The 57,671-nt window shown below is 34.8% G+C and carries 47 protein-coding genes and 1 CRISPR repeat array (2 of these 48 running past the window's edge); of the genes, 24 read left to right on the top strand and 23 right to left on the bottom strand.

What is annotated here, in order from left to right:
- The 10 genes from ilvI to AC5LXV_RS11710 all read left to right on the top strand — a co-directional run.
- On the top strand, positions 1 to 1,190 hold the 3' portion of the coding sequence (gene ilvI, locus AC5LXV_RS11755; RefSeq protein ID WP_493466530.1) for an acetolactate synthase 3 large subunit. 529 nt of this gene lie to the left of the window's left edge; only the last 1,190 of its 1,719 coding nucleotides appear in the window; the start codon falls outside the window, past its left edge; the stop codon is at positions 1,188 to 1,190.
- Positions 1,190 to 1,684, top strand: coding sequence for an acetolactate synthase small subunit (ilvN, locus tag AC5LXV_RS11750; protein WP_086358969.1), 495 nt, complete (start codon positions 1,190 to 1,192; stop codon positions 1,682 to 1,684). The genes ilvI and ilvN overlap by 1 nt, the downstream gene beginning before the upstream one ends.
- A gap of 158 nt (positions 1,685 to 1,842) precedes the next feature.
- A complete protein-coding gene (locus AC5LXV_RS11745) occupies positions 1,843 to 4,011 on the top strand; it encodes an IgaA/UmoB family intracellular growth attenuator (protein WP_493466529.1) in 2,169 nt (722 codons plus the stop codon).
- 75 nt (positions 4,012 to 4,086) lie between these two features.
- On the top strand, positions 4,087 to 6,417 hold the full coding sequence (locus tag AC5LXV_RS11740; RefSeq protein ID WP_493466528.1) for an IgaA/UmoB family intracellular growth attenuator: 2,331 nt from the start codon (positions 4,087 to 4,089) through the stop codon (positions 6,415 to 6,417).
- A 45-nt stretch (positions 6,418 to 6,462) separates the two neighbouring features.
- On the top strand, positions 6,463 to 8,766 hold the full coding sequence (locus AC5LXV_RS11735) for an IgaA/UmoB family intracellular growth attenuator (protein WP_493466527.1): 2,304 nt from the start codon (positions 6,463 to 6,465) through the stop codon (positions 8,764 to 8,766).
- A 201-nt stretch (positions 8,767 to 8,967) separates the two neighbouring features.
- The gene (gene pyrG, locus AC5LXV_RS11730; protein ID WP_493444910.1) at positions 8,968 to 10,605 is read left to right on the top strand and encodes a glutamine hydrolyzing CTP synthase; all 1,638 of its coding nucleotides are present in this window, start codon (positions 8,968 to 8,970) and stop codon (positions 10,603 to 10,605) included.
- Between the two features lie 46 nt (positions 10,606 to 10,651).
- On the top strand, positions 10,652 to 11,953 hold the full coding sequence (gene eno / locus AC5LXV_RS11725; protein ID WP_086358974.1) for a phosphopyruvate hydratase: 1,302 nt from the start codon (positions 10,652 to 10,654) through the stop codon (positions 11,951 to 11,953).
- Between the two features lie 242 nt (positions 11,954 to 12,195).
- Positions 12,196 to 13,140: a VirK/YbjX family protein gene (locus AC5LXV_RS11720; protein ID WP_110433228.1), complete on the top strand. Its 945-nt coding sequence runs from the start codon at positions 12,196 to 12,198 to the stop codon at positions 13,138 to 13,140.
- Positions 13,141 to 13,249: 109 nt separating this feature from the next.
- Positions 13,250 to 14,158, top strand: a complete 909-nt coding sequence (locus tag AC5LXV_RS11715; RefSeq protein ID WP_493466526.1) for a LysO family transporter — start codon at positions 13,250 to 13,252, stop codon at positions 14,156 to 14,158.
- Positions 14,159 to 14,631: 473 nt separating this feature from the next.
- Positions 14,632 to 16,038 carry a hypothetical protein gene (locus tag AC5LXV_RS11710; RefSeq protein WP_493466525.1) on the top strand — a complete coding sequence of 469 codons (1,407 nt, stop codon included), beginning with the start codon at positions 14,632 to 14,634 and terminating at the stop codon, positions 16,036 to 16,038.
- Between the two features lie 378 nt (positions 16,039 to 16,416).
- Here the strand turns inward: AC5LXV_RS11710 and AC5LXV_RS11705 are convergent, their stop codons facing one another.
- From AC5LXV_RS11705 to AC5LXV_RS11665, 9 genes are all read right to left on the bottom strand, one after another.
- A complete protein-coding gene (locus tag AC5LXV_RS11705) occupies positions 16,417 to 16,935 on the bottom strand; it encodes a methylated-DNA--[protein]-cysteine S-methyltransferase (RefSeq protein ID WP_493466524.1) in 519 nt (172 codons plus the stop codon).
- A gap of 112 nt (positions 16,936 to 17,047) precedes the next feature.
- Positions 17,048 to 17,812: a histidine phosphatase family protein gene (locus AC5LXV_RS11700; RefSeq protein WP_493466523.1), complete on the bottom strand. Its 765-nt coding sequence runs from the start codon at positions 17,810 to 17,812 to the stop codon at positions 17,048 to 17,050.
- Between the two features lie 13 nt (positions 17,813 to 17,825).
- Complete coding sequence (locus AC5LXV_RS11695; RefSeq protein WP_493466522.1) at positions 17,826 to 19,184, bottom strand: OprD family outer membrane porin; 1,359 nt, start codon at positions 19,182 to 19,184, stop codon at positions 17,826 to 17,828.
- A 176-nt stretch (positions 19,185 to 19,360) separates the two neighbouring features.
- Complete coding sequence (locus AC5LXV_RS11690) at positions 19,361 to 20,182, bottom strand: histidine phosphatase family protein (RefSeq protein WP_493451428.1); 822 nt, start codon at positions 20,180 to 20,182, stop codon at positions 19,361 to 19,363.
- A gap of 82 nt (positions 20,183 to 20,264) precedes the next feature.
- Positions 20,265 to 21,656 (bottom strand): glycoside hydrolase family 1 protein, encoded by a 1,392-nt coding sequence (locus AC5LXV_RS11685; RefSeq protein WP_493444905.1) that lies wholly within the window; start codon positions 21,654 to 21,656, stop codon positions 20,265 to 20,267.
- A 3-nt stretch (positions 21,657 to 21,659) separates the two neighbouring features.
- Positions 21,660 to 23,555: a beta-glucoside-specific PTS transporter subunit IIABC gene (locus tag AC5LXV_RS11680; RefSeq protein WP_493466521.1), complete on the bottom strand. Its 1,896-nt coding sequence runs from the start codon at positions 23,553 to 23,555 to the stop codon at positions 21,660 to 21,662.
- Positions 23,556 to 23,733: 178 nt separating this feature from the next.
- The gene (gene licT / locus AC5LXV_RS11675; RefSeq protein WP_493466520.1) at positions 23,734 to 24,573 is read right to left on the bottom strand and encodes a BglG family transcription antiterminator LicT; all 840 of its coding nucleotides are present in this window, start codon (positions 24,571 to 24,573) and stop codon (positions 23,734 to 23,736) included.
- Between the two features lie 200 nt (positions 24,574 to 24,773).
- Positions 24,774 to 26,648 (bottom strand): molecular chaperone HtpG, encoded by a 1,875-nt coding sequence (gene htpG, locus AC5LXV_RS11670; RefSeq protein WP_493466519.1) that lies wholly within the window; start codon positions 26,646 to 26,648, stop codon positions 24,774 to 24,776.
- 236 nt (positions 26,649 to 26,884) lie between these two features.
- The gene (locus tag AC5LXV_RS11665) at positions 26,885 to 28,258 is read right to left on the bottom strand and encodes a sodium-dependent transporter (protein WP_493466518.1); all 1,374 of its coding nucleotides are present in this window, start codon (positions 28,256 to 28,258) and stop codon (positions 26,885 to 26,887) included.
- Positions 28,259 to 29,240: 982 nt separating this feature from the next.
- Between AC5LXV_RS11665 and ubiG the strand changes: the two genes are divergently transcribed.
- The 4 genes from ubiG to AC5LXV_RS11645 all read left to right on the top strand — a co-directional run bounded on the left by ubiG (position 29,241) and on the right by AC5LXV_RS11645 (position 34,418).
- Complete coding sequence (gene ubiG, locus AC5LXV_RS11660) at positions 29,241 to 29,951, top strand: bifunctional 2-polyprenyl-6-hydroxyphenol methylase/3-demethylubiquinol 3-O-methyltransferase UbiG (protein ID WP_493466517.1); 711 nt, start codon at positions 29,241 to 29,243, stop codon at positions 29,949 to 29,951.
- Positions 29,952 to 30,074: 123 nt separating this feature from the next.
- Positions 30,075 to 31,538 carry an IMP dehydrogenase gene (gene guaB / locus AC5LXV_RS11655; RefSeq protein WP_493466516.1) on the top strand — a complete coding sequence of 488 codons (1,464 nt, stop codon included), beginning with the start codon at positions 30,075 to 30,077 and terminating at the stop codon, positions 31,536 to 31,538.
- 238 nt (positions 31,539 to 31,776) lie between these two features.
- Positions 31,777 to 32,104: direct repeats of the CRISPR family, unit length 28 nt; unit sequence GTTCACTGCCGTGTAGGTAGTTTAGAAA.
- A 112-nt stretch (positions 32,105 to 32,216) separates the two neighbouring features.
- A complete protein-coding gene (locus AC5LXV_RS11650) occupies positions 32,217 to 32,660 on the top strand; it encodes a hypothetical protein (protein WP_493466515.1) in 444 nt (147 codons plus the stop codon).
- A 318-nt stretch (positions 32,661 to 32,978) separates the two neighbouring features.
- A complete protein-coding gene (locus AC5LXV_RS11645) occupies positions 32,979 to 34,418 on the top strand; it encodes a hypothetical protein (protein WP_493466514.1) in 1,440 nt (479 codons plus the stop codon).
- A 528-nt stretch (positions 34,419 to 34,946) separates the two neighbouring features.
- Here the strand turns inward: AC5LXV_RS11645 and AC5LXV_RS11640 are convergent.
- Complete coding sequence (locus tag AC5LXV_RS11640; protein ID WP_493466513.1) at positions 34,947 to 35,876, bottom strand: hypothetical protein; 930 nt, start codon at positions 35,874 to 35,876, stop codon at positions 34,947 to 34,949.
- 529 nt (positions 35,877 to 36,405) lie between these two features.
- Between AC5LXV_RS11640 and AC5LXV_RS11635 the strand changes: the two genes are divergently transcribed.
- Positions 36,406 to 37,890: a hypothetical protein gene (locus tag AC5LXV_RS11635; protein ID WP_493466512.1), complete on the top strand. Its 1,485-nt coding sequence runs from the start codon at positions 36,406 to 36,408 to the stop codon at positions 37,888 to 37,890.
- Positions 37,891 to 38,104: 214 nt separating this feature from the next.
- Here AC5LXV_RS11635 and pgm read toward each other — a convergent pair whose 3' ends face one another.
- Positions 38,105 to 39,742, bottom strand: coding sequence for a phosphoglucomutase (alpha-D-glucose-1,6-bisphosphate-dependent) (pgm, locus tag AC5LXV_RS11630; protein WP_493466511.1), 1,638 nt, complete (start codon positions 39,740 to 39,742; stop codon positions 38,105 to 38,107).
- Between the two features lie 78 nt (positions 39,743 to 39,820).
- Positions 39,821 to 40,324, bottom strand: coding sequence for a replication initiation negative regulator SeqA (locus AC5LXV_RS11625; RefSeq protein WP_493466510.1), 504 nt, complete (start codon positions 40,322 to 40,324; stop codon positions 39,821 to 39,823).
- A 374-nt stretch (positions 40,325 to 40,698) separates the two neighbouring features.
- Here AC5LXV_RS11625 and AC5LXV_RS11620 point away from each other — a divergent pair, with 374 nt between their 5' ends.
- Both AC5LXV_RS11620 and gloA read left to right on the top strand, forming a co-directional pair.
- Entirely contained in the window at positions 40,699 to 41,175 is a 477-nt protein-coding gene (locus AC5LXV_RS11620; RefSeq protein WP_493444895.1) for an outer membrane lipoprotein, read from the top strand.
- Between the two features lie 229 nt (positions 41,176 to 41,404).
- On the top strand, positions 41,405 to 41,812 hold the full coding sequence (gene gloA / locus AC5LXV_RS11615) for a lactoylglutathione lyase (protein ID WP_110423197.1): 408 nt from the start codon (positions 41,405 to 41,407) through the stop codon (positions 41,810 to 41,812).
- 50 nt (positions 41,813 to 41,862) lie between these two features.
- Here the strand turns inward: gloA and gmk are convergent, their stop codons facing one another.
- The gene (gmk, locus tag AC5LXV_RS11610) at positions 41,863 to 42,495 is read right to left on the bottom strand and encodes a guanylate kinase (RefSeq protein ID WP_493466509.1); all 633 of its coding nucleotides are present in this window, start codon (positions 42,493 to 42,495) and stop codon (positions 41,863 to 41,865) included.
- Between the two features lie 229 nt (positions 42,496 to 42,724).
- On the opposite strand from gmk, the gene AC5LXV_RS11605 reads away from it, so the two are divergent.
- Both AC5LXV_RS11605 and AC5LXV_RS11600 read left to right on the top strand, forming a co-directional pair.
- The gene (locus AC5LXV_RS11605; protein WP_493466508.1) at positions 42,725 to 43,420 is read left to right on the top strand and encodes an AzlC family ABC transporter permease; all 696 of its coding nucleotides are present in this window, start codon (positions 42,725 to 42,727) and stop codon (positions 43,418 to 43,420) included.
- Positions 43,417 to 43,740: an AzlD domain-containing protein gene (locus AC5LXV_RS11600; protein ID WP_493466507.1), complete on the top strand. Its 324-nt coding sequence runs from the start codon at positions 43,417 to 43,419 to the stop codon at positions 43,738 to 43,740. Before AC5LXV_RS11605 ends, AC5LXV_RS11600 begins: the two co-directional genes overlap by 4 nt.
- A 56-nt stretch (positions 43,741 to 43,796) precedes the next feature.
- Here the strand turns inward: AC5LXV_RS11600 and AC5LXV_RS11595 are convergent, their stop codons facing one another.
- The 8 genes from AC5LXV_RS11595 to AC5LXV_RS11560 all read right to left on the bottom strand — a co-directional run bounded on the left by AC5LXV_RS11595 (position 43,797) and on the right by AC5LXV_RS11560 (position 52,100).
- Positions 43,797 to 44,696 carry a heme biosynthesis HemY N-terminal domain-containing protein gene (locus AC5LXV_RS11595; RefSeq protein WP_110433256.1) on the bottom strand — a complete coding sequence of 300 codons (900 nt, stop codon included), beginning with the start codon at positions 44,694 to 44,696 and terminating at the stop codon, positions 43,797 to 43,799.
- 11 nt (positions 44,697 to 44,707) lie between these two features.
- Entirely contained in the window at positions 44,708 to 46,120 is a 1,413-nt protein-coding gene (locus AC5LXV_RS11590; protein WP_493466506.1) for a uroporphyrinogen-III C-methyltransferase, read from the bottom strand.
- 9 nt (positions 46,121 to 46,129) lie between these two features.
- Positions 46,130 to 46,870, bottom strand: a complete 741-nt coding sequence (locus AC5LXV_RS11585; RefSeq protein WP_110433258.1) for a uroporphyrinogen-III synthase — start codon at positions 46,868 to 46,870, stop codon at positions 46,130 to 46,132.
- Positions 46,867 to 47,787 (bottom strand): hydroxymethylbilane synthase, encoded by a 921-nt coding sequence (gene hemC, locus AC5LXV_RS11580; RefSeq protein ID WP_493466505.1) that lies wholly within the window; start codon positions 47,785 to 47,787, stop codon positions 46,867 to 46,869. Before hemC ends, AC5LXV_RS11585 begins: the two co-directional genes overlap by 4 nt.
- Positions 47,788 to 48,021: 234 nt before the next feature.
- Positions 48,022 to 49,389, bottom strand: coding sequence for an adenylosuccinate lyase (gene purB / locus AC5LXV_RS11575; protein WP_493466504.1), 1,368 nt, complete (start codon positions 49,387 to 49,389; stop codon positions 48,022 to 48,024).
- Positions 49,390 to 49,430: 41 nt separating this feature from the next.
- Positions 49,431 to 50,069 (bottom strand): high frequency lysogenization protein HflD, encoded by a 639-nt coding sequence (gene hflD, locus AC5LXV_RS11570; RefSeq protein ID WP_493451451.1) that lies wholly within the window; start codon positions 50,067 to 50,069, stop codon positions 49,431 to 49,433.
- Between the two features lies 1 nt (position 50,070).
- Positions 50,071 to 51,189 carry a tRNA 2-thiouridine(34) synthase MnmA gene (gene mnmA / locus AC5LXV_RS11565; protein WP_493444888.1) on the bottom strand — a complete coding sequence of 373 codons (1,119 nt, stop codon included), beginning with the start codon at positions 51,187 to 51,189 and terminating at the stop codon, positions 50,071 to 50,073.
- Between the two features lie 224 nt (positions 51,190 to 51,413).
- The gene (locus AC5LXV_RS11560) at positions 51,414 to 52,100 is read right to left on the bottom strand and encodes a LexA family transcriptional regulator (RefSeq protein ID WP_493466503.1); all 687 of its coding nucleotides are present in this window, start codon (positions 52,098 to 52,100) and stop codon (positions 51,414 to 51,416) included.
- Positions 52,101 to 52,254: 154 nt separating this feature from the next.
- Here AC5LXV_RS11560 and AC5LXV_RS11555 point away from each other — a divergent pair, with 154 nt between their 5' ends.
- Positions 52,255 to 52,482 carry a helix-turn-helix domain-containing protein gene (locus tag AC5LXV_RS11555; RefSeq protein WP_493451453.1) on the top strand — a complete coding sequence of 76 codons (228 nt, stop codon included), beginning with the start codon at positions 52,255 to 52,257 and terminating at the stop codon, positions 52,480 to 52,482.
- 85 nt (positions 52,483 to 52,567) lie between these two features.
- Here the strand turns inward: AC5LXV_RS11555 and tpiA are convergent, their stop codons facing one another.
- Positions 52,568 to 53,332, bottom strand: a complete 765-nt coding sequence (gene tpiA / locus AC5LXV_RS11550) for a triose-phosphate isomerase (RefSeq protein WP_493466502.1) — start codon at positions 53,330 to 53,332, stop codon at positions 52,568 to 52,570.
- Positions 53,333 to 53,432: 100 nt separating this feature from the next.
- On the opposite strand from tpiA, the gene zapB reads away from it, so the two are divergent.
- From zapB to AC5LXV_RS11530, 4 genes are all read left to right on the top strand, one after another.
- On the top strand, positions 53,433 to 53,678 hold the full coding sequence (zapB, locus tag AC5LXV_RS11545; protein WP_110433266.1) for a cell division protein ZapB: 246 nt from the start codon (positions 53,433 to 53,435) through the stop codon (positions 53,676 to 53,678).
- Between the two features lie 76 nt (positions 53,679 to 53,754).
- Entirely contained in the window at positions 53,755 to 55,056 is a 1,302-nt protein-coding gene (locus tag AC5LXV_RS11540; protein WP_493466501.1) for a DUF2868 domain-containing protein, read from the top strand.
- Position 55,057: 1 nt separating this feature from the next.
- Positions 55,058 to 56,416: a DUF3482 domain-containing protein gene (locus AC5LXV_RS11535; protein WP_493466500.1), complete on the top strand. Its 1,359-nt coding sequence runs from the start codon at positions 55,058 to 55,060 to the stop codon at positions 56,414 to 56,416.
- The gene (locus AC5LXV_RS11530; protein WP_110433269.1) at positions 56,364 to 56,888 is read left to right on the top strand and encodes a C40 family peptidase; all 525 of its coding nucleotides are present in this window, start codon (positions 56,364 to 56,366) and stop codon (positions 56,886 to 56,888) included. The genes AC5LXV_RS11535 and AC5LXV_RS11530 overlap by 53 nt, the downstream gene beginning before the upstream one ends.
- A gap of 144 nt (positions 56,889 to 57,032) precedes the next feature.
- On the opposite strand, the gene nifJ is transcribed toward AC5LXV_RS11530, so the two are convergent.
- Positions 57,033 to 57,671, bottom strand: partial view of a pyruvate:ferredoxin (flavodoxin) oxidoreductase gene (nifJ, locus tag AC5LXV_RS11525; RefSeq protein WP_493466499.1) — the final stretch only. The gene runs 2,904 nt beyond the window's last position; the window shows 639 of its 3,543 coding nt (coding positions 2,905-3,543); the start codon falls outside the window, past its right edge — the gene reads right to left on this strand; the stop codon is at positions 57,033 to 57,035.

Here is a 57,671-nt window from a genome sequence, read left to right as displayed (position 1 = left end):
CAAAATCCGTAACAATGCGATCTTACAACCCGACTATTCAAGGGCATAAAGGGCAAATCAAAAAAGCATTAATTACATTATTGTCGGCTAAAAAACCGGTTCTCTATATTGGTGGAGGGGTAATTAGTGCCAATGCCAGTCAGGCAGTTAAATCTTTAGCGGATAAATTAAATTTGCCAGTTACAACAACCTTAATGGGAATCAGCGCCTTTCCTGGAACCGATAAAAAATATTTAGGTATGATTGGTATGCATGGTGTCTATGAAGCGAATATGGCCATGCATAATGCCGACGTGATTTTTGCCGTCGGTGCTCGCTTTGATGATAGAACCACTAATAATGTGGAAAAATATTGCCCTAAGGCCAAAATTATTCATATTGATATCGATCCAACCTCAATTTCGAAAACGGTATCAGCCGCTATTCCGGTAGTGGGCGATGCGAAAAAGGTACTTGAAACTATGTTATCGCAACTTGATGAACTTAATGTTGATCGTGATTTAGATGCGATAATCGATTGGTGGAAACAGATCGACCATTGGCGTGCGCGTAAATGTTTAGCATATAGTCATGAAGGCAAAAGTATTAAACCACAAGAAGCGATTGAAGTTTTATATAAGCTGACCAAAGGTGATGCTTATATTGCTACTGATGTTGGTCAACATCAAATGTTTACTGCGCTCTATTATCCCTTTGACAAACCTCGTCACTTTATTACCTCTGGCGGTCTGGGTACGATGGGCTTTGGCTTACCTGCAGCTTTGGGCGTTAAGCTTGCGTTTCCTAAAAAGCATGTAGTATGTGTGACCGGTGATGGTAGTATTCAAATGAATATTCAAGAGCTTTCAACGGCCTTGCAATATGGCTTACCGGTGATTGTTTTAAATCTTAACAACCGATTTTTAGGTATGGTTAAACAGTGGCAAGATATGATTTATGCCGGCCGTCATTCGTCATCTTATATGGAGTCATTACCTGATTTTGCTAAAATTGCCGAAGCATATGGTCATGTAGGCATGAGGATTGATAAGCGTGAAGATCTTGAACCAAAACTTAAAGAAGCTCTTTCAATAAAAAATCGTCTAGTTTTTATTGATGTCATGACCGACGCTACCGAACATGTATATCCAATGCAAATTCGTGGTGGAGCAATGAATGAAATGTGGTTAAGTAAAACGGAGAGAACCTAATGCGTTATATATTATCAATTTTAACTGAAAACGAACCAGGCGCATTGTCACGAATTATTGGTTTATTTTCACAACGTGGGTTTAATATCGAATCCATTACTACCGCACAAACCGAAGATCCAACCATGAGTCGCATGACGATTCAAACTTCAGGTGATGAACATGTTTTAGAACAGATCCAAAAACAGTTACATAAACTAGTTAATGTTTATCGCGTTAACGATTTAACCGAAGGTCCACATGTTGAGCGTGAGATTATGTTAGTCAGAGTTGCTGCTAAAACAGCTGATGCCCGAGATGAAGTTAAACGTTGTGCCGATATTTTTAGAGGTTCGATTGTTGATGTGACAGCAACTCATTATATTGTTCAAATGTCAGGTACCAGTGAAAAATTAGAGTCATTCTTATCTTCAATTCGTGAAACTTGCAATATAGTAGAAATTGTCCGTTCAGGGATCATCGGTTTATCTCGCAGCGAAAAAACGGTTAAATAAGTAATCTTCTAAATAAAACAAAAGGCGCATTAAGCGCCTTTTTTATAAATCTATAATAACATTAAATAAATTTTGAAAAAATATTGGATAAATATCAAACAAATGATATAGTTGTCCGTTTTTTAACATTCGCGCGCGGTAATATAGGGAAATAAAGAATGTTGGATGCATTATTTTGGATTGTGATGATATTTAATATCTTCTCCGGTGTAATTGTGTTTGCCTTTATACTCATTTTCATTTTTGGTTACTTTTCTGTTAGACATGATCGCAAAAATCGTAATAAAAATAAGAAAAAAATAAAAGATTTTATTGCAAATCGTGAGTCATATAGAGATTTAACTAATGAAGAATTAAAACTATTAGAACCTTTCACCAACCATAAAATATCTGTTCGACCTTATAAACTCCAACCATTAATTGATTGCAAAGTATCGGTAATAAAAGGAGCTTGTATTCGAAGAAAAGTAATCACCGAAGACAACAAAAGGTGTTATTACTATGAAATCGATAATATTGATCTTTTCTTTCCGTATGATTTAGATATGTATCTTTCAAATTATAATGTTGTTGAAGTCGTTTTTACGGAGACATATGCATATGTAGTTAATGTCAACAATTATGGTATTCAGTTTGCTTTCGACAATTATGATCCTAATAGAATAAGAACAACTGATGTTCCAAGATCAGAGTCAGCTCCTAACAATGCCGATTTCGCTTCAGTAAATAATAACGTAGTTGTTTTTGAAACTTTGTCTACACGTGAAGAAACACCATTGGAAATAAAATCTCGCAATCTAAGCAACTATGGCATATTAACTTCATTTTGTTTATTATTTGCAACTATTCTCTTCATTCGTGAATGGTTAGCTGAAAATGACCAAATATTATCTACGCTGATCAAAGTGATAATATGTTTTGTTGTAGCTGCATTTTTTGCTTTGCATAAATCTAAGCTAAAATCAAAACCACAACAAGTGAAAACCATTAAGGTTAATAACTTCAATAAAAATTCTAAATCTCACACCTTAATTGTCGATCCTAAAACGAATATATGTTATCCAAAGTATTGGTCACGGTTTATACCTGAAGTATCAAAAACAACCACCGAAATGGACATAAGAGGTAATCTTAAAACATTATTGCGTTGTGGAAATATTTTATCAATTCATCGAGAAATACAACAATTCGGACCACCAAAATTTGTTTTTCGCAATAACGTGTTATTTTTTATAGGGTTAATGTTGACAATCGTCTTCTATATTTTTTCTAATCCAATTAACAATAGTTTTTTAGCTTATCGATATTACAGCCATCAATTACAAAATTGGCAAATCAATGATTTAACCAGCTTGTATAATAGTGATGTTAAGCGAGGTGATCTTATTAACATTTCTGTCAACGGTATTTCATGTGATATTAAAGAGAGAAATAAAAATATTGACACTAAATGTCATCATTTGGCTATCAAGGATAAACCACTGGAAAATGAGGATAATCAACTTATACTTTTGTTTAATACTATAAACAAAGTATTTGATGAAAAATTCATTGAAGCAGTGGTAGATCCAAATACGCTCCGAATTTCAGTTTATAAAGGTGAATCTTATTTAAGATTGAAAAATATGGGACAAATGGTTATTGATATAGATAAAATTTGTAACATTCTTGAAATTGAATGTGAATCAGTTAAATATAAATTAATTCAATTATATACTAATAAAGAAAGTTATGATGAAACAGAATGGACTAAATTAGTTACTGAAGCTGAACTTAATCCAAATTTTTCAAAATCAATAGAAATATCAAAAATTAAAGAACTTATCCCTTATATTGATAAGATTAAAAAAGATATTTTATATGAATTGAAAAATGTTGTTTATAATTATCAATTTAATGGCTTAGGAGTTGAAATAGTATTAATAGAAAATAGTGATATTAAAATAGCTCAATCAGATAGTATTGAAAATGCATCTTCTAAGGAAGATTTGCAATTATCATTAGATTATTACTATAAAATTTTAACTAATGAAGCTGATGAGAGTGATGCAATTAATTTGATTGGACTAGTGGGTGATATTAGCTATCGCGAAGATGGTAGCATTTCACAACTTAAGCTTAATGTTAAAGATTATTATAAAGTCGATTCAGAAAAACTATTTTCATTAACGTCGCCAGTCATTATTGATACTCTTATGTTCATTATTATGGCAGCAGTAGCATTAATTAATGGGGTCACACTACTTTATAAAATTATATTTAATCAACGTCGTATTAAACTAATCACCAAATATTATTCGGATAGAGTAGTACATTACTATGGCTAGGTATTAATAACAATAGGATTAAATTGTCATTTTTTATTATAAAAATAATAAACAGTTTAAGATTAAGGAATAACAATGGATTTGTATTTAGTCTTTAAAATAGGTATTTTAATTTTTGGATTAATTAGTTGGTTACTTTATAAAAGTGATCGTGGTATCAATAAGAACGTTTTAAACGATCACATAAGACATCGTGAACGAATAAGAGATTTAACCGATGAAGAGTTAGAACTGTTACAACCTTTTCTAACTAGTAGATTAGCGGTTTATCCTTATAAATTCCAACCTTCCTTGGTTGATAACAAAGTATCGTATTTACTTGGTGCTTGTACTCGTGAAAGTCTTTATAGTAACACTGATGAAATCGCCTATTATTATGATGTCGATAATATTGAAATATTCTTTCCATATAATATGGATATGCATATTGCTGAATCAAATATTTTTGAAGTTGTATTTACCAAACATTATGGGATCGTTATTAAAGTCAATGATTATGATATCAAAACAGCGTTTGAAAATTATGATCCAAATGAGGAATATTTATTTAGAGATTTAAAGCAAACTGAAGACAATGGAAAGAATTTGGACAATGAATTCTTAGATGAACACAATAGTTTCAGTCGGCAAGATGGTATAAACTCTTCTGATGTTGAATCACTCGGCATTTATGAAGACAGTAAAAATCTAGATAAACATCATGATACTAAAAGTTATCCCAAAAAAGATTTAAAAAACATTGCTAATAGTGAAGCTTATTTAGAAGCGTCAAGAAATTATTATAAACGCCTTTATCAACGTGAAGAAACTCAATTTGAAGCGGCTATACGTCGTAAACATAGTCTTGGTTTGTTGACGTCGCTTTGCTTAATTTTAGCAACGGTTTTCTTGATTCGCTCATGGTTCGGTGAAAATGATCAGATTTCCATTTTAATCTTAATTTGTCTTGGCGCAGCTGCCTTTTTTGCTTGGTATAAGCCTAAACATTATTCAAAACCGCAGCAAGTATCTGTCGTTAAAGCAAAAATTTATGATAAAGACCGTAACACTTGTTCCATAGAGGTAGGTAATCTCATGGTTTTACAATACCCCAAGTATTGGTTAAATTTTATCCCTGAGATTTCAGAATCCGCGACTGAAATGGTTATCAGTAATGATAATAAAAAATTACTTCGATATGGTCAGACTTTATCCATAAATAATGAAGTAGAACAATTTGGACCACCTAAGCTAGTTTCACGAAATAAGATTTTATTGGTAATTGGCGGAATTTTATCTGCTGTTCTCTATTATTTTACTGATCCAATTAATAATGGTTATTTTGCATATAAATATTACAGTCAACAATCTGAAAAACTGCAAATTAAAGATTTCACCACTTTAAAAAATAGTGATATCAAGCCGGGTGATATTGTGAATATCACTATCAAAAATACATCTTGTGATGTCAATGATTTAAACGAAGAATATCAATGTCATAACTTATTTATCAATAATCAGCCAATGGCTATGAAGGAAAATAATCTTATGGCCATTGAAGGTTCATTAAAACATGTTTTTAATACAAAATTTGTTAATGAAGTGGTCGATTTTGAAATGATGCGTTTTGAAGATGAACAAAGCCTATATCTTGATATGCTTAACCGCAATGCAAATGATAGACATTATGTTAAAAATCCATTTTCCAAAATAAAAAGTATTGGTCAAATGGTAATTGATATTGACAAGGTTTGTCAGATTTTACCGGTTAAAAAATGTGACAGTGTCAAATACAATTTGATTCATTTATTTGATACCAGTTGGAGTAAGGCAAATGTTACCTGGGATGATTTATTGACTGAGTCTACAGAAAATCCTGGTTTTAGTGAAATAGTCGAAACCCGCAGAATGCGTAGCCTCAAACAAGCGCTAGAACTATTTAAATCAGAACTTCAAAGTGAATTAGTCAATGTAATTTCTAAATATCAATCTGACAATGGTGTAAAAATTACATTAACCAATCAAAGCTATGTTGACATGGCACCATTGGTTATGAGTAATTCGATGAGATTCAATGAAAATGGTTATATTAATTATTATTTTGCTATTTTAAACAACACTATCCCGGCTAATATTAATATTGTTGGTTCGGTGAGTGATATAATTTATTTCAACAGTGAAAATTCTGATAGACTTAATCTTGAAACACAGAGTATTTCCGGCCTGAAAGTGAACGCAAATCAACATTATAATTTAGACGAGAATCAACAATTATCATCAAATTTGTTGATTATTATTAATGTTATTATGTTTGTTGTGATGATATTAATCGCTACGATTAATGCTGTAAAACTAGTTCAGAAAACGAGAATTAATCGACATCGTTCTAAAGAAATTTTTAAATATTATCAAGATAGGTTAATTTAAGTATTAATCTTTATGAAAAGGTTTTAATAGGAAGATATCAATAATATGGCAAATATTATCTATTTTATCGTTATTCCAGCTTTTGCTCTCTTTGTACTTTACATAGTTATCATGACTAAAGAAGATCTAAATGAGCTAAATAAACTGTCCCAAAATAAGCGAGTCGAAATTGCCCCTTTTATTCGTGAAAATGCTATCCGACAGTTAACTGAAGAAGAAATTCTTTTTCTTCAGCCTTATCTTGATAATAAAGACCCTATGCCAAGTCCTTATCAATGGAAAAGTCCATTAATCAGTTCAGATGTCACAAGAATAAAAGGTTATATTGAAAAAATTTATACGGATAGATATAGTCTGGAATGCTATTACAAGATGGAGGATATACATTTACTTTTTCCTTACAATATGGACGGCGATATTATAGGGTTTCATAAAAACTATGAAGACTATGAAGACTATGAAGATTATGAAGACTGTGAAGACAATCTACTCAACATTAAGTCAAAATGTATCAACACCGCTGAAGTTGTGTTTACTAGAAGTTATGCCATTGTCGTTAAAATAAACACTTGTGAGTTATTGGAAGTTTGTCTAAATCTATCTGATCGTAAAGTGTCGCAAATTATAGATTATTGGCAGACAGGAGATTTGAAACCTATTGATTTGAGTAGCGTTGAAAAGGCTAATGAAACCATTACCCAACTAGTAACAGAAGAATCAGAAAAAGCACTTCCTTTTGAGATTGTTAATAAAAGAGAAAAAAATCAATATGAAACTGCCATGGAAGACCAAAGCAACTCTGGCAAATTAATGGTTTTTTTGTTTGTATTAGGTGTGATGGGGTTATTGGTTTTAGAGCATTTTCAATCGCTCTGGTTGGCAGTTTTCTCAATCCTATGCTTTATATTAGCTATGATAATATCGCATATAAAACGAGAAATACCTACTGAATATGTCAACCATATCAAAGCGCAATGGGATACTGAATTTGACGTTCCCGATCACTGGAGAATGTTCATATCAAATAAAAGTGACACGCCAATTGATATAGAGGTCGAAGTTAATTCTCTAAAATTACTCAGTTATGGCGACTATCTATCAATAAGTGAAGAAGTGGAAAATTATGGCGCACCGAAATTTATCAAGCATAATGTTATATTGGCTATTACAGGATTAATATTGACAGTATTAATTTACTATTTTACCGATGCCGGTGAAAAATTTGATTTTAGCTATCAGCAATTAACCTCACAAGCCACTACTTGGAACATTGATGATAAAACTAACTTCAAGAAAATAGCCTTTCAATTTATGGATCGCGTTAATCTCGATTTATCAAGTGTCTCGTGTGATATTAAAAATAAAGATCATTCTCAATGTAATAAAATATTTGTTAATATCAATCCAATAGACAGTACAAAACTTAATCTTTTTTCTTCATGGCCTCAATCAACACGAGCGATTTATGATAGCAATATTTTAAAAATGATAGAAGATCAAGAAGTTATTGTAAAAACAGCGTTAGCCAACAAACATTTAAATCAGCGTTTAGAGAATGACTTCAAAAAATATGGGAATAATCCAAAAAACAAACAATACACAAAAAACAAAAATATAGTTGAATTGATAAAAATTTATAATATTGAGACTGCTATTTTAACCTTTGATGACAGTTGTAAACATCTTAACCTTGAACCTTGTGACCAAATTAAAAAAAGTCTAGCCAATTTACTGTCAGAGCTTAGTGGTGTTGATTTAAACAATTGGTCTGACGTGGTGGCTTATGCGGAATCGCATTGCAATATTAAAAAAATAGTAAATTTAACCTCGGCGCAAAATATTGTCCAACTAGTTGCTGAGTATCGAACAAATATTCTTAAACATTTTATCTTTGATGCTAAAGAAAAAGTAGCAATGCTGCAAAATGATGAAAATAACCTTAGTTTACAATTTACTAAATTAATCCCACTCTATGATAAAAATTATAACCACAATCATAATAATGAAATTTTCAAAAAACAACTTGATTATTATAATGGTATTTTAATGGGAAATAATGCTAACTTAAGAATTACAGGTGTAGTCACCAATGTGAGTTACCATAATGGAGCAGTTTCAAAACTAACGATTTCAACAGATCCTATCTATAGTATTGATAAAAATCAGTTATTCTCATTTTCATCGGTTATTTTGATCAACAATATTGTGTTTCTATTTGTTATCCTTGTCACCTTAATTAATTGTATATTGTTTATTTGGAAAAAAGTTGCCAATCAATTAAGACTTGAAAAAATCATTGCTAATTATAGTGATAAAATTTTAAAAGATCAGTCAGAGGTTGAGGAATAATATTAGATAGATTATTGAAATGATAGATATCAAATTAGTAGGTGTTGTGAGCAACTTATCGATTAAACATAATTATTCAATTGTGAGATAAACCATATTCTGTTATACTAATTTCCCGTCTGATTCATCATATATTGCATGGTTTTTATCGTTTAAACTGATGTGATATTGTTCAATTAAATTAATAATGGTCTGGTATTAATGGTCACGAATTATATTTTTGTTACAGGCGGTGTCGTTTCTTCTTTAGGTAAAGGCATTGCCGCAGCCTCATTAGCTGCAATTTTAGAAGCCCGCAATTTAAAAGTCACCATGCTAAAACTTGATCCCTATATCAACGTCGATCCGGGAACAATGAGCCCAATTCAACATGGTGAAGTTTTTGTGACTGAAGACGGTGCCGAAACCGATCTTGATTTGGGTCATTATGAGCGTTTTATCCGCACTAAAATGAGCCGAAAAAACAACTTTACAACAGGACGTATTTATTCTGACGTTTTACGCAAAGAACGTCGTGGAGACTATTTAGGCGCGACAGTCCAAGTTATTCCTCATATCACTAACGCCATCAAAGATCGAGTTATTGATGGTGCCAAAGGTTATGACGTAGCTATTGTTGAAGTTGGTGGTACAGTTGGTGATATCGAATCACTACCATTTTTAGAAGCAATTCGTCAATTAGCGGTTGATGTTGGTCGTGAACATACACTATTTATGCACTTAACATTAGTGCCTTATCTTGCCTCATCAGGTGAAGTAAAAACTAAACCAACACAGCACTCAGTTAAAGAGTTATTATCAATTGGTATTCAACCTGACGTATTAATTTGTCGTTCAGATCGGGCAATTCCAGCTAACGAAAGAGCTAAAATTGCGCTATTTTGTAATGTGCCTGAACGTGCGGTAATTTCACTTAAAGATGTTGATTCGATTTACAAAATTCCTGCATTATTAAAATCACAAAATTTAGATACTTTTGTCTGCAATCGCTTCCATCTTGAATGCAAAGAAGCGGATCTATCTGAATGGGAACAAGTCATTTACGAAGAAGCCAATCCAGTTGGTGAAGTAACTATCGGTATGGTTGGTAAATATATTGCTTTACCAGATGCTTATAAATCAGTGAATGAAGCACTAAAACACGGTGGTTTAAAAAATCGTTTAACCGTTCACATCCGTTACATTGATTCAGAAGATCTTGAATCTCGCGGCAGCGAAATATTACAAGGTTTAGACGCAATATTAATCCCAGGTGGCTTTGGTTATCGTGGTGTTGAAGGCAAAATTATGGCGGCACGTTATGCTCGCGAAAACAAAATTCCTTATTTAGGTATTTGTCTTGGCTTACAAGTAGCATTAATCGAATATGCGCGTAATGTTGCTGGTATTAAAGATGCTAATTCAACAGAATTTGTTAAAGATTGTCCAAACCCAGTTATTGCTCTAATAACTGAATGGAGTGACGAATCGGGGCAAATCGTTCAACGTAATGAAAATAGTGATCTAGGTGGCACCATGCGTTTAGGTTCGCAAATCTGCCATTTAGAACCAAATTCACTAGTTGCTGGAATGTATAACAAAGAGTCGATAACAGAACGTCACCGTCACCGTTATGAAGTCAATAACAACTTATTACCAGAAGTTGTCAAGGCAGGTTTAAAAGTGACAGGGTTATCAACAGATAAAAAATTAGTCGAAATTATTGAAATTCCAGATCATCCTTGGTTTGTTGCTTGTCAATTTCATCCAGAATTTACATCAACGCCACGTGATGGACATCCATTATTTAGTAGTTTTATTAAAGCTGCCAAAGATTATCAAGATCAGCAGCAAAAATAGTTTATATTTACATTAGGTATATATCTGTCATATAGAGGAAAATAACATGGCAAAAATCGTTAAAGTACATGGTCGTGAAGTCATTGACTCACGTGGTAACCCAACTGTTGAAGCTGAAGTTCATTTAGAAGGTGGTTTCGTAGGTCTTGCAATCGTTCCATCAGGTGCGTCAACAGGTTCACGTGAAGCGTTAGAACTTCGCGATGGTGACAAATCTCGTTTTTTAGGTAAGGGCGTACTTAAAGCTGTTGAAAATGTTAATGGACCAATCGCCAAAGCAGTTGTTGGTAAAGATGCGTTAGATCAAGCAGCAATCGACCAAATCATGCTTGATTTAGATGGTACTGATTTCAAATCAAACTTAGGTGCTAACTCAATTCTTGCCGTATCTTTAGCGACAGCTAAAGCAGCTGCAGCAGCTAAAGGTGTACCTCTTTATCAACATATTGCTGATCTTAATGGTACTCCAGGTCAATACTCTATGCCATTACCAATGATGAACATCATCAATGGTGGTGAACATGCTGATAATAACATTGACCTTCAAGAATTTATGATTCAACCAGTTGGTGCTAAAACAGTACGTGAAGCAATCCGTATGGGTTCTGAAGTATTCCACAACTTAGCAAAAGTACTTCACGCTAAAGGCATGAATACTGCTGTTGGCGACGAAGGTGGTTTTGCACCTAACCTAGATTCAAATGCTGAAGCATTAGCTTGTATCAAAGAAGCAGTTGAAAAAGCTGGTTACGTTTTAGGTAAAGACATCACTTTAGCGATGGACTGTGCCGCTTCTGAATTCTACAACAAAGAAACTGGTAAATATGTATTAAAAGGTGAAGGCAATAAAGAGTTTACTGCTCAAGAATTCACTCATTACTTAGAAGGTTTAACTGAGCAATATCCAATCGTATCAATTGAAGACGGTTTAGACGAAAGCGATTGGGAAGGTTGGGCATACCAAACTAAAGCATTAGGTCACAAAATCCAATTAGTTGGTGACGATCTATTTGTAACTAACACTAAAATCTTCAAACAAGGTATTGAAAAAGGCATCGCTAACTCAATCCTAGTTAAAGTTAACCAAATCGGTACATTAACTGAATCTATCGCAGCTGTTAAAATGGCGAAAGATGCTGGTTACACTGCAGTAATTTCACATCGTTCTGGTGAAACAGAAGATTCAACAATCGCTGATTTAGCTGTTGGTTTAGCTGCAGGTCAAATCAAAACTGGTTCTATGAGCCGTTCTGACCGTGTTGCTAAATACAACCAATTAATCCGTATTGAAGAAGCTTTAGGTTCAAAAGCGCCATTTAACGGTTTAAAAGAAGTTAAAGGTCAATAATTCGTTTTTATAAACGATACCTTTTAATAAAACGGTGACTTAGTTCACCGTTTTTTATTACTTAAGCGATGATATAACACCATAAGGGTTGCGTTGCTTTGGGTTGTGTTGTACTCTTAGGCACTTACTTTGAAATGGTACCTTAAATTTGAAAATAATCATAAATATCTAATTGATAATTTATAATTTAACCACATTTAACTCTTTAATATATTAACTAATACGAATACTTTTTTCTGCTTATGAATAATATTACGAATATGTCCCAGCCTAAAAGTAAATGGCAACTTTTTAACTGGCTTTGTTCAGGGAAATTACCACTTAACGAATTATGGCTTAAACCGACTTATCGTTATAAATTTTTTTTTCGAACCCTATTTTTAAGTCCTATTACGCTTAAATTATTAGACAAATTAAGACAATACAAATTACTTGGTTACTATTTATCATGTCAAACTAATTTACCTTGTAAACTACAACGACCTTATTTAGCTTCTTGTTTGAGCCAACAAGAACGGTACGAGGCATTAGCTTATCATTATGATTTTTTAGCTAATCGCCCTGATAGTATGACAAAAGCCTTCTATAACTTAGATGTCCCCTTTGAATTGGCCAGTATTACGGCAAAAAATGAAGCCAATATAAAAATTGCGATTCAAGCACGTAATAAATATGCTCGGGAGGGTGAACTCAGCCTCTATTTTTATGATAATGATGGCATTGATTTAGCGACGTTAACTTTTACCATTGCGCAATATCAACAAAAGTCGACACTGTTTATTTCCGGCTTACAAGGAACAGGGCATCATGAAGCTCGAACTCGAGTACAACAGGCAACAAAACAGTGCTATGGACTTTTTCCTAAACGTGTGGCTGTTGAGGCAGCGTTAATTATTGCGAGTTATTTTCAACTTGAACAGATTATAGCGGTAGGTAATAAAACGCATGTCTACAACAACTGGCGTTATAACAGTCGACAAGAGAGAATCTTATCTGACTATGATGATTTTTGGTTAACCATTGACGGTAAACAAGACGAAAGATCGTTATTTATCTTACCGACACAAATCAACCGAAAATCAATCGAAGAGATTGCCAGTAAGAAACGTTCTGAGTATCGCAACCGTTATGCATTATTGGATGAACTTCAGAATAAAATTGAAACACAATTAGCGTCATTAATCTAATCGTATCAATTACTGTATTATACAAAAAATTGCTTGCCCAAAATGGCAAGCGATCTACAAAAGACCTAATTTTTACATTTTAAAATAAAAAAATTATAAGGAATAGAACATGTATTTTGGTATTCTTATTGCTTTAGTACCGCTATGTCTAGGTTATTTGATTAGATTCAAAGAGCAAAAATGGATCGCCAAAATAAACCAAGTCCTAAGCTGGATGGTCTATTTTATCCTATTTATAATGGGAACCGAACTAGCTCATCTCGATAATCTAGCAGCTAACTTAAAAGTCATCCTTTTTTATACTAGCATTATCTTTATTTGTACTTTTGGCGGTAATTTCATTTTCTTAGCCCTAGTCGATATATTACTGCCATGGCGCACCACCCACAGTAGCCAAACTTATGAGTCACGATTTAAAATGATCTTAGAATCACTGCGAGTATGTATTGCGCTCGTTTCGGGTTTTATTGCTGGGCTCTTTCCACTATTTATCTGGCAATATAGTGAAGATATAACTAAAGTCGTCTTAGTCTTTTTACTACTCCTTATCGGCATACAACTTCGTAGTAACAACATCTCACTAAAACAGATCCTACTCAACAAGGTTGGAATAGCCACCACTGTAATTGTATTACTAAGCACGTTTTTGGGTGGCATTGTAGCAGCACTAATAATGTCCCTGCCAGTACATGTGGGATTGGCAATGTCATCAGGATTTGGTTGGTATTCACTGTCAGGAATTCTCATGACCGAAGCTCATGGGCCAATCATAGGTAGCGCTACCTTCCTAAATGATATCTTGCGCGAGCTATGTGCTATTATTCTAATTCCTACATTAATTAAACGTTACAAACTCACAGCATTAGGCTTATGCGGCGCTACCTCAATGGATTTTACCTTACCCATGCTACAAAAAGGTGCCGGTGTCAGCATCGTGCCCCCCGCAATCGTTCAAGGTTTCTTATTAACCTTAATCATGCCGATTTTTATGACACTGTTTAATTATGGTGGGATTTAACCAAATTTGAAACGTATTGAAATAAAAATTTTTTATCATAATTTTAGAGATTAAATCAAAATTTAAATTTTATAAAGAATTATCAACTTTATGATATTAAGTTGTTTTTTTTCAATATATTTTGCTGGTGTTCTCAATATAAAAGTTCATTACACCACATTTTCATTTACAAATCTTTACATTAAAAACGATACAAATACATTATTTTAATTTAACATACTGATTCGCTTAAGTTAATAGAGCTTAGGAATGTTACGGGTAATATATCACATAAAAAATATATCTTATTGTATATATTTGTGATTTACCGTTAAAGTGTTATATGGAGCAGTAAAGACATGTTAAAATGTAATCGTAATCGATATCCTATGATTCTGGATAGGACAATTAAAATAAAATATTATCATTCAATTTATAAATCTATATTTTATACCTTTTCTTTAATCTCTTGTAGTTAGTTTACTTATCCCCTTATGTGCAAAACAATATTCAAAATAATAAATATTTTATTTTTTACGATAAATAAAATCTTTTACGTACTTATAATCCCTATCTTTCTGTCGCTATTTTCTACAGCATATGCTATTACCGTTCATACGACGAATATAATTCACGCCAGTAAACCAGAATTTATTCTGGAAACATCATGGCAAAAATTAGGCTTTACGGTTGATGGAGTACATTATAGTCAAGATGAAGCAACTATAACAAGTGATGAGATAAAATTTTTTAGTGGTGATTATCGATTTAGCGATTTTGTTATCGATCCTTCTTATTCAATGAGTAATTTAGACAGCTCTTTGAATTATTTCGATGCGAATGGAGATGTTGCTGATGATGTGGAGCCGTTTACGCTGAATCCTAATGTTTCTTATGAATGGTATGATGCGGATGGTAACGAAATAACTACTGGTCAACATAACAATATTATTGGCTGTGGTAGTGGATTTAAAATGCCTTTGCAATTAAAAATTCATATTGGTGTAAAACCTAACTCAAAATATGGAGTTCCTCGTCAAGGAGATTTCAGCGATATTTTGGTAAAGTATAAAATAGCTTCGAATCCAGAATTATGCTATGTAGCACCAAACTCATTAAAAGTATATCCAGATAATCAATGGTTGAGTTTCAATAATTCAAATAAATATAAAGGTTGGAATGTTGCCAACTTAACTTCAAGAAAGAGTGATGTCGGTGGTGGTTATTCTTCAGACTATGTGCCTAATTATGGTTTTAAAGTTAATCCATCTGGTGAACATTTTCCGACAACAGGTTTTCCTGGTGCTTCATTTAACTTAGTGGTTAGTGGTGCACAAACGGATTATGAATATTCATTTGTTGGTGATTCCACAGGTGTATCAGTTGATAAAAATGGCAAAGTTCTTCTTGAAAAAAAACCAAATGGTTCAATAACTGTTCAAATAAAATCGAAGCTAGAACCATCGTTCAATGTTAATTATACCTTTGATCCTACAAAAATCTGGGTTTATCCATATAATCCAAGATATCCAAATGGTAATTATAAGACACATTGGGATAAAGCTATAACTATATGTAGCGAAGACAATTTACCGTCATTCCAAGCATTAACCAATGCTCCAATGAACCCAGCTATTCTTACCATGGATTTTGATATGAATAATGGCTATACAAGAGCTATTGGTCAAGGCGTATTACCTGAGTGGGGTTATACAGTTCGAGATGCTTATCCTGAATCACGTTGGTCTTCGGTTACAAATGATAGGTATTGGACTAAGGATATCGATCCTAATAATAGAGCAAGACGGGTTGATGTAGATGCAAGTTCTGGGCATTTAGGTGTTGATTCAAGATGTGACCATTGTCCTGATTTTATAGTATGTATGGTTGATGTTAACTAAAATTAATCAGCTTTATGAGGACGTTAAGTATAATAATCTACAAAATTATTTATCTGATGTCCTCAATATCTGTAATGATTTGATATTAAAATCTCTAAAAATTAATGCAATACTCTCGATATAGTGAGATATTGCTATTTCATGAAACTACCTTTGTGAGTTTAAGATCTAGGTTGTTATTCAGTTAATTTGATTTAAATTTTATTTCTGGTTTTAAATAATATGTTATAAATTAAATAATTAATTATAATAAATGAAAATTATCAAGAATTTTTAACGATAGTTACATCACTTTTTTAACCGAAAAAAGCTAAAGGAAAGTTTTTAAATTCCTAATGGCATTAAATTTAAATTACTATCAAGATAGTGATGCTACAATTAAATTGAAATATGTAGCATATCAACTTTTTCGTGTTTAAGTAACCAAATTTTTTTATCAATCCCACCAGCATAACCGATTAAATTTCCATTTGCTCCTATTACACGGTGACAAGGAATAATTATTGATAGTGGATTATGTCCGACGGCGCCACCCACTGCTTGACTGGACATATGGGGTTTATTAATTTTTGAGCCTATCTGTTTAGCAATATCACCATAGGTGGTCACCTCGCCGTAAGGAATTTTTGTCAGTAAGTCCCAAACCATATGTCTAAACTCACTACCTTGTGGCGCCAAAGCTAATTGGCTAATTGCGGGTCTTTTACCGGAAAAGTAATCATCTAACCAATGTTTGGTTTGGTTAAAAATCGCTAAATTGGCCATTTCTTTTTTGTTCGCGCTTAGCATCTGACCAAAATATTTTTGTCCTTCAATCCAGACACCAACTAATTTACTTTGCTGACTAGCGAGAGTGATTTCCCCCATTGGCGACGAATAATGACTGATGTAGAACATAAAAAATCCTTACTTTGGTGATTATCAACTGTTTTATTATAACGAATTTTTAAGCAGTAAATATGGCGATGTTAAGAAGAAAAGACTCACCTTGGTGAGTCTTTTTTAGAAGTTACTTGCTAGCTTTACCTTTTTCGACATAGCTCATATCGCCTAATGATTCAACAATAAATTTGCCATCATCAGTATAACGGATTTTAGTTACGCTAGCGTTACCAAGTCCACTCGTGATTGGTTTGTCTAACATCTCTTCAACCATTGCCATAATAGCCATACCGTGAGAGACCACCAATACATTACCACCACCTTGTTCTTGAGCAGATTTAGCAATAGCCTTTAATGAGGCTTGCATACGAGTTTTAACGGCATTATAGTCTTCAGCTTGACCAGATTTCTCAACAGCTTTGATCGCATCCATGATTTTTTTAAGGGTAACTTTACCTTTAGCTAAATCAGCCATTAGGGCTTTGTCAGACTCATAACCTAGATGTTGTGCAGCTGGGTTCCACATGTTTGGATCAAGATCACCTTCAAAATCACCAAAGCAAGTTTCACGCAGGCCTTCCATTTCATTAATGTTTAATTTAGTTTCACCTTTAGATTCAAGTACGATTCTTGCTGTTTGTCTAGCACGACCAGAGTCACTTGAATATACCGAAATAAAATCAACATCTTTTAAACCTCGGCCAAGTTGCTCTGCAACTTCAATACCAGGTTTAGTAAGAGGCGTGTCTGACCATCCTTGAGCACGATGTACATTATTGAACATAGTTTTACCGTGACGAGTAAAATAGATATTTACATCGGCAGCAAATGATTGCGCGATTGACGCTGTAAGAATAGCGGTTAAGCCAATAAGTTTAATAAGTTTTTTCATAGTTTCGTCCTTTTTATAACAAGTTGAATCGATAATCAATAACGGTTTCTGCTGATAATGATGGTGAACGTTGAGCTTTACCGTCTCTTAATTTAGGGGTAACGTCTTTACTGCTCATGGTTTTATAAGACCAACCGTAACCAAATTTTGACAAAATGGAGAGGTTTTTAAATGTTCCACTGGTTGGTTTAAAGATGTTAAACACGTTAATTTCGCCATTTTTTAGGGTTTCGTGTTTATAGTTAAATTCTCCATAGTTTAGATACAAACCTGTGGTGTTATCTTTAAAAAAGTCGTAACCTAATACGCTGGATAATACGATTTCACCATCGCGCATATAGTCACCACCGGCTGCGGCCATACCGTTGTAGCGACCACGATTATTTTTACCTAAATGACGCCCATAAAAACCGATAGCCCCTTTACGGTTAGCGTTGGTATAAGCAATACCGAATTTGGCACTCCAGTCAGCTTCTTTCCATTCAACATCGGCTGCATAATGCCACGCGGAATCATCAAAATCACGCACGTTGGCTTTCATTTTGTCATGATTTTTAAGGGCAGTGCTACCGTAAATTTGTGAGCCGAAGGTGAGTTTATCCATCGGTTTATAAGCGAATTCGATAGCATGACGTTTGATGTAGTCCTTAGCCACGCCGTAAGAGTAATCGAGTTTTAGTGCTTTATCGTTATAAGCAATACCTGCAGTTTTGATATTATCGATTTCGTGCTTTCTATCTATGCTGTAAAAATGTACTTTTTGCGATGATTCTCGCGGTAAGGCACTGTCGATATAGGCTAATGATAACGCAAAGTTTGCGTATTTTAATACGCCACTATATCCTAAATAACTATAGCGAGTTAAATGTTGTGACGAACTCACTACACCCATATCTTTTAAACTATGCCAACCGACTTTACCATTAAAGTTGAGGTCTGTAGAATTGCCGAGTTTGACTTTGGCATAACGTTGAGTAAATTTGTTAAATCCATGGGCATTATGTTTATTTGGTTTTTTACCTGTGTTATAAAGTAAGTTACGAGTGGCAAAGTAGTCACTGGCTCCAAGTTTAATAACGTTGTCGTAAGTGAAATCGAATCCGAGGATATCTAACAAATAACCAGATTTGTAATTAAATGTGAATGCTTGACCCCATGCACTGTGAACTTCTTTAGGTTGGGATGCGTTTTCCTTCAAATACTTCCAATGGTTACGTGTTGAGAATTCAAATTTAGTATCTTTAAAAAAGTTTTGATCTAAGAAACTTTTATCTGAAAGACCTTTTTCTGCATTCGCCGAATTTGAATCTGCAGCTATCGCCACAAAGCATATAAAGTTAAGTACTGCTAATGAAAGATATTTTATTTTCATTGTTATTTCCTATCCTTTAAAAAAATTCTCCAAAAAAAAACCTAAATACCACCCAAACAATATTGCTTGAGTTGATATTTAGGTTTTGCCTGCAAAACAGTAACAATCCTATTCGACTAATTCAATTATTTAACTGATTTTATTATGGTATTAGTTTATTTTTTATATTAAATGATTTAATCAATTAATGATGATTTTCCTTGATTGAGGTAGTCCATATTACCAATTTCAACGACATTATATTTACCATTTTGATAAACAATTTTAATTACAGTAGCATTGGAAAGTGGTTTATTTTTTTCAGGGTTATCAGTCAAATCTGAAATCATGGCTTGCATTGACATCCCAGATGAAATCACCAATATATTTTTTTGATGTCGATACTGAGCATTTTTTACGATCATATTCAATGCGTATTGCGTCCGTTGTTTAACACGAGCGAAGTTCTCAGCGTCATGTTTATAATCACTTTTAGCAATAGCGTTGGTAAGTTCTGCTACTGGAATTTGCCCCTGTGCATAGCTTTTATAGAAGGTATCAACCGATTTATAGCCTAGTGTTTTCATCGCTGCCGATACCATATTGGCATTGCTACCACCTTCAAATCCGCCATAAAAGACTTCTCTTAACCCCTTTAATTCATTGATTTTGTAATCTTCCACGCCTTTTTGTTTTAACAATACTTGCATGGTTTCTCGTTGGCGACCAGCATCACTGGTATAATAGGCATCAAATTCGATTTGTTTCTCTTTAAATCCTTCGGCTAAATAGCGAGCGGTTTTAATTCCTTGGTCGGTTAATGGTGAATCCGCCCAGCCTTGAACTCGATCATAGGTATTAAATAGGGTTTTACCATGTCTAGCAAAATAGATGGTGATTGCATCGTCACTATTAGCATTAGCAGCCTTACTTGGTTGATGGCTACTACATCCAGTTGAGATTGCTGTTAATACCAGTATACTGGTGGTGAGTACTGCTTTAATGGTTTTATTTTTCATCATTAGCCCCGTGTGGCATTAAGTTATAGTTATACTGAATAAAGTCACAGGTAAAGGCTCGTAAACCCTACCTGCATCATTATTATTTTAATGTCGCTCCTTTGGATGAAATCACAGATTGGTACCAATAGAAGCTTTTCTTTTTATAGCGCTTTAGTGTACCAGAACCATCTTGGTTTAAATCCACATAAATAAAACCATAACGTTTAGTAACTTCAGCTTTTGATGCACTAATGAGGTCAATTGGCCCCCAACTGGTATATCCCATAACTTCAACACCGTCATTTATGGCTTCACGGATTTGTACAAGGTGATCGTTCATATAATTAATACGATAATCATCATTTACGGTACCATCGGCTTCAAGTTTATCTTTAGCACCTAAACCGTTTTCCACAATAAACAGTGGTTTTTGAAAACGTTCATAAAGTAGATTTAATAGGTAACGAATGCCAATCGGGTCGATCTGCCAACCCCATTCAGATGCTTTTAAATGAGGATTTGGTACCATATCAAGAATATTACCTTTTTGGCGAAGCGAATCGTCTGCCGTTCCACAACAACTCATATAGTAACTAAACGAGATAAAGTCGATGGTTTCTTTTAGATCTTCTCGGTCTTGATCGGTTATCGTTAACTCAATGTTGTTCTCTTTAAAGTAACGATTCATGTAGGTTGGATAATAACCACGAGCTTGTACATCACCAAAGAATAACCAACCATGATTTTCTGTGTGTGTTGCCCAAACATCTTCAGGTTTTGGAGTAAGCGGGTAGGCGATAGCACCAAGCAACATGTTACCTATTTTGGCATCAGGGATGATTTGATGACACAATTTTACTGCTCGACTACTGGCGACTAATTGATGATGAATCGCTTGGTAAATATCAGCCTTGCTGCTGTTACGAGCTAGACCAACTCCGGTAAAAGGTTCGTGTAATGACATATTAATTTCATTGAAAGTTAACCAATACTTCACTTTATCTTTATAACGTTCAAACACGGTTTTGGCATAGCGGGTAAAAAATTCGATGACTTTACGATTTCCCCAACCACCATATTGAGTTACCAGATAGTAGGGCATTTCGTAATGCGATAAAGTCACAAGTGGTGTAATGTTGTGCTTTAGCATTTCGTCAAACAATTTGTCATAAAAGGCGAGTCCTTTTTCATTTGGTTGTTCTTCGTCACCGTTTGGGAAGATTCGAGTCCATGCGATAGATGTTCTTAAGCAGGTGAATCCCATTTCGGCAAACAGCGCAACATCTTCGGGATAACGATGATAAAAGTCGATAGCCCGATCTTTAATGCCAGTAATATCGACTTTATTGCGATCGACGATGTCGCCAAATAGACCGTTAGGTGTGCAGTCAGATGTCGATAACCCTTTGCCATCTTCACAATATGCACCTTCAACTTGGTTGGCGGCAATAGCGCCACCCCATAAAAAATCAGTTGGAAAAGTATTTGCCATGTTTTACTCCTTGTTTGCACTTAACGCTAATAATGCGTCACCTTGTTGAACATCATTTTGTTTAAATACGCACGTTACATCAAGATAGTCATCACTGTTAGTAATAATAATTGGGGTAGTGACTTCAAAACCTGCTTGTTTGATTGCTTCAATATCAAAGCTTACAAGTCGCTCACCTTTTTTCACTTTTTGACCAGCTTCTACATGCGCTTCAAAATGTTGACCATCTAATTTAACAGTATCGATACCGATGTGGATGAGCATTTCAGCTCCAGAATCTGTCTGGAACCCGATCGCATGTTTGGTCCTAAATAATGAGACGACTTCACCATCTTCTGGCGCTACTGCTTCGCCCACGGAAGGAACAATTGCGACACCTTTCCCCATTAAACCACTAGCAAAGGTGGCGTCATTCACTTCTTTTAACTCTACGAGTTTGCCGGTCATTGGGCTCGAAATAGTAATAGTATTGCGCTGTATAATTTCTTCCGCTTTCTTTTCTGTACTACTTGATACTTGATTGCCGTCGGCTACATCTTTATTTTTAGGGATACCAAATAGATAAGTTACGATGGTTGCAACAACAAATGAGATTATTGAACCAAACACCACCGCATAGAATTTTTCGTCAATTCCTGTTGCGGGAATTAATTGCAAGAATGAAAAAACACTAATAAAACTAAACGAATAAATAACAGAATGGTAATAACCAATAATACCGCCACCAATCATGGATGAAACACAACCGATGATAAATGGACGCTTTAATGGTAAATTAATCCCATAAATTGCCGGTTCAGTTACCCCAAAAATCCCTGACAATACTGAAGAACTGGCTAACGTTTTAACTTGTGGATCCTTACTGCGTAACATAACAGCTAATACAGCACCGACTTGCGCAAATACTGCTGGGAATAAGATTGGGATCATAAAATCTTCATGATAAACCGAAATATTGTTCATCGCAAAAGGCACCAATCCCCAATGGATACCAAAAACAACCATCACTTGCCAAAGAGCAGCTAAAATCATGGAAGCAATAACCGAGTTGAGTTCATAAACAAAGATGATCCCGCTAGCAACACTATCACTTAAAAATGAGACAACAGGACCGATAACGGCGAAAGTTAATGGTACGGTAATTATTAAGCCAAAGAGTGGCGCAATAAATTTTTTGAACGAGTCATGCATTATCTTGTTAAAGTTACGTTCTAACAAGGAATAAAACCATGCAGCCAAGATTATTGGGAAAACCGATGAAGGATAAGGGATTAATTTAATAGGAATGCTAAAAAATTCTGTCTGTAATTCAAATTTATTACCTAACATGCCAACCACACTGGGATGAACCAATGCACCACCTAATGCCATACCTACATAAGGATTACCACCGAATTTTTTAACTGCTGAAAATCCTAGAATGATTGGTAAATAATAGAATGGTGCATCTGCAATGGCATTTAAAAAGTTATAAGTTGGATCGCCAGCTTTAACTACTTCCATTACTTGTAATATGGCAACTACACCTTTAAAAATACCGCCAGCAACTAGCACGACTAGTGCTGGTATAAAAATGCTCGATACCAGATCAATAAGTTTTGATACAATCCCTTTTTTGGCGCCAGCCACCTCATCAGTGGTAGGCTTTTCATTTAGGTTAGTTAATTCCATAATCGCATTAAATACATCAGCAACATTGTTGCCAATGACCACTTGAAATTGTCCACCGCTTTGCACGACAGTGATTACGCCAACTTGTTTTTTGACTAGTTCCGGGTCTGCTTTTGATTCATCTTTTAATACAAATCGAAGTCTGGTTGCACAGTGTACTAAACTAATGATGTTGTCTTTACCACCTACATGCTCAATAATTGATTCGGCAAGTTGTTTATTTTTCATAGCTTATCCTTATTTAAGCGCAAAAAAAAACCTAAGCCTAATAATTATAGGCTTAGGTTTTGCTTGCATCGTTAAAATTAACGAATGCAATAACAATCCAAAATTTGATATTAAATTAACATAAAAAGAGCCAACTTGTTGATAAGATGTTAGCTATTTTGTGACTTATATCACATAATTATTTTTTTAGCTCCGCTCTTAATCGTTCGATGTGAATTGTTAAGTACAAACTTTCATCGTCAGACAGCGGATGTTGATATTGTTGAATTAAATGTAAATCTATCTGTTTGGTGCAAAAATAGGCTTGTTCATATTTTTCGCGGATAATTTCGTACAATGTGGAATCTTGTTGAACGGGTTTACCTTGGCTTAGAATGCGATGCGCGAAAAACTTCAAATGTGTCACAAATCTCTGATAGGAAAGGCTATTTTCGTCATATTCGAACCGAAAATGATACTTAACGATATTTAAAATTTCGCGCATGATTTTGGTCATATTGACGATATTTGGCATGGTATCATTAAGCTCAGCATTTACAATATGAAACGTAATAAATCCAGCTTCATCTTCATGTAGTTGTATACCGAGACGCTTTTTAATTACATCTAAAGCATATAGCCCAATTTCGTACTCTTTAGGATAGAATTTTTTTATCTCCCAAATAAAGTTATTGGGAATATCAAATCCTTGTTTATGCCGTTCTATAGCAAAATAGATATGATCGGTTAATGAAATATAGATACTATCTTGTAATTTATTGCCTAAAAATTGTTTGGCATGATTGATAATAATATCGGATGTGGTATGAACCTCGATCGGGATCTCAGAAAGCAGTTCAGCAAATTTTGGCAGTATTTCCTGATTATGCAAAGAAAACTGTTTTTCGATAAGTTTAGGATCGATTGGGTCACCTTCCCGTTTTTTAAAGCCTACTCCTCGGCCAGTAACAATCAATTCATTTCCTTTGGGATCTAAAGTCACTACAACATTATTATTTAATATTTTATGAACTTTCATTAGATTCAGTCTGAATTATAAGATTGGGTTATTATCTATCGCTAATTGAAAATGGAAAGCAGTAATATAAAAAAATGTGACTGACTTCATAATTTTGAAAAAAATAAATTGATTATTCTCAAAAAAAGTCATCAAAAACAGACAAAAAACCCGATAGGCAGGGCATATCGGGTTTAAGATTAGATGAATAACTTAATCTATTATTGGGCAAGCAATTTATTCATTGTTTGTATAAATTTGCTTGGATCACTTAACGAACCTTTTTCAGCCAGTAAAGCTTGATCTAATAGTAACTCGACCCAATCGCCAAATGCGACGTCGTCTTGAGTATCAGCTACACGTTTCACCAGTTGATGATCTGGATTAATTTCAAACGTATATTTGATTTCTGGCGCTTTTTGTCCTGCAGCAGCAAATAGTTTTGCCATTTGGGTTGACATTTCATCAGCAGCAGTAGTCACTATCGCAGGCGTATCAGTTAACCGATGGGTTAATTTAACTTCTTTAACTTTGTCGCCTAATACTTTTTTAACACGTTCAATAAATGGTTCAAGCTCTTTTTCAACTTGTTTTTGTTCATCACTATTTTGATCGGCTAACTTTTCGATTGATTCGTCAGATTTACTGATAGATTGGAACTGTTTGCCATCAAATTCAGTTAAATTGCTCATCATCCACTCGTCAATACGATCAGAAAGCAATAACACCTCAATACCTTTTTTACGGAATAACTCAAGGTGAGGGCTATTTTTCGCTGCACCGTAGCTATCAGCAGTAATATAATAGATCTTCTCTTGACCTTCTTGCATACGGCTGAGGTAATCTTCTAGCGATACAGTTTGTGCATCACTATCACTTTGCGTGGTTGTAAAGCGTAATAATTTCATAATCGCTTCACGATTTGCATAGTCTTCGCCAGTACCTTCTTTTAAGACTAAGCCAAATTCACTCCAAAATTGTTGATATTGTTCTTTATCATCTTTGGCAAGTTTGTCTAGCATTTGTAAAACACGCTTAGTACATGCATTACGTAGGTTTTGCGTGACTTTGTTATCTTGTAAGATTTCACGCGATACATTCAATGGTAAATCATTTGAATCAATTAGGCCTTTCACAAAACGTAAATAATTCGGCATAAATTGTTCAGCATCGTCCATAATAAATACACGTTGCACATATAGTTTTAAACCATGTTTATTATCACGATTCCACATATCCCAAGGTGCTTTAGATGGAATATAAAGCAAACTAGTGTATTCTTGTTTACCTTCAACACGATTGTGACTCCAGCTTAATGGATCAGCGAAATCATGTGAAATATGTTTATAAAACTCTTTATACTCATCATCACTCACTTCTGACTTACTGCGAGTCCAAAGTGCTTGTGCTTTGTTGACTTTTTCCCACTTAACTTCTTTGCTCTCTTCGTCAGTGGTTTGCACTTCAACGGGTAATGAGATGTGATCAGAATATTTGCTGATAATTGAACGTAGGCGCCAATCATCTAGAAACTCTTTTTCATCCTCTTTTAAATGTAAAGTGATTTCAGTACCGCGGGTTTCTTTTTCCGTATCAGAAATAGTGTATTCACCTTCACCGGCTGATTCCCACATTACCGCTTGATCAGCATTTGCTGTAGCAGCACGGGTTTTTACTGTTACCTTATCGGCTACAATAAATGCAGAATAGAAGCCAACCCCAAATTGACCAATCAATTGACTGTCTTTAGCCTGATCACTACCGATTGATTCTAAGAAGGCTTTAGTACCTGATTTGGCGATCGTCCCTAAATTTTCGATGACTTCATCACGCGTCATACCAATACCATTATCAGCAATGGTTAAGGTGCCGGCTTCTTTGTCGGTTGAAATACGAACACCAAGCTCAGCATCACCCGCATATAAATTAGCATTTTCCAATGCTTTAAAACGCAGTTTGTCGGCTGCATCAGAAGCGTTTGAAATAAGTTCTCTTAAAAAAATCTCTTTATTCGAATATAAAGAGTGAATCATTAAATGCAGAATTTGTTTAACTTCGGATTGAAATCCACGCGTTTCAGTTCCTTGCTTACTCATTGACTAATACCTCAACTATATTTAGTAAACTCAATTAAAAATCATCGGCAACGATGAGTTAGGTTTTAATTGATTAACTTTGACATAATGTTTTGATTAATTGTTGTAATGCTATATGGGAATAAAAAAAACAATTTCAAGAGACAATATTGTTATAAACAATTGATTGCTGATTTTTTAATTCATCATCCAAAAAAAAGCCCTGATAGTTATCAGGGCTACTGTTGATAATTAAATTATCGAGTTTCTGGTAAAAATCCACAAATTAAAATTAGAACCACGGCAACCGGAATAACGACGCGAGTTAATACAGTCCACACACCAAACCAGAAGTTGCTTAAGTTAAGTTCTTTACGAATAACTTTTTGATTCATCATCCAAGCACCAAAGATAACGGTACCTAATCCTGTCACAGGCAACATAATTTTACTGGTTAGATAATCAAGAAGATCAAAGATACCTTTATCAAATAGTTTAACATCTGCCCATTCGTTGAATGATAAAATACAAGCGATACCTAGAGCCCAAATTAACACACTACTCACCACGGTTGCCGTTTTACGGCCCATGTGAGTTTTTTCTTCTAAAAGCTCTACTGTTGGTTCAAGTAGTGAAATTGACGAGGTTAATGCAGCAAAAGTTAGGAAGATAAAGAATAAGCAACCTAAAATCGATCCGGCGGCCATATTACCAAAAGCAATTGGTAAGGTTACAAAGATAAGACCAGGACCTGAACCCGCTTCTAATCCATTAGCAAATACTAATGGGAAGATTGCCATACCTGATAACATCGCAACGATTACGTCTAAAATGACCACAGTGCGAGCCGTAGACAATAAGTTCACATCTTTTCCAAGATAAGAACCATAAGCCATCATAATCCCCATACCTAAAGACAAGCTAAAGAATGCATGACCTAAAGCTGCTAAAATTGCTGTGCCATTTAATGCAGACCAGTTTGGTGTGAATAAGAAATCAAATGCTTTGCCAAATGATGATCCACTTACGATTGCCGCATAAGCAACTAAGATTAACAATAGAACCCCTAAACCTGGCATCATTACTTTACAAGCACGCTCTAAACCAGCGCCAACACCCATTGCAACAATAATGGTATTAGCTGCCATAAATACGGTATGCCAGATTAATAAGCTATTGGTATTGCCAAGGAAGCTACTAAAGATTTGACCAGTGGCTTCACCATCTACGCCATTAAACGTGCCATTAATAGCTAAAAAGATATAATCGGTTGCCCAGCCACCAATTACACTATAAAACGAGAGAATCAAAAATGAGCCAAGTACACCAATGATGCCAACCCAACGCCATAATTTTGAGCGGCCTTCTGATACTGCAACATCTTCCATGGTATGAATTGGATTTTTTTGTCCGCGACGACCAATTAACCATTCTAAAACTAAAATAGGCAAGCCAATTACAAACATAAATAGTAAGTAGGTGAGCACAAATGCTGATCCACCCATTTCACCTGCCATATATGGAAATTTCCAAATATTACCTAAACCCACAGCAGAACCAGCAGCTGCAAGCATAAATCCCATGCGAGAGCTCCACTGTGAATGACTTTTCTTCATAGTACCTGTACTCATGAATATATTTTCCCTTGAGTTTTTTTGATTAAATATTTAATTTCTAGCATCAGCCGAAGCCTAACTATTTTTAGATAAATTAAGCGCTAAATCATGCCATGAATTAAGTCTATAAACAAGAAGACATTATCATTTATAACGATAGTCAATAAAAAATTAAATCGTAAAAGTTAAGTTTAGTGGTGCTTTGAAGTGGTTTAGTGTAAAAAAAGCAATAAAAATTTTGAGGAACGGGGTTTTTGAAACTTAAATTCCTACTTATTGCTAACCCTTTTTTTTAACATAAAATAAAATCATTAAAAATCAATATATTAAAAAATCACTTAAAAAAAGGGTTTTGAATAGTAAAATTGCGCTTTGTCTTTTTGCCAACTGCATTTATAGTATATTGGATTCTAGTTCACTGCCGTGTAGGTAGTTTAGAAATGTTTTTCTGTGCCTTTTAATTTTGGAAAATTGTTCACTGCCGTGTAGGTAGTTTAGAAAATTCACAGATTTGTAATAATTCCAGTTAACTGGTTCACTGCCGTGTAGGTAGTTTAGAAAAAACCTGTCGAAATACATTTCATTGTTCGCGCGTTCACTGCCGTGTAGGTAGATTTAAATTTTAAGCCATTACATTATGTTGACGAAAAAGATTGAAGATCATGTCAAATATGCCTTTTTGACAAGGATATTTATGTTCTAAAACAAATAATAGATAATGTATAAATACTTAACGTCAAAAAAATTAGTCACGTAATGAACAGCTAGTTTCGCTGTCGATGGCGAAAACTAGTGGGGGGGGTAACCCCCTTATTCGAAAATATCCTTTGTACTAAAATCCCCTCACAAATTATTTAAACCTCTAAACGTTAGTAAGCTAAAACAGTTCAGTGTGATAAAAAGTTGGGAAAAAGAGAGCATGAAATCTTTGATATTGCTAATCATCAGTTCATCGCATATATTACATAAAAAATCCATTTCTTTATAAAAAATAGTCATGACACTAAATATCGATTTAAACGAGATAGATAAGTTTGCAAAACTTGCTACCCAATGGTGGGATCCTAATGGTCAATGCAAACCGTTACATATTATTAATCCATTAAGAGTAGATTATATAAAACAACAATCCGGTGATCTAAATGGAAAAAATGTATTAGATGTTGGTTGTGGTGGTGGTATTTTGTCAGAGAGTCTTGCAAAACTAGCGGCTAATGTAACTGCAATTGATCTTGCTGAAGAATCATTAGTGGTGGCAAAATTACATGCCGAGCAAGATGGCCTTTCAATTAATTATCAAAAACAGACTGTTGAACAGCACGCAGAACACTATCCAGCACATTATGATGTGATTACTTGTATGGAGATGTTAGAACATGTGCCTGATCCGTTTTCTATTATTAATGCCTGTGCCAAACTGCTTAAACCGAACGGGCAACTCTATTTATCCACTATCAATCGCAACAATAAAGCCAAACTTATGCTGATTTATGGCGCGGAATATATTGCGCGTTTAGTACCAAAAGGCACGCATGATTTTAATCGCTTTATTCGTCCTTCTGAATTAATGGATTGGGTTGAACATGCTCATTTAACCGTTAAAGATATTATTGGGATGGAGTATCATTTACTTAGTAACCAATTTCGTTTAGGCCGTAATGTTGATGTGAACTATATTTTAATGGCTGAAAAAAACGAGAGTGATTAAAAAGAGCGCAACAGTTAACTCCTGAAAAATAAATATTAAATTCTACTGGTCTTTTATATCAAAAGTAAGTAGAATACATCGGCAATATTTTATCAACAATCCAACTCAATGGTGAATATTGTCATGTCTCGTATAGTTAAAGAAGCCCTCACGTTCGATGATGTTTTATTAGTTCCAGCCCATTCAACTGTTTTACCCAATACTGCTGATATTACAACTCAACTGACGCAAACCATCAAATTAAACATTCCAATGCTATCTGCTGCAATGGATACCGTTACTGAAGCCGAACTTGCTATTGCTCTTGCTCAAGAGGGTGGCATTGGTTTTATTCATAAAAATATGTCAATTGAAGCTCAAGCTGAACATGTAAAGCGCGTTAAAAAACATGAAAGTGGCATTGTGCAAGACCCAGTATCAGTACTACCAACGGCGACTATTAAACAAGTGATCGACTTAGCTAAGGAGTATGGCTTTGCAGGGTTTCCAGTGGTGACTGAATCACAAGAATTAGTTGGTATCATCACGGCTCGTGATGTTCGTTTTGCTACAGACTTATCATTGTCTGTGACTGCGGTAATGACACCGAAAGAGCGCTTAGTCACTGTTAAAGAAGGTGAATCTCGAGAAAGTGTTTTGAAAAAAATGCATGAATATCGGGTTGAAAAAGTATTAGTTGTTGATGATCGTTTCCACTTAAAAGGCATGATAACTGTTAAAGATTATAACAAAGCTGAACAAAAACCTAATGCTTGTAAAGATGAAAAAGGTCGTTTACGTGTTGGTGCCGCAGTGGGTGCTGGTGCTGGTAACGAAGAACGTATAGCTGCTTTGGTTGAAGCTGGGGTTGATGTTTTACTTATCGATTCATCACACGGCCATTCAGAAGGCGTACTTGAACGTATCCGCCAAGCAAGACAAGCTTATCCAAATCTACAAATTATTGGCGGTAACGTTGCCACTGGAGAAGGTGCTAAAGCACTAATTGACGCAGGCGTTAGTGCAGTAAAAGTGGGTATTGGCCCCGGTTCTATTTGTACCACTCGTATTGTAACCGGGGTAGGGGTGCCGCAAATTAGCGCCATAATGGATGCTGTCGAAGTAGCAAAACAACACAATATTCCGGTTATTGCTGATGGTGGAATCCGTTTTTCAGGTGATATCGCTAAAGCTATTGCAGCTGGTGCAGCTTGTGTTATGGTTGGCTCAATGTTTGCCGGAACAGAGGAGGCACCGGGCGAAATCGAATTATTCCAAGGTCGTGCTTATAAATCTTATCGTGGTATGGGATCACTTGGTGCAATGGCGAAAGGATCATCTGATCGCTACTTCCAATCTGATAATGCAGCTGACAAACTAGTACCGGAAGGTATTGAGGGCCGAATCGCTTATAAAGGGCTATTAAAAGAGATTATTCATCAACAAATGGGTGGCTTACGCTCATGCATGGGATTAACAGGTTGTGGCACTATCGATGAATTACGCACAAAATCGAAATTCTACCGCATTACTGGCGCAGGTATGAAAGAGAGTCATGTTCATGATGTTCTAATCACCAAAGAACCACCTAACTATCGAGCAGGCTAATAACGACAAATAAAAAGGGATTGAAGACAATCCCTTTTTTATTTGTGAAAAATATTCAGTAAAAGTTTAGAAGCGGTTTTTTGAAAAATAACATTCCCTCAATTACTATCCCTTTTTTTAGCAAAAAATAAAATTGTTAAAAATCAGATAAATATAAAGTCGTCCTAAAAAAGGGTTTTTGCAAATAAAAATCCACTTTTACTTTTTGCCAACAATGTTTATAGTATGCTGTGTTCTAGTTCACTGCCGTGTAGGTAGTTTAGAAACTGGTAACGAATCAGATATTAACGATTGTGGCGTTCACTGCCGTGTAGGTAGTTTAGAAAATTAAGCGGTAAGAAATTGGGATTTTTTGCAGGTTCACTGCCGTGTAGGTAGTTTAGAAATGTACAAGTCCTTTAACTGGAACCTCGACGGAGTTCACTGCCGTGTAGGTAGTTTAGAAAACCCAAAACCTTCTAATGTGTCTTTATAACTAGTTCACTGCCGTGTAGGTAGTTTAGAAAATGCGCGGTAAAATTAACAATTTATGTTTAACGTTCACTGCCGTGTAGGTAGTTTAGAAATCGGCAATGAAGATAGCTCCCTCAAAAGAGGCGTTCACTTCAGTAAATGACGGTTTTTTTATTGCCCAAATCTGTTAAATAACATACTATTACCCCAAAAAAGGAGAATGGTATGAAAAGAATTGTGTTGTTAGGTTTGGTTTGCTTTACGTTGTCAGGTTGTGGTGACGAGAAGGTGACAAAAGGGTATCTTGTTGGTAAATGGGAGTGTAAACTAGAACAGTTTTCAGCCAAAAATGAGAATGGAAAACTGTCCGATTCTGCAAAAGAAGGCGAGGTTTCTTTTGTAAGTGAATATAAATTAGATGAAGGTAAACTATATGCTAAAAAAGATAACTCTAACAATTGGGTAAACATGAATATAGTTAATGAATATACGAGTAAAACTGATGTTATGTTTGAAGATAAATTTAGGTCAACTTTAATGACTAAAAAAAATGATAATCAATTCTTTATTAAAGAAGAATTTTTTGTAATGAGAGAGAATACTGATAACAAAAAAGAATATGTAGTTTTTCAAATAAATTCGGAAGGTTTATGCACAAGAATAAAATAATTTTTATTAAATTTATTTAATCTCTAAAATCTATGCCGAGAGGCTGAGGAATAAAGTTCACTACCGAGTAAGGTTCACTGCCGTGTAGGCTGCCATTCTCCTCAAAAAACTGAGGAAAATTTCTATAAGATTCAAATCAGTATTTACAACGCACTAATTAATAATAACATTTACAAAAGTTAACAATTTAAATTTCAAAAGCATTTACATGGATTTTTTCTATTACTATACTTAGTAACTATTATTAATTCAAAATTAGGTTGGCATTTAATTGTTTATATCATAACATATATGATATAAATCATTAAGTTAATTGACATGAATGTCTTTATTTATTATCACATGGAACAACTGACCACCAGCCAAATCAACCCTTTAAATTCAGCTAATCTAAGTAATAAACCAATCATTTTACTTTTATTTACGTTATTTTTTTTAGCTTTTAGTCCAAAAAGCCAAGCAATCACAGCACATACCGTAAATACCATTATTGGTAGTAAACCGAAAGTTGTCGATATGGAAGTGGCTGCAAAAAAACATGGCTTTAGCTTAAATGGTGTTTTTTATAGCTCAAACACGCATAATTTAAGCGATACAGGTATTAATGAATTTGATGGTTTAACAAAATTTAGTGATTTTCTTATTAAGAACTATTCTGCAAATGATTTAGATAATTCGTCTAATTATATTGATTCTGATGGCGATAGTATTCGCAATAATATGCCCTTTGTCGTCGAACAAACAATTTACAATTGGTTTGACAATAATGGAGGAATAATTCCTGATAGCGATAAACAACATATGATTGGCTGTGGAAGTGGTTATGCGTTACCGTTAACGTTGACAATAACAACCTCAGTAAAAACTTATTCTGAATATGGTAACCCGAATGAAAGCGAGGCAGTAGAGATAACTAAAATATATAAAATTGCACCTACAGGTGATGTATGTTATCTAAAACCAAATTCAACTAAAGTTTTTCCTTCAGCGCAATGGCGTGGTAGTGATGCACAAGGGAATATGTACCCATGGAATTCAGGTCCAATAAAACGAGATCCCAATCATGGTGGTGGCTATACTGAAGATTTTATTGTTGATAAAGGTTTTAGAGCTAGGCCAATTATTTCAGATAAACCCTTTCCTACTACAGGTTTCCCTGGTGCAGAATTTCAATTAATAATGAATTATTCTCAAGATAGTTATATTTATAGTGTAGTGGTTAATCCTGGTAATGTAGCAACAGTTGATCAAACAGGTAATGTTTTGTTAAGAGCTAAACCACCAGCAGGTAATGGTGATATCGTTGTCCGAGCTACATTAAAATCATCCCCTAACAAATATTTTGATTATAAATTTAATCCAACTTCCGTTTGGATAGAACCTCAGAGTGTGGGGCGTTATGATTGGCAGACTGCATTTAACCGATTTTGTGGAGGAATAGATGGCTTCCCGACTCGTAAAGATTATTCTAACTCACCTGTAGTTAATGTTGGTCCTAATTGGAATCGTGATGGTAAATGGAATTTTTCTACTAGGGCAATTGATCAAGGACTTTATCCTGAGTGGGGATATATAAATCGTCGTAGTTATCCAAATTCCAACTGGGAGTGGGATGCAACGACTTATTTTACTAAAGATCCTAATTCTGCTACACAATACTTCATTGTTTATCTACATGATGGTGGGCTATTGCCTGCTCCTCGCCCTGCGGGAGATACTGCTGGAGATAATGTTGCGTATATTGCTTGTAGAAAATAACATTTTTTAAACTAGGTTATGCTTTATTGTCATCGATGCTTGACCTAATAAGTTATCGCAAAACAGATATCATTGATCTTTATTGATATTGTAGCGAAATGGCGCACGGATATCATGGAATCAAATAGTATTAGTTAAACAATGAACTACGCCAGACATTAAAAAACTGAATTAGTTTTTCAGCGACTTTTGAAAAGTATTTTTCGGCTATATTCCATTACATTTTTCAAAGCGTAAATAGCTTATAATTTCAATGAAAGCAGCAAACTTTATTACCATGCCTCTAAATATTGTGTTTTTTTACTTTAGTGCTGCTTCTATTTGCTTATGCGGTACTGAAACGATAGCAAAACTAATCTAATATATTATTACTATGGCTGAGAGCTTTTTTATCTATAAGGTCTGGAAGATTTAATCCGATAGTCATAAAAAAAGACCGCGTCGTTATCTGACGCCGTCTTTTAATTCAATTAGCTTATCACACCTTGACAAACAAGCGCTATATTCTAAAAAGCTATTTGATTTTAATTATTTTTCAATTTTCTTTTCAAATCTGACAGAATAGCCCATTCCTCTTTTACTGTAGGCCATTTTAGCTTGATAACAAGGAAAGGTATCGGTAATTTGACGTTCTAAATTATTTTTTTGACTCCATTCTAATTTTTGCGCGTCTAAGGCAGCTATTTTATCAGCACATGAATTAAAGGTATTAATGAATTCCTCATCATTTTCAGTGAAGAATTTTACATGTTTATCACTTTCTCTATCCCAAGCGTCTTCCCAACTTTTTCTACAGGCGTTGGAAGAGTAGATATCTTCAGCACAATAAATTGATTTTTTGGCTTCGACTGTTTGGATATCAGCGTTAGCTAAATCTTCTTTGGCTTTTTCTTCTAAAACTAACTCAGCAACGCTACAGTTTGAATTTGGTCGTTTATCTAATTTACATAAAGAACCCATTTGCTCTTTAATACTCTCAAATGGTAATTTTATTAACTCTTTTTTACCTTCATCAACTTTTTCGTTATAGATTATTTTCCAAGCTTTACATTTAGGAGAACGTGTTGAGAATAAGGCATTGCACTCATCAACTTTTAAATATTCATTGATCGACTCTTGCCATGATTTGCCCGCTACTTGGTTTTTTATCGCTGTTAGTTCGGTTTCTAAAGCTTGTTTTTGCTCTGCTTCTTTACGTTCTTGTTCTAATTTTTCTTGTTGTTTTCGATCTTCCGTAATAGCACTATCCGCCGCTAGACATTCTGGGTCTTGTGTTATTTTTGTAAACAATTTTTCATCATTTTCCTTCATAGCTTTGTATAAAGTTTTATCGCACTCATTTAATTTTTCTTTAGCGGAATCAATATGTTTTGAATAGTACTCTTGATTTTTTTCTTCACATCCAGCCAAAGCTAAACTGGCTACTAATAAAAGTGCTAGCACTTTTAGGTCTTTCATCATCTCTCCTATTTAACTTAATCAAAAAGTTAAGTAATAATTATTATATATATTGTTGGGTATAATTCTAAATGTTAGAAAAAAAGATAAAGCACAATTTTTTTATAGCCTTTAATGTAAAGAGTATTTATTATAGCATTTACCTTTAGTATGCAAGATACACAATAACGATAGATTTGAAAAGTGATTTTATTTTAGCAAATGCTATGGCAAAAGAAGTAACTTGAATCGAGCTATTAAAAGAATTTTAGGAAAAGGTTTTTTTGAAGTTTAAAATCAAATAAATTTAAGCTAAATGAACTTCAAAATGATGACCTTGCGCATAAAATTTGGTTATTATTAAAGAAGCGCTTTTTAAATCTAATTCAGAATTGTTTATTTACAAAATTTAACAATTTAAATTTTAAAAATGAGTTGCTTAGTTGACTCAAATAACTATAATTGCCCGAATATGGTTGAAAAGCGATCAACCAACCAATCAGATAGTGCAATTAAACCTAACATAAACTTGCTAGACAAGGTTGTCTATATGTATTATAAAATGCGATGTAGTTCAGAGCGAGAGATAAATCCAGTCGGTTTTAGTATTCTAAGTTTAGTAACTCGATATAACTTATTTTTGGTTATTTTTATTGTTTTAGTGTTTACATCTTATTCTAGTAAAGCGTTAACATCGATAACATCGAATCCTATTTATGGTCGTGCGCCTTATTTAACCTTCGACAGTGGTCGCACTCGAGTGACTGATATTAATGATTTGCTTTGGATCTCCTTATCAGATGGGACTAATTTTACTCCGACAACAAATAATTCATCGGTTACACCAATAGTGTTACCAAATGCTGCCCAAAGTTTCGCTGATATTGATATGTTGGTACCAACCAATACCAATTCAATACCCTTAAATTTGATTATCGGAGAACCTAATAATTATTGGGGGGACGATGATGGAGATGGTCAAGGTAGAGATGGTATTAGAGTTAGTGGCACATTAAGTTTATCCATAGTTGATAAAAATAACAATATTGTTGCACGTAATGATGTACCGGTAATCTGTAATGCGCCTTATAAAGTAACATTAACAAGTACAAATGTAACGTTAAGCACTCTATATGGTATTCCTAATAATAGTAATTTCAGCGGTGGTAGTGTAAGTTATTATGTTAACCCTAAGGATTCACCAAAGGTGTGTTTTGCTAAACCTGTTTTATTGTTTGGTAATAAAGTTGATGACCATAACTTTGGTGGTTCTCTTGATATTTGGAATGAAAATAAGGGATTTATTACTCAGTCTACAAATCCATCATCTTATAATCTAAATTTTCCGACTACAGGGGCTAATAATTTATATTTTGATTTAGATATAGGTGGAGCACGTTTTTTAACATGGGAAAACGTAGAGCAAGGTAAAATTACTACCATTGTAACCCCCACACCAGGTGATTCTACAGGTACAAGCTTTCGTGTCATACTAAAAGGACCTTTCGCCACAGAAGAACAGTGGGAATCAAACGAACCGAATAATATAAAAGTAATACCTAATGTTGAATTACCTAAAACATTCGAGTTAATTGGTAGGAATAGTAGTGGTGATGCGGTTGTTAAGTATGGTTTTCAGTTAAAACAATGGATAGTTAATCGTGGCACCAATGTACATAACTTTAATAGTGTTTCTTCATGGTGTAACAATATTGGTTATCGCTTACCTATGGTAAAAGACTTAACTAACGCGTCTTGTAGTGGAAGCAGCCAATATCCTTTATCTTATTGTCAAGGTGCGGTCGGTGCTATGCCCGCATCTCCCGACAACTATTATCAACGTCAAATTGGTGCCGGTTTTTTTTCAGAGTGGGGTTATATATACTTATATCCAGGAGCTAATTTCCATGATCGCTTCTATTATTGGACTAGTGATTCCAATGGTAGAGGGTCACAGTTTATTGTTGACTCGCATAGAGGGGACATACATAGCGAACAGAATCATTCCACTTTCGGTCTCTGTATATCGTTATAGTTCTAACAAGAGATTTTTTAGTTCATAATCACGATAAGGGATAAAACTAATCAACCAAATAATAGGTTGCTATACTGGGACAAACAAAGGAATAAAAATAATTGTTGATTAAGGAATTTAAAAAGTTAATAAATGGGTGAGCAAAACTTAAATTGCATCACCCAGTTATATTTTTAACAGGAAAGTTAATTACATTAACCTACCTATTTTGATTTTATTTTATCGCTTTAGTGACAATTTGTTGTGCTTCTTGCTGTAAGGTTGCTAAGTGTTCATTATTGATAAAACTCTCAGCATAAATTTTATAGGCATCTTCGGTACCAGACGGACGAGCGGCAAACCAACCGTTTTGTGTGATAACTTTTAGACCGCCTATTGGTGCGTTATTCGCTGGTGCAGTAGTTAAGCATTGGGTAATTTCCTCACCGGCTAATTTATCGGTAGTTAATTGGCTTGCATCAAGTTTGGCTAGTTTCTGTTTTTCAGTAAATGAGGCTGGTGCTTGAATTCGACCATAGTAAGAAACACCAAATTTTGCCTCCAACTCTTGATATTGTTCTTGTGGGTTTTTGCCAGTTTTTGCTGTCATTTCAGCCGCTAATAGGCATAAAATGATACCATCTTTGTCAGTAGCCCAGACTTTGCCATTAGTTCTTAAGAATGATCCGCCAGCGCTTTCTTCACCAGCAAAACCCAGTTTACCGTGATAAAGTCCATCAGCGTACCATTTAAAACCGACAGGATATTCAAGATATCTTTTATTCAAGTTGTTAGCGACTCGGTCGATCATTGAGCTGGTTACTAATGTTTTTCCTATTGCCACATCTTTTTGCCATTGTGGTCGATTCTGGAATAAGTAGTTAACACAAGTTGAAAGGTAGGCATTGGGGTTCATTAATCCTGTTTGTGTGACAACGCCATGGCGGTCAGCATCGGTATCGTTACCAAAGGCCAGATCGAATTTATCTTTTAGATTTAATAATCCAGCCATCGCCCAGCGACTAGAGCAGTCCATACGGATCACTTCGTCATGGTCTAAATGCATAAAGCTGAAGGTTGGGTCAATTTTGTTGTTGACGATTTCAAGGTTTAAGCCATATTTTTCCGCAATGCGAGGCCAATAGGTGATACAAGCACCACCAAGAGGATCAACGCCAATTTTTAATGATGAGGATTGGATAAGCGATAGATTAATGATGTTTTGTAAATCATTGACATAATCAGTTTCATATTCTTTGGTATGCAGGTAGTCAGATTTAATGGCTTTTTCTATTGTGACACGTTTAACTCCATTTAGGTTGGCTTTAAGGAGTTCGTTGGCACGATTTTCGATCTGTTTGGTAATATCAGTATCCGCCGGACCACCATTAATTGGATTGTATTTGATTCCACCATCCTCAGGCGGATTATGTGAAGGCGTAATCACAATACCATCAGCCAATTGTGATTGTCTTCCTTCGTTGTAAGTCAAGATGGCGTGCGATATTACTGGTGTTGGTGTGTACCCCCAATCTTTAGCGATAACTACCGTTTGTTCGTTGGCAACAAAGACTTCAAGGACAGTTTTTAAAGCGAGTTCAGACAAGGCATGGGTATCTTGACCGATAAAACAAGGTCCAGTGATGTTATTTGACTTTCGATATTCAGCCACCGCTTGAGCAATAGCTAGAATATGAGCTTCGTTGAAAGTACCTTTATTGGAGCTACCACGATGGCCTGAGGTACCAAAAATAACCAACTGGCTAACATTGTCAGTATCTGGTTTAATTTGGTAGTAATTGTTTTTTAATGTTCCAAGATCAATAAGGTCTGATGGTTGTGCTAATAATCCTGCACGACTTGGTTTGGCCATTTTTTACTCCTCTTTCACAATTTTTTTTATTTATTGGGTTAATTGTGTTTATTGTGGTTGCTGAAATTGTCATTTAGTTTACGGTAAAAAAGCAAGAGTAACTTGATTAATCATGTTTTCTGATATACCCATGTCACTCATAATCGATTCGATAATTAATAATTTACGAGCGGTATTGGTATTACTAATAACCCAATATGGAGTACCAATAATTTCTCTTGGTTTGGTGTTTTTACCAGAAGTTTCTAACGATTGTTTATCTTTAGCCAAATATTGTCGTTTGCTGCCATGTAGTGATGTTGCAGCAATTGAAAATAACGCTGGGTTGTAATTATATAATGCACCTAGTAATAATATAAAGCGACTGATGATAGATTTTTCATTAGTAAAGGTGTCACTTTGGAGTAAATCATCAAAAAGAGAATAGTGATGCTCTTTGTGTGGTACTTGGTTAGTTTTATTTGATACCGCTTGTTTGAAGTTTAATAAACGTCGCAAAATACTTGAGGCATCTTCACCAATATGTTTAGTTTGACCTGCAATAAATTGATAAAGTTCTTCGTCGATTTCGATAGTTTTCATTTTGTTACTTTGCCTATTGAATTATTTTACTTAACAATTATCATTAGGGATAACGTCAAGATCTAAATTTTTGTCTGCTTTGTCATTCAAGCAATTTTGCTTTGATTGATGAATGACGGTTTCATTTTAAGTCATCAGTTTTTGATTTTCATCATTAATGCCAGTTATCATAACTGATAAAACTGAAGGAAAAAATAACCGTTTCATGTACTTATTGTATGGTAGATTAAGTATTGAACTGAGTATAACCTAAGTTAACAATAAATTGTATTATCTATCGCTAAAATAATGAAAATGATATTGTCGTTTTTACAAAAGAATATTATGCTAAACATGGTATAAAAATTTATGCCCAATTATATGAGGAATTTATTATGAAAAAAATCGTCACATTAGCTATTCTTGCTGCAATTTTGTCTGGATGTAGTAATAGTGATATATATTCTGGCGATGTTTATACCGCTGATCAAGCAAAACAAGTTCAGCAGGTGAGTTATGGTACAGTTGTGGGTGTAAGGGCTGTTAAGATTCAAGCAAACACAAATAATAGAGATGGTAATGTTGCTGGTCCTTTAGGTGGCGCGGTACTTGGCGGAGTTTTAGGTAATACGATTGGTAATGGTACTGGTCAAATATTAGCCGCGGCAACAGGCGCTATTGGCGGTGCTATTTTAGGTGATGCTATTGAAAACCAATCTAATCAAGCCGCAGCTGTTGAATTAGAAATAAAACAAGAAAATGGCTCTAACATTGTTATTGTGCAAAAAGGCGATGTTAAACAGTTTTATCCTGGTCAAAAAGTGAAATTAATCACTAACGGGCAACGCATAAACGCAGCTCCCCGAAACTAATACTGTTAATACAATTTATTTCATAAATTCTCCTGTCGATTTGCTTTCACTTATTATGATAATGAGTGAAAGCTCCTTTCTAAGTTAATTTTACCCCATCAATATAATTGCTAATTTATAGTTTTATGGTTTTTAATTGGCTAATTTGTCAGCATAAAAATTTGCTTGGTTAGTCACAAATAGATAAACTCAACTAAGATGATTAATTATAATAAGGAACAATAAAGCAATGCGTATTTTACATACAATGATCCGGGTTGGTGATCTAAAACGTTCAATTGATTTTTATACTCGCGTGATGGGGATGAAGTTGATTAGAACAAGTGAAAATCCTGAATACCAATATTCTCTTGCCTTTGTTGGTTATAGCGATGAGTCAGAAGGTTCGGTAATTGAATTGACATATAATTGGGGTACAGATAAATATGATCTTGGTACTGCCTTTGGTCATATTGCTATTGGTGTTGATGATGTTGCTAAAATGTGTGAGAACGTTCGTCAAGCTGGCGGTCGAGTGACGCGTGATGCTGGCCCAGTTAAAGGTGGTAAGACTATTATCGCTTTTGTTGAAGATCCAGACGGTTATAAACTTGAGTTAATTCAAAATAACCAATCAGATAAAGCGTTAGGTAACTAATTATATTTGTTGATATCGCCATTTTTGGCGATATTTTTTTCAATTTGGCTTTATTCGTATTTAGGAGTAAGCAGATCTGCAAGCAGTTGCTGATGCGATGTCGTTTGTTTTGACTGTTCTAAGCTCGCGGTTATCATGATAGCATTTAATGCGGTTAATGATTCATCAAAATCATCATTAACAATGATGTAATCATATTCATTGTAATGCGATATTTCAGATTGAGCTTTGTGCATTCTTTTACTAATCACTTGAGCATCATCTTGGCCACGTTTGATTAATCTATTTTCTAATTCTTTTAGTGATGGCGGTAAGATGAAGATGCTTTTTGACTCAGGCATCTGTTGTCTTACTTGTTGTGCGCCTTGCCAATCTATATCAAGAAAGACATTTATTCCTTGTTGCAAAGATCGTTCAATTTCTTTTTTGGATGTGCCGTAGTAGTGGTCGAAAACGTGAGCATATTCGACAAAAGCATTTTGTTTTATAAGTGATTCAAATTCCTGATTGTCAACAAAATAGTAATGTTCACCTTGTTTTTCACCAGGTCTTGGTTTTCTTGTCGTATGTGAGATTGAAACTTTGGCCGGATGGTGACCGTTTTGTGCTAAATAGGCGCGAATCAGGCTCGATTTTCCTGCACCACTTGGGGCCGAGATAATAAATAAAGTGCCAGTATACATAAATAATTTTACCGTATTAGTAAGATAATTAGTGATTTTAATTGTCACATAAACTTGTTCAGCGCTATTATAGCAAAATTTGTTTATTGAATGTGGCTTATTGTTTTAAGTTGATTTTATTATTAGCATTCTAATCTTTTTTAAACAGAGAAATAACCAAGATGGTTGATTTTTATTATTAAAATTATTCAAAATAGAAAATAGTGTTTGTTTTGTTAAGGAAGGGAAAATGTCATTAACATTTAAAGATGGTGCATGCGCATGTGTTCCTACTTTATTGGGATATATCGGAATTGGTATTGCAGCAGGTGTAGTGGGTAAAGCTTCAAATTTATCAGTTTTAGAAGTTACATTAATGTCGATTATCATTTATGCCGGTGCATCGCAATTTATTATTACTGGTTTAATGATGGTGGCGACACCAATTACTGCTGTGATATTTACGGTATTTTTGGTTAATTCTCGTCATTTTCTGATGAGCATGGCAACAGCACCCGCGTTTCGGCGATTTTCGCTTCTGAATAATATCGGTATTGGCAGTTTATTAACCGATGAGAGTTTTGCTGTTGCCATGAATGCTATTGCTAATAAAGAGCCTATTAATCCGCCGTGGATGCATGGCTTAAATGTCACCGCTTATGTTGCGTGGATATTATCTTGTTTAGTAGGAGCATTAATTGGTGAATGGTTACCAAATCCTGCACAATTTGGTTTGGATTATGCATTAGTGGCGATGTTTATTGGCTTATTATATTTGCAGTTAATTGGTGATAAAACAAAAAGTATAAGAAATCGAATTATCGCCATGTTGACAGTCACTGTTATGTTAATTTTTTTATTGCGTTTTGTATCATCAGAAATGGCAATCTTATTTAGTACGTTTGCTGGTTGTTTTATGGGAATTATTGTGGAGCGTAAGGCATGAGTACTTATAGTTTGCTGATTATTTTAGGTAGTGGCATAGTGACGTGGTTACCACGCATCATTCCGTTTTTGTTAGTACGAAAATTGCAATTACCAGATGTGGTAATTCGCTTTTTATCCTATGTGCCTATTTGTATTTTAACTGCGCTATTTGTACAAAATCTTTTTACAGTTAAGCAAGGTGAATTTCCTAGTTTTAATTTGGAATATTGTATAGCGGCAGTACCAACCATTATCGTGGCAATTTTGACAAGGAATTTGATGTGGATAGTTATTGCAGGCATGAGCAGTATGGCTTTGATTCGATATGTTATTATCTAATTAATAATATAATAACTAATGTATTGCAAACAAAAACAGGGCAGTAGCCCTGTTTTTTATGTTCGTTCTTTTTGAGTTAAACGCATTATGTTTTTATTTAACTCTTCAGCTTCCGCTGTTTGCCCTAATTGTGTTAGGTAATTAACCATAGCTTTTTGGTTAGCCAGATTATTGACGATAGCTTTGGGTTGTTGTTTCCACCATTTTATTAGTGCAAGTGGATCGATATCAGTAGATAACTGTTTGATACGACCAATGTAGGCTGCTTGTTTAAACTGATCGAGTTGTGAATCAGAATAAGCCTTGGTTTTGTATAAGATAGGTAATAAATCTATAACAGCTTGATAATCTTGAATTTCATAATATAGCTGATCAGCTAATTTTAATACCTCAATATTGCGTGGTTTTTCATTTAAGAGTTTTTCAATTGAGATTTTAGCTTTATCATACTCGTGGTTTTTTAGTTGCAACCGAATTTGTACAAGTTGAAAAGCAAATAATTCATTAGGTTGACAATATTTTGCTGCATGTTCTAAAGATTCATTTGCCGCAATTAATTGATCATCATCAATTTGTGTTTGAGCCGCAAGCAAGTAGGAAAGCGTGGTATTTTGAGCTCCTTTAGCACTCTTCATAAATAATTTTGCCGCTTGGTGATAATTACCTTCTAACAAATAAAATTGTGCTTGCTCAATGCGTTTAAATGATTTTTTGGGTGAACTTAATCCTAACAAGCTACCGAAAAATGTTTTTGAATTGAAAATTTTAGTTAAGATTTTATAGAGCATATAAAGGCAAAGCAGACCAATTAGCTGTAATATGAAAAATGCGCTAAAAGACATGCTAATGCGATAGTTAGCAATTTCAAATACCGCTGAACCTTGATTACCCTCAAGTAATGGACCAAGAATAAATCCACCAACTAATACTAAGAATATAATGAGTATTCTGAACATTATTATTCTCCTTATTTACCTGATAGCGATTTAACGCGAGTCTGCATTAATTTTTCTAGTTCGCTAATGCTATCGAGTTTATCAGGGATATTTTGGTTAGTGATTGGTTGGCTTTGTAAATTTTCAAGTTCATTTTGAAATGCGATTACCGCTGGTGCGTTGCCATCAAAATATGCATTAACCCAAATGGAAGCATCATTTAATGCTCGTTGATAGATAAGTTCCTGATGTCTTGGTACAGCTTGCGCTGCAATTAATAAACGAAAACGAATATTTTCGCGGAGGTAGAATGATTGCTCAGCACTAAGTGGTGTTTTTAGGATTTGGCATTTGACAATTTGTTTTTCATCATCTCCAGCCTTATCTAAACATTCGGAAAAATAGTTATCTTTAGTTGCTAACTTCTCAATTTTTATGAATTTATCCATAAATATCTTAGCATTTGCTAACAGATTATCAGACCAATTGTCTGTCGAATTGCTAATATCACTATTATTTGCAGCGAGAGAGGATTGGTTACTTTGCTCATCATTCGCAATAGTATCATCATATTGATTCATACCAAGATCGATATCTTTATAATTTCCAACTAACGGTAATTCGGTTAATGATTCCGTTAAACCAAGTAGTTTTAGAATAATACCATCAGCATCAACTGATGTGACATTGGATAGTGAATTAATATCTTTGTTAATAGCTTGTCGAGCTTTTAGTAGGCTAGGATCATTGACTTCAACGAGACTTTCATCAGCACTTTTAAGTAACAAACTCGCAGTGGTGTAATCTTGATCATTCCAAATCTTTCTGCCAGCTAAATTAACCAGATAATTAGCTTGTGCGATTAACCAATCATTGTTATCGGGAGAGTCTAAAGCGGATAAACGTGCATTGATAGTATTTAGATTCTCTTCGTTTCGTGTAGTGATATCTTCTATCTGATGGCTAAGTTGCTGTTGAGTTTTTTGGTTGTCGCTTAACTGACGATCAATGCTTTGCGTTAATAATGAGAAATCTTGTTTTTGTTTATTGACTGCCTCATTAATTTTATTTTCAAGGTCACTAACTACGCTGGCTTGATTATTCTGTTTTAAATTGGCAATATCAGTTTGCAGAGTTGAAATCGTCTGTTTTTGATTTTCAATTTGCCTATGTCCTTCATAACACATCAATCCAGTTAATCCAATTGTTAATGCTATAGCAAGTAGCGATAGTTTTGATACTGGCGCCTTTACTTTATTAGTCATTGCAGATTGTTTGACTTGGGGCTCATTTTCAGGACTAGAAGTTTTTTTGATTGATTCTTTTTCATTTATGTTCATCGTCTTATTCGCTTCGTTGTTGCTGTTTTTTATTGGCGTTTGACTAAATGAAGTGGTGCTGACGTTGGAAAGTGTTGCATTGGCACCATAATATCTTGATGGCATAAACTAACCTCATTTAGATTCTTGAGAAATATTGTTTGCATTATGACATAGAGTTAATATTGTTTTAAATAAAAATTGATTATTTGCACTAACAATTTGTAAAATTTTATGCCATTTAAGTTGTTTAGCTTTTTCAAATATCCGAGGGCTGGTTACGATTAATTGGGCTTCACACTTATGTTTATTTTGGCAGTAAGCGTCAAGTTGTAATAGATGATCAACACTTGTTACCAGTATGCGCTGTTGATCAATGTTATTGGCTAATATTGTGGTTGGGTAAGTAATCGGTTGGCGAACATAACATTCAACTGATGTTACACTTGCTTTTTCGGCTAATGTTCGAGATAGCAGTTGTCGACCATTATTTCCACCGAGAATTAATACCGAACGCCCTTGTAGATCAGTTATTAGTTGCAATAATCCTTCACTATGTTCTTCATTTGGATAATTAACATCAACGCCATTTTGCTGACTAAATAATTCGGCCGACTTTTTGCCTATGGCAAAATAACGTAGATGTTTAGGAAAACTTAGTTTTGATTGATACTGGCTTAGCATGTGGCTGACTTGCGGTGAAACCACAATAACGATATCGGATGCAGTAAGTTGATTGAGTTTTTGTTGAAGATTATTTAGTCCTTGTCCAACTGAGATTTTAAAGAAGGGGAGATGAGTTGCCGGAATATTAGCTTGATTTAATTGCTGAGTTAAAACATCCCCTTCGGGAGAAGGGCGAGTAATATAAATCATCGATTATTTAGTTCCGCTAATATTTTATCAGCCCCTTTGGCTAATAATGCTGATGCCAGTTGTTGCCCTAATGCTTCAGGTTGAGTTGCGGTTCCTGATACGGTAACTTTGATAATTTTGCTACCATCAATACTGCCCACTAAGCCATTTAAGCTTAATGAATCATTAGTTAATTGGCTGTAACAGGCAATCGGTACTTGGCAACCACCTTGTAAGGCTTGATTCATTGCTCTTTCGGCTTGAATACATATTCGACTGTTTTTATCGTCGAGTGGAGCAAGTAATTTTAGGAGCGTCTCATCATTTGATCGTGTTTCAATACCAATCGCACCTTGGCCAACTGCGGGTAAAATTAAGTCAGTGGTAATATATTGTTTAATTCGTTCTTGTAATCCTAAACGCTTTAAACCAACAGCAGCGAGGATAATGGCGTCGTATTCTTGATTATCTAACTTAGCTAATCGTGTACCTACATTCCCACGTAGATCGGCAATTTTTAAGTGTGGGTATTTGGCGCGTAATTGACATTGGCGTCTTAAACTTGAAGTGCCAACAATGGCCCCTTGTGGTAAATCGTCCAAGCTTTGATATTGGTTTGCTATTAATGCATCACGAACGTCGTCACGTTGACAGATAGTGGCTAACATTAATCCTTCTGGAAATTGAACAGGGATGTCCTTGATTGAGTGAACCGCGATATCAGCCGTATTGTCTAATAGCGCTTGTTCTAACTGTTTAACAAAAAGTCCTTTACCACCAATTTTCGCTAGTGGGCTATCTAAAATCATATCACCTTTGGTTACCATCGGGATCAGTTCAACTGTCAGATCTTTATGAATGTCTGTCAGTTGTTTTTTTACAAAGTTAGCCTGCCAAAGTGCTAAAGGGCTTTTTCTTGTTGCGATACGGATTTTCAATGGTGTTTCCTATCTTGCAAATCTTGGGTCATATTATTTTTATATTAGGTCTTAATCGATTTACCTAAAGCCGATACTTGTAAGGCTTTAGGTATCGAGACGTTTTATTAATCTTTGAAAACTTTTTTCGAGCTCATTGTTTAAAGAACATTGCTCAAAAAACATTGTTTAAAAACTTAGGTTAAAAACTTTCTTTAAAAACCTAGTTTAAAAACATGGTTTAAAGAGCTCAGTTTAAAGTTCGTCGACAAAATTAATGGCATATCCAATATAGTTTGCTGGAGTTAATTGTTTTAATCGTTCTTTCTCATCTTCTGGTAACGCTAAGGAATCAATAAATTGTTGCATCCCTTGTGCATCTACACGTTTACCGCGAGTGAGCTCTTTTAATTTCTCGTATGGTTTCTCAATACCATAACGACGCATCACCGTTTGGATTGGTTCGGCTAGCACTTCCCAATTGCGATTAAGTTCTTCAAGTAAATATTCATAATTTACTTCAAGTTTGTTTAAACCTTTGAGTGTTGATTGATACGCAATGATCGCATAACCAATTCCGACACCTAGATTTCGTAAGACTGTGGAGTCGGTTAAATCACGTTGCCAACGAGAAATAGGTAATTTACTACCTAGGTGTCCCATAATGGCGTTCGCAATACCTAAATTACCTTCCGAGTTTTCAAAATCAATTGGATTAACTTTGTGCGGCATAGTTGAGGAGCCAATCTCACCGGCGACGGTTTTTTGTTTGAAGTGATTTAATGCGATATACCCCCAAACATCACGGTCAAAATCGATCATGATGGTATTAAATCTGGCAATACAATCAAAATATTCAGCAATATAGTCATGAGGTTCAATTTGTGTGGTGTATGGATTCCATTTTAAGCCTAATGAAGTGACAAATTCTTCACTAAACTTATGCCAATTTATTTTTGGGTAAGCAACCATATGAGCATTATAGTTACCCGTAGCGCCATTAATTTTACCTAGAATTTCGATTGACTCTAATTGTTTCAGTTGTCTGTTTAGGCGATAGGCAACATTGGCAAATTCTTTACCAATAGTTGATGGAGTAGCCGGTTGTCCATGTGTTCTCGATAGCAAGGGCAGATCACGATAAGCTTTTGCTTGAGCGGTAATAGTCGCAATTAATTTTTTCCAATAAGGAACGATTACCGTATCTTTAGCTGTTTTTAACATTAATGCATAAGATAAATTATTGATATCTTCTGATGTGCACGCAAAATGGATAAACTCGTTAATAGCTTGTAGCTCTTGGTTGCTATTGACTTTTTCTTTTAGAAAATACTCAACGGCTTTGACATCATGATTTGTCGCTTTTTCGATGGTTTTAATGCGTTGTGCATCGTGTTCGTTGAAGTCCTCAACAATTTGGTTTAGGTGATTGATAGCCAGATTACTTAAAGTTGGAACTTCTAGAATATCTGCTTGGCTAGCTAATTTTTTTAACCAACAAACCTCAACTTGAACGCGGTATTTTAATAAACCATATTCACTAAAAATGGGACGTAATTCTGTTGTTTTGTCACCATAACGACCATCAATTGGTGATAGGGCGGTTAGAGCAGATAATTCCATCGGTTTTACTCCATTGTTATTTTTTAAATCTAATAACGTTGTTAATTAATCTCTTTTAGTAATTCTTGTGCAGCATTATTTATTCGTTTGCGACTGAATAGAATCTGGAGGCGATTACCACCAACTTGATACCATAATATGGCAGAACGAACACAACCTAATAGTGAAGCCCTAACTTTGGCTTGAACTAATGTATTTTGTAGATACTCAGCTTTACCCACCACTTTGATTTTCGTTGATAATGGGCTGATGATATCTGAATAGATCCCCGCCAATGAATAAGATAGGTCATCAACATGATCGCCGATTATCTCGTCATTCATTGCGGAATAGAGGCCTGAAATTCTTTGTAAACGTTGATCTATTTTGTCTAGTGCTTGGTTATTTTTTATTAGTTTACCTGTGATACTTAACGTGCCAAAAAGATAACGAAGAAGTTCAACTTGCTGTTTTTGAGAAGATGATAGTAGGGTAATGAGTGTTTCTAAACCCGTTTTAATATTGTTAATCCCATCATAAACATCGTCAGTGGTTTTTGGTGATGTATTAAAAATGCTTTTTAATGATATTTGGTAAAGGGTACTGTTACAAACCCCAGTATTGGCAAGCTGGGGTATAAGTGTTGCACTCTGCGTAACACCGGCAAGCGCTATCGCAATATGGTGGTATTTATTATTCACTTTAATGCTCCTTACAGCTTTTTATTCGTTCCTCGATAATACCGCCACCTAGGCAGACTTCACCTTGATAAAATACCGCTGATTGTCCTGGTGTGACTGCCGCAACGGGTTGGTCAAACTTCACCTCAATTTTATCTTCACTTATTGGTGTGACACGACAAGGGATATCTTGCTGACGATAACGGGTTTTGACAGTGCAATCGAACGGCTGCGTCACTACTTTACGATCAACCCAATGCAGTTGTTGGGCAATTAAACCATCTGAATATAGTGCAGGATGGTCATGTCCTTGAGCAACGATTAATTCGTTATTATTAACATCTTTATCAACCACGTACCATGGCGTGTCATCGGCTTGTTTTAAACCACCAATTCCTAATCCTTTTCGCTGTCCTAAAGTGTGATACATAAGTCCTTGGTGTTCGCCGATAACTTTTCCTTCTACGGTACGAATGACTCCTGGCTGTGCAGGTAAATAACGAGCTAAAAAGTCACTAAATTTTCGTTCACCAATAAAGCAGATACCGGTTGAGTCTTTTTTAGCTGCGGTTATTAGGCCTAATTCTTCGGCAATTTTTCTTACTTGTGGTTTTTCAAGTTCTCCAACAGGAAACAAGCTTTGACGAATTTGGTCTTCACTAAGTGTATATAAAAAATAACTTTGATCTTTATTATTATCGATTCCGCGTAGTAATTCGACTTTGTTGCCATTTTCACGTTTACGAACATAATGACCGGTGGCAATATAATCGGCATTCAAGTCCTCGGCCGCGAATTCTAGGAAAGCTTTAAATTTGATCTCTTTATTACATAAGATATCCGGATTTGGCGTACGACCGGCTTTATATTCACTTAAGAAATGTTCAAATACATTATCCCAATATTCAGCAGCAAAATTGATGGTGTATAATTTGATATTTAATTTATCACAAACGGCTTGTGCGTCGGCGAGATCGACTGCTGCCGAGCAATACTCTTCGGTATCATCTTCTTCCCAATTTTTCATAAATAGACCAACAACATCGTAACCTTGTTGTTGTAATAAATAAGCAGAAACGGAAGAGTCTACGCCGCCGGACATGCCGACAACGACTTTTTTTCGACTGTTTACATTTGGCATAATAACTAAATTAGAGGACTAAATATTGAGGTTATTTTAGCACAACTGAGGTAAAAAGTATAAGGTTATGCCGTTTTTGATACGGATAGATGGGGTAATTTTCTTGATGATGAGTTTATTGATAAATAATTCGCAGAAAAAGTTGAATTATTTATCAATAAAATACTGCATTGATTACCAACAATGCAGTAAGAAATGAAAAAAGATTAATAATATTACTCATTCTAATCCAGATTTTTTAACAAATAAATTACATGACCGATAATTTTAAAATTTTGTAGGTCGTTTTTGTCTCCAATAATATTGGGGTATTTCGGGTTATCTGAAATTAAGACTAAATTTGAACCTTGATGTTGAATACGCTTGACGGATATTTGGTCATCATATTGTACGGCATAAAGAAAACCATCTATTGGTTTACAATTTGCTTTATTAACAATAATAATATCCTGATTAGATATGGTAGGTTCCATGCTATCGCCTTTAGCCCAAACAGCCGCTAAATCCTTAGCATCATAATTATGATGTTTAATTAGGGTAAGATCAAAAGGGATTGATTCTAAAACTGAAAACGCTTTATTGGTTTCATTTAAATTATGAAACGGTATGTGAACAGAAACTTGACCCGAGCTTTCATCAGCTAATCGACATCCCCCTTTACCTGTCGCTAACCATTCAATTGGCACATCACATTTTAGCGCAATAATTGCCAGTCGATTGAGTGATGGATAGGTTTTACCACATAAGTAATCACGGATGACGGCTTCGGACATCCCCACTTTTTTGGCAAAGGCATTACCGGAAAGACCTTCTAGTACGAGATTTAATCGGTTTTTAAAATTTATTACACCTGTCTCAGTTAAATTTCGTGTTTTTTCTTGTTCTGATAGTTTTTTTACTTTGCTTTTCATTCTATTAATTCCATTTATTGTTGATTTTTTGTTTTTATTATTTTAATTCGTTTTTTTATGTGTTATCCTTTCTGATAGTTTCATATCGGATTCATCTTATGATACCGATAATCTGTACAATAGCAAAAAAATTTAACTAATAGAGGATCTCATAATGAGAGAACAAGATCAAGACTGGACACCATCAAGAGTTGTAGGTGAAATTAAAATACGAGGCGGAAATTTAAGGGCGCTATCCCGTTCAAGTGGTTTACAGGCTGATACTTTACGTAACGCTTTATATCGTCATTGCCCTAAATACGAACGTATTATCTCAGAGTATTTGAATGTACCTGTTGAGCAAATTTGGCCATCAAGATATGAAGACAAAGGTGGAAAATAAATTTTTTATTATTTTCCCAAATTAATTAAAAAGACGCCTTTTGTAGGCGTCTTGCATTTTATTTGTTTATTTAATCTTTTATATTTTATTTTTTAGCTTGTTCTGCTGCTCTAACAATCGCGGCAAAGGCATCTGCTTTTAATGAAGCACCGCCCACTAAAGCACCATCAATATCCGGTTGAGTAAATAGTTCTGCGGCATTTTTGTCGTTTACAGAACCACCGTATTGGATAATAACTTGTTTAGCGACAGCTGCATCTTGTTTAGCGATGTGGTCACGAATAAATTTATGAACGGCTTGTGCTTGAGCTGGAGTTGCAGATTTACCTGTTCCAATTGCCCAAACTGGTTCATAAGCAATTACCGCACCATTAAATGCTTGAACACCTAAGGCATTAATTACAGCATCAATTTGGCGAGCGCATACCGCTTGAGTTTGACCAGCTTCGTTTTCCTCTTCTGTTTCGCCAATACAGAGAACTGGTACCAGTCCAGCTTCTTTTAATACGCCAAATTTTTGTGCAATAAACTCATCTGATTCTTTATGATAAGTACGGCGTTCAGAGTGACCAATAATGACATGGGTCACACCGATCTCTTTTAACATAGTCGCTGAGACTTCACCAGTGTAGGCACCAGAAAGATGAACACCAACATCTTGTGCGCCTAATAGAATATTTGAGCCACCTAATTGATGTTTAACGAAATCTAAATAAACCGTTGGTGGTGCGATTGCAATACCACAGTTTGCTTCCGTTGATAGCTCAGATCTTAGCCCTGCAACTAAGTCTTTTGCCATTCCGATACTACCATTGAGTTTCCAGTTACCCATAACGAGAGGTTTTCGCATAATTTTCTCCAACTTAAGATTTAAAAAGGTGTTGATTTCATAATGAATTGGTTATAATGGATGTTATTATACACCAAATAAATTGAGCTTGAGGAAAAATATGTCATTAGAAATATTGAATCAGTTAGAAACTAAAATTCAAAACACAGTAAACACTATTAATACTCTGAAACAAGAGATTGCAATTTTAAAACAAGGTAATCAAGAACTTGAACAATTAATTAATGAGAGTTCTGATGAGATGAAAGCATTACGTGACGAGAATGAGAAGTTAAAACAAGATCAACAAGTTTGGCAACAACGTATTCAAACTCTGTTAAGCAAAATTGGTGAAATAACACAGTAAACGGTTCAATCTTCTTTAACGCGACTTAGGTCGCGTTTCTTTTATTAAGCTCAACTAACGTGAAGACGATATTTAAATGCGTGAACAGTTAAAAACTCTATGGCTTACTGAAACTATTCATTTAATTGAGTCAGAATCCGGGCGATTTGCTGATCAAGACATTAATCGGCAAGTTAATGCTATGCCAACATCTTTGGTTAATCGAATTGTGATGCGTGCCACTCTATTGTCAAAACAAAATGGTTTGTATTCGGCTCAGAAAATTATTTTGCGTTCTATAAAGCTCTCTTTTTTATTGTTACTGTTATTATCAATTTTTTTAGGTAGCTCATTAACATTTAGTGCGTTGAGTCAAAATCCAATCAATTTGTATTGGGCGCTATTTAGTTTATTGGGTGTTCATTTTATTACACTCATAATTTGGCTAGGTTCATTTTTCTTTTTTTCACGTTTTGGCGGAAGTCTATTAATTCATTGTTGGTTATGGATAGCCGAAAAACTGTACCAAAAAAAGACCGTGCAACAGCTGATCCCGGCTTTTATCTCATTATTTGGCTCGCGCATTCGTTGGTTGATTGGTTTTGTTCTGAATCTGTTTTGGACAATTATTTTAAGTAGTGCATTAATCATTTTAATTGTGTTGTTCTCAACGCAGCATTATAGCTTTGAGTGGAAAAGTACATTATTAAGTGCAGATACCATTATTCGCATAACCCATTATTTAGGTTATTTGCCCTCTTTGTTGGGCTTTTCGTTGCCGAAAGATGAGGTAATAAAACTTAGTGAACATGCATTAAATCCTGGTGATATTCGTTCTTCTTGGGCAATTTGGTTATTAGGTGTTTTTATCTGTTATGGATTGGTTATACGGCTCGTTTTGATGATTATTTGTGGGATTACTTGGCTAGTCAGCAGTCGAAAAATCAAATTAAATTTGAATGATCCCGATTATCAAATTCTAGCTCAGCAATTACAACCACTTTTTAGCAATGTGGTTGATGAAGATAAGTTAGGTGAACATAAATGGCAATTACCAATATCACAGATTGAAGATGGGCAGGGCGTTTATTTAGTGGCTGTAGATATCGGGGAAACTTGGAATCCTCCCGATTCAAGTCCTTTTTATGGTTTTCTAAATACTCATGAAGCGCGTAGGGCTATATTAGATTCTTTACAATTAAAACCTGCTCATAAGTTGTTAATTGCAATTGATACTGACCGCGCCCCCGACCGCGGAATATTAAACTTTATTCAACAATTGATAAATAAATCACAACAAAGTCGTATTTGGTTTATTAATCAAGGTAAACAATTGCATAATTGGCAATCTCTTTCTTTACCGTTAGCTAATCCTAATTGGTTAGAACAAGGTGATTAATATGATAACTTCATTAAAATTAGCGATAGTCGGGCATGCAAATTTTGGTAAAACGTCATTGTTACGTGCATTGATTCGTAATAGTCATTTTGGTGAGGTTTCTGATAGGCCTGGCACAACCAGACATGTAGAGTCGATCAAACTGCCTTTAGCCGATAATACCGACATAACCTTTTATGATACCCCTGGATTTGAAGACAGTTTGGCGCTTTATGATTATATTAATCGGTTGGTTCCACAAAATACTAAACTTGACGGTATTGATAAATTAACGCTATTTTTACAAAGCCCTGAAGCTGAAAACCTATTTAACCAAGAAGCTAAAGTGATTCGACAGGTGTTAAATTGTGATGCAGCTATTTATGTGATCGACGTGCGAGAGACCGTTCTACCTAAATATCACGATGAATTAGCTATTTTAGCTAATAGTGATAAACCAATTCTTGCCGTACTTAACTTTGTTTCAGCTGAAGAACAAAATGAAAAAGAATGGAAAAGGCTACTTTCAAGAATGGGAATTCATGCTATCATTGGGTTTAACGCGGTATTTCCACCATTAGATGGTGAAGAAAAATTATACAAAAGCTTGGCGTTACTGATTGAACCAGCCAAAAAAATATTGGATAATTGGTTGGTTAACATTGCTGAAATTCGTGAATCACGTAATCATACAGCTAATTTGATTATTGCCGAAACATTAGTCGACGTGACTGCTTTTTATGAAATGGCTAAATCTGATGATAAACAAGCTGTAGCTGATATGCAAAATAAAGTCAGAAAACGTGAACAGAAAGCAATTAATGATTTATTGAAACTCTATCAATTCGATTCAACTCAAGAAAGTGAAGAGAATCTGCCTTTAATTAAAGGCAGATATAATGCAGATTTATTTAATATTGATGCGTTAAAAATGATGGGGATTCATTTGACTAAAGGTTTTGTGTCAGGAGCGACAATTGGTGCAAGCATCGATTTAGCTACCGGTGGATTATCATTTGGTTCCGCCGCATTAATAGGTGCTGCTGTTGGCAGTTTGATGCAAACAGCAAAGCATTATGGTTCTAGAATGCGTTATCAGCTTTCTGGATATAGTAAACTAAGTGTTGATGATGCGATTATTTGTTTTCTTTCTATACGATTAGTTCGGCTTAAAGAAAGTTTAAATTATCGTAGTCATGCTAATCTTAGCCCAGTTAGGTTGTCCAAATTAGACAAGAACGAGTGGCAAAAAGGTGTTCTGCCGAAAAGTTTAAAGGTAGCAAGACGTTATTCGCATTGGTCGACTTTAAGTAAAGGAACAAAAAGAAATGACAAAAAAAGACAATCGATTATTAACGATGTTGCACAACAATTGCAATAGAGTTAAAAAGCGATTTTCAATAATTACTTTGATTTTATCGATATTCTTATTATTTGGTTGTGGTACTAGTCAAGGTAAGATGTCTGTGAAGTCTGATCCTGTAATGTTGACAAAAATTGAACAACATTACAATAAATGGAAGAAAACTCCCTATCGTTATGGTGGAACCACGCTAGCCGGTAGTGATTGTTCGGCTTTAGTAATGAATTTTTTTAAAAATAAATTATCAAAAAATCTACCGAGAACTGCTGCAGAACAAGCTAAATTAGGTTATCAAGTGACTAAGCCTAAGGCGGGTGATTTAGTATTCTTTAAAACCGGACGTAGTAATAGTGGTTTACATGTAGGTATCTATTATGCTGATGGTCGATTTTTACATGCTTCCACCTCAAAAGGTGTTATCTACTCTAATTTGAATGATACCTATTGGAAAAAACACTATTGGATGACTCGCCGTGTAACAGGTAGTTAAAAAGATTTATATTGCTAAAAAATAAAAAACTCTCTATAGGTTAACTTTAGAGAGTTTTTTATTTCTCAAAAAATTTCAATTTTACTAAATCTGTTTTTAATGAAGTTAAACGGATTAGTTTAGTAAACCAATCCGTTTTTAAATTTAACTATCTGCTGGCGTTTCTATATCAGAATAGGTGGCTAGCATCTGTAAGAATTTAAATTTAGAGTTCACCATTTTAGCTGATTGCGTATGTAAGGTATTGGCAATCACAGGTTCGAGCGTTTCTAAACGGCGGAAACGTTGTTCTCTGAGTAATACATCGGTTAATGATTCGCTATTTGGTGCTTTTGAATCTAATGCTAAACCTGGTTTACCTTCTAGTGCACGACGAGGATCGTAACGATATAGTGGCCAAAAACCAGATTTAACCAAATCTTTCATTTGTTCATGAGATTTAGATAAATCATAGCCATGCTCTTCACAAGGACTATAAGCAATAACAAGAGAAGGACCGTCATAGGCTTCAGCTTCTTGTAAGGCTTTAAGTGTTTGGTTCAATTGTGAACCTAATGCAACTTGAGCGACGTAAACATGACCGTACATCATTATACTTACCCCCAGATCTTTTCGGGCTTTATTTTTACCTAAATCAGCAAATTTAGATACCGCCCCCATTGGGGTTGCTTTTGATTGTTGGCCACCGGTATTTGAGTAGCATTGAGTATCAAGTACTAAAATGTTAACATTTTCGGTTAAACTCATTACATGGTCGAGTCCTCCAAAACCGATATCATAAGC

This window comes from Gilliamella sp. LMG 34359 (assembly GCF_984569085.1).
The sequence above is the reverse complement of the archived record's forward strand: the minus strand, read 5'-3'. Positions and strand labels throughout refer to the sequence as shown.

Coding starts and splice junctions, on each gene's coding strand:
- ilvN (WP_086358969.1), top strand. CDS start 1,190: ATGCGTTATATATTATCAATTTTAACTGAAAACGAACCAGGCGCATTG.
- AC5LXV_RS11710 (WP_493466525.1), top strand. CDS start 14,632: ATGTGCAAAACAATATTCAAAATAATAAATATTTTATTTTTTACGATA.
- pyrG (WP_493444910.1), top strand. CDS start 8,968: ATGGTCACGAATTATATTTTTGTTACAGGCGGTGTCGTTTCTTCTTTA.
- tpiA (WP_493466502.1), bottom strand. CDS start 53,332: ATGCGAAAACCTCTCGTTATGGGTAACTGGAAACTCAATGGTAGTATC.
- AC5LXV_RS11695 (WP_493466522.1), bottom strand. CDS start 19,184: ATGAAAATAAAATATCTTTCATTAGCAGTACTTAACTTTATATGCTTT.
- AC5LXV_RS11705 (WP_493466524.1), bottom strand. CDS start 16,935: ATGTTCTACATCAGTCATTATTCGTCGCCAATGGGGGAAATCACTCTC.
- gloA (WP_110423197.1), top strand. CDS start 41,405: ATGCGTATTTTACATACAATGATCCGGGTTGGTGATCTAAAACGTTCA.
- AC5LXV_RS11530 (WP_110433269.1), top strand. CDS start 56,364: ATGACAAAAAAAGACAATCGATTATTAACGATGTTGCACAACAATTGC.
- htpG (WP_493466519.1), bottom strand. CDS start 26,648: ATGAGTAAGCAAGGAACTGAAACGCGTGGATTTCAATCCGAAGTTAAA.
- mnmA (WP_493444888.1), bottom strand. CDS start 51,189: ATGCCAAATGTAAACAGTCGAAAAAAAGTCGTTGTCGGCATGTCCGGC.
- AC5LXV_RS11690 (WP_493451428.1), bottom strand. CDS start 20,182: ATGAAAAATAAAACCATTAAAGCAGTACTCACCACCAGTATACTGGTA.
- AC5LXV_RS11625 (WP_493466510.1), bottom strand. CDS start 40,324: ATGAAAACTATCGAAATCGACGAAGAACTTTATCAATTTATTGCAGGT.
- AC5LXV_RS11650 (WP_493466515.1), top strand. CDS start 32,217: ATGAAAAGAATTGTGTTGTTAGGTTTGGTTTGCTTTACGTTGTCAGGT.
- AC5LXV_RS11540 (WP_493466501.1), top strand. CDS start 53,755: ATGCGTGAACAGTTAAAAACTCTATGGCTTACTGAAACTATTCATTTA.
- gmk (WP_493466509.1), bottom strand. CDS start 42,495: ATGTATACTGGCACTTTATTTATTATCTCGGCCCCAAGTGGTGCAGGA.
- AC5LXV_RS11740 (WP_493466528.1), top strand. CDS start 4,087: ATGGATTTGTATTTAGTCTTTAAAATAGGTATTTTAATTTTTGGATTA.
- AC5LXV_RS11555 (WP_493451453.1), top strand. CDS start 52,255: ATGAGAGAACAAGATCAAGACTGGACACCATCAAGAGTTGTAGGTGAA.
- AC5LXV_RS11600 (WP_493466507.1), top strand. CDS start 43,417: ATGAGTACTTATAGTTTGCTGATTATTTTAGGTAGTGGCATAGTGACG.
- AC5LXV_RS11595 (WP_110433256.1), bottom strand. CDS start 44,696: ATGTTCAGAATACTCATTATATTCTTAGTATTAGTTGGTGGATTTATT.
- AC5LXV_RS11715 (WP_493466526.1), top strand. CDS start 13,250: ATGTATTTTGGTATTCTTATTGCTTTAGTACCGCTATGTCTAGGTTAT.
- AC5LXV_RS11620 (WP_493444895.1), top strand. CDS start 40,699: ATGAAAAAAATCGTCACATTAGCTATTCTTGCTGCAATTTTGTCTGGA.
- AC5LXV_RS11735 (WP_493466527.1), top strand. CDS start 6,463: ATGGCAAATATTATCTATTTTATCGTTATTCCAGCTTTTGCTCTCTTT.
- guaB (WP_493466516.1), top strand. CDS start 30,075: ATGTCTCGTATAGTTAAAGAAGCCCTCACGTTCGATGATGTTTTATTA.
- zapB (WP_110433266.1), top strand. CDS start 53,433: ATGTCATTAGAAATATTGAATCAGTTAGAAACTAAAATTCAAAACACA.
- ubiG (WP_493466517.1), top strand. CDS start 29,241: ATGACACTAAATATCGATTTAAACGAGATAGATAAGTTTGCAAAACTT.
- licT (WP_493466520.1), bottom strand. CDS start 24,573: ATGAAAGTTCATAAAATATTAAATAATAATGTTGTAGTGACTTTAGAT.
- eno (WP_086358974.1), top strand. CDS start 10,652: ATGGCAAAAATCGTTAAAGTACATGGTCGTGAAGTCATTGACTCACGT.
- AC5LXV_RS11640 (WP_493466513.1), bottom strand. CDS start 35,876: ATGAAAGACCTAAAAGTGCTAGCACTTTTATTAGTAGCCAGTTTAGCT.
- AC5LXV_RS11645 (WP_493466514.1), top strand. CDS start 32,979: ATGAATGTCTTTATTTATTATCACATGGAACAACTGACCACCAGCCAA.
- AC5LXV_RS11745 (WP_493466529.1), top strand. CDS start 1,843: ATGTTGGATGCATTATTTTGGATTGTGATGATATTTAATATCTTCTCC.
- AC5LXV_RS11605 (WP_493466508.1), top strand. CDS start 42,725: ATGTCATTAACATTTAAAGATGGTGCATGCGCATGTGTTCCTACTTTA.
- AC5LXV_RS11635 (WP_493466512.1), top strand. CDS start 36,406: ATGTATTATAAAATGCGATGTAGTTCAGAGCGAGAGATAAATCCAGTC.
- AC5LXV_RS11685 (WP_493444905.1), bottom strand. CDS start 21,656: ATGGCAAATACTTTTCCAACTGATTTTTTATGGGGTGGCGCTATTGCC.
- AC5LXV_RS11585 (WP_110433258.1), bottom strand. CDS start 46,870: ATGATTTATATTACTCGCCCTTCTCCCGAAGGGGATGTTTTAACTCAG.
- purB (WP_493466504.1), bottom strand. CDS start 49,389: ATGGAATTATCTGCTCTAACCGCCCTATCACCAATTGATGGTCGTTAT.
- AC5LXV_RS11680 (WP_493466521.1), bottom strand. CDS start 23,555: ATGAAAAATAAACAACTTGCCGAATCAATTATTGAGCATGTAGGTGGT.
- AC5LXV_RS11560 (WP_493466503.1), bottom strand. CDS start 52,100: ATGAAAAGCAAAGTAAAAAAACTATCAGAACAAGAAAAAACACGAAAT.
- pgm (WP_493466511.1), bottom strand. CDS start 39,742: ATGGCCAAACCAAGTCGTGCAGGATTATTAGCACAACCATCAGACCTT.
- AC5LXV_RS11700 (WP_493466523.1), bottom strand. CDS start 17,812: ATGAAAAAACTTATTAAACTTATTGGCTTAACCGCTATTCTTACAGCG.
- AC5LXV_RS11665 (WP_493466518.1), bottom strand. CDS start 28,258: ATGAGTACAGGTACTATGAAGAAAAGTCATTCACAGTGGAGCTCTCGC.
- AC5LXV_RS11590 (WP_493466506.1), bottom strand. CDS start 46,120: ATGCCATCAAGATATTATGGTGCCAATGCAACACTTTCCAACGTCAGC.
- AC5LXV_RS11535 (WP_493466500.1), top strand. CDS start 55,058: ATGATAACTTCATTAAAATTAGCGATAGTCGGGCATGCAAATTTTGGT.
- AC5LXV_RS11720 (WP_110433228.1), top strand. CDS start 12,196: ATGAATAATATTACGAATATGTCCCAGCCTAAAAGTAAATGGCAACTT.